General features: G+C 60.4%; 45 protein-coding genes and 1 pseudogene (2 of these 46 cut by a window edge). 22 read left to right on the top strand and 24 right to left on the bottom strand.

The window, feature by feature from the left end; translation table 11 throughout:
• Both H1B37_RS16815 and H1B37_RS16810 read right to left on the bottom strand, forming a co-directional pair.
• A protein-coding gene (locus H1B37_RS16815; RefSeq protein WP_286177835.1) for a prenyltransferase/squalene oxidase repeat-containing protein crosses the window boundary here: on the bottom strand, positions 1–123 show its start. Its footprint begins 1,725 nt before the window's first position; the window shows 123 of its 1,848 coding nt (coding positions 1–123); its start codon is at positions 121–123; the stop codon falls past the left edge of the window.
• A gap of 366 nt (positions 124–489) precedes the next feature.
• A complete protein-coding gene (locus H1B37_RS16810) occupies positions 490–2,244 on the bottom strand; it encodes a hypothetical protein (protein WP_182867811.1) in 1,755 nt (584 codons plus the stop codon).
• A gap of 496 nt (positions 2,245–2,740) precedes the next feature.
• Between H1B37_RS16810 and H1B37_RS16805 the strand changes: the two genes are divergently transcribed.
• On the top strand, positions 2,741–3,409 hold the full coding sequence (locus H1B37_RS16805; protein ID WP_182867810.1) for a redox-sensing transcriptional repressor Rex: 669 nt from the start codon (positions 2,741–2,743) through the stop codon (positions 3,407–3,409).
• Between the two features lie 166 nt (positions 3,410–3,575).
• Here the strand turns inward: H1B37_RS16805 and H1B37_RS16800 are convergent, their stop codons facing one another.
• The 3 genes from H1B37_RS16800 to H1B37_RS16790 form a co-directional block, all read right to left on the bottom strand.
• The gene (locus H1B37_RS16800; RefSeq protein WP_182867809.1) at positions 3,576–4,703 is read right to left on the bottom strand and encodes a 5-(carboxyamino)imidazole ribonucleotide synthase; all 1,128 of its coding nucleotides are present in this window, start codon (positions 4,701–4,703) and stop codon (positions 3,576–3,578) included.
• Positions 4,704–4,741: 38 nt separating this feature from the next.
• Positions 4,742–5,266 carry a 5-(carboxyamino)imidazole ribonucleotide mutase gene (gene purE, locus H1B37_RS16795; RefSeq protein WP_286177834.1) on the bottom strand — a complete coding sequence of 175 codons (525 nt, stop codon included), beginning with the start codon at positions 5,264–5,266 and terminating at the stop codon, positions 4,742–4,744.
• A 308-nt stretch (positions 5,267–5,574) separates the two neighbouring features.
• Positions 5,575–6,249: an HAD family hydrolase gene (locus H1B37_RS16790; RefSeq protein ID WP_182867808.1), complete on the bottom strand. Its 675-nt coding sequence runs from the start codon at positions 6,247–6,249 to the stop codon at positions 5,575–5,577.
• Between the two features lie 277 nt (positions 6,250–6,526).
• On the opposite strand from H1B37_RS16790, the gene ubiE reads away from it, so the two are divergent.
• Genes ubiE through H1B37_RS16775 form a run of 3 tightly spaced genes read left to right on the top strand, consistent with a single transcriptional unit; the run spans position 6,527 to position 8,966 of the window.
• A complete protein-coding gene (gene ubiE, locus H1B37_RS16785; RefSeq protein WP_182867807.1) occupies positions 6,527–7,333 on the top strand; it encodes a bifunctional demethylmenaquinone methyltransferase/2-methoxy-6-polyprenyl-1,4-benzoquinol methylase UbiE in 807 nt (268 codons plus the stop codon).
• Positions 7,330–8,031 carry a UbiX family flavin prenyltransferase gene (locus H1B37_RS16780; RefSeq protein ID WP_182867806.1) on the top strand — a complete coding sequence of 234 codons (702 nt, stop codon included), beginning with the start codon at positions 7,330–7,332 and terminating at the stop codon, positions 8,029–8,031. Before ubiE ends, H1B37_RS16780 begins: the two co-directional genes overlap by 4 nt.
• Positions 8,028–8,966 (top strand): 4-hydroxybenzoate octaprenyltransferase, encoded by a 939-nt coding sequence (locus H1B37_RS16775; protein ID WP_182867805.1) that lies wholly within the window; start codon positions 8,028–8,030, stop codon positions 8,964–8,966. Before H1B37_RS16780 ends, H1B37_RS16775 begins: the two co-directional genes overlap by 4 nt.
• 111 nt (positions 8,967–9,077) lie before the next feature.
• Here the strand turns inward: H1B37_RS16775 and H1B37_RS16770 are convergent, their stop codons facing one another.
• Positions 9,078–9,521: an NUDIX hydrolase gene (locus H1B37_RS16770; RefSeq protein WP_182867804.1), complete on the bottom strand. Its 444-nt coding sequence runs from the start codon at positions 9,519–9,521 to the stop codon at positions 9,078–9,080.
• Positions 9,522–9,606: 85 nt separating this feature from the next.
• On the opposite strand from H1B37_RS16770, the gene H1B37_RS16765 reads away from it, so the two are divergent.
• Complete coding sequence (locus H1B37_RS16765) at positions 9,607–10,920, top strand: CCA tRNA nucleotidyltransferase (RefSeq protein WP_286177833.1); 1,314 nt, start codon at positions 9,607–9,609, stop codon at positions 10,918–10,920.
• 268 nt (positions 10,921–11,188) lie between these two features.
• Here the strand turns inward: H1B37_RS16765 and H1B37_RS16760 are convergent, their stop codons facing one another.
• Both H1B37_RS16760 and H1B37_RS16755 read right to left on the bottom strand, forming a co-directional pair.
• Positions 11,189–12,586 (bottom strand): asparagine synthase-related protein, encoded by a 1,398-nt coding sequence (locus tag H1B37_RS16760; protein ID WP_182867802.1) that lies wholly within the window; start codon positions 12,584–12,586, stop codon positions 11,189–11,191.
• A gap of 113 nt (positions 12,587–12,699) precedes the next feature.
• Positions 12,700–14,052 (bottom strand): peptidylprolyl isomerase, encoded by a 1,353-nt coding sequence (locus H1B37_RS16755; protein WP_182867801.1) that lies wholly within the window; start codon positions 14,050–14,052, stop codon positions 12,700–12,702.
• A gap of 222 nt (positions 14,053–14,274) precedes the next feature.
• Between H1B37_RS16755 and H1B37_RS16750 the strand changes: the two genes are divergently transcribed.
• A complete protein-coding gene (locus H1B37_RS16750) occupies positions 14,275–14,973 on the top strand; it encodes an RsmD family RNA methyltransferase (protein ID WP_182867800.1) in 699 nt (232 codons plus the stop codon).
• Positions 14,974–15,141: 168 nt separating this feature from the next.
• Here H1B37_RS16750 and H1B37_RS16745 read toward each other — a convergent pair whose 3' ends face one another.
• From H1B37_RS16745 to H1B37_RS16725, 5 genes are all read right to left on the bottom strand, one after another.
• Complete coding sequence (locus H1B37_RS16745; RefSeq protein ID WP_182867799.1) at positions 15,142–15,801, bottom strand: 3-keto-disaccharide hydrolase; 660 nt, start codon at positions 15,799–15,801, stop codon at positions 15,142–15,144.
• 228 nt (positions 15,802–16,029) lie between these two features.
• Positions 16,030–16,428, bottom strand: coding sequence for a hypothetical protein (locus tag H1B37_RS16740; protein WP_182867798.1), 399 nt, complete (start codon positions 16,426–16,428; stop codon positions 16,030–16,032).
• A 406-nt stretch (positions 16,429–16,834) separates the two neighbouring features.
• On the bottom strand, positions 16,835–17,692 hold the full coding sequence (gene ilvE / locus H1B37_RS16735) for a branched-chain-amino-acid transaminase (RefSeq protein ID WP_182867797.1): 858 nt from the start codon (positions 17,690–17,692) through the stop codon (positions 16,835–16,837).
• Between the two features lie 44 nt (positions 17,693–17,736).
• The gene (locus H1B37_RS16730; protein WP_220498236.1) at positions 17,737–18,576 is read right to left on the bottom strand and encodes an enoyl-ACP reductase FabI; all 840 of its coding nucleotides are present in this window, start codon (positions 18,574–18,576) and stop codon (positions 17,737–17,739) included.
• The gene (locus H1B37_RS16725; protein WP_182867796.1) at positions 18,573–19,085 is read right to left on the bottom strand and encodes a 3-hydroxyacyl-ACP dehydratase FabZ family protein; all 513 of its coding nucleotides are present in this window, start codon (positions 19,083–19,085) and stop codon (positions 18,573–18,575) included. Before H1B37_RS16725 ends, H1B37_RS16730 begins: the two co-directional genes overlap by 4 nt.
• Positions 19,086–19,476: 391 nt before the next feature.
• On the opposite strand from H1B37_RS16725, the gene pgsA reads away from it, so the two are divergent.
• Together pgsA and H1B37_RS16715 are read left to right on the top strand one after the other, a co-directional pair.
• Positions 19,477–20,184, top strand: a complete 708-nt coding sequence (gene pgsA / locus H1B37_RS16720; protein ID WP_182867795.1) for a CDP-diacylglycerol--glycerol-3-phosphate 3-phosphatidyltransferase — start codon at positions 19,477–19,479, stop codon at positions 20,182–20,184.
• 7 nt (positions 20,185–20,191) lie between these two features.
• Positions 20,192–21,211, top strand: coding sequence for a CPBP family intramembrane glutamic endopeptidase (locus tag H1B37_RS16715; protein ID WP_182867794.1), 1,020 nt, complete (start codon positions 20,192–20,194; stop codon positions 21,209–21,211).
• Between the two features lie 99 nt (positions 21,212–21,310).
• On the opposite strand, the gene H1B37_RS16710 is transcribed toward H1B37_RS16715, so the two are convergent.
• The gene (locus tag H1B37_RS16710; RefSeq protein ID WP_182867793.1) at positions 21,311–22,726 is read right to left on the bottom strand and encodes a hypothetical protein; all 1,416 of its coding nucleotides are present in this window, start codon (positions 22,724–22,726) and stop codon (positions 21,311–21,313) included.
• A 3-nt stretch (positions 22,727–22,729) separates the two neighbouring features.
• Entirely contained in the window at positions 22,730–24,067 is a 1,338-nt protein-coding gene (der, locus tag H1B37_RS16705) for a ribosome biogenesis GTPase Der (protein WP_182867792.1), read from the bottom strand.
• A gap of 106 nt (positions 24,068–24,173) precedes the next feature.
• On the opposite strand from der, the gene H1B37_RS16700 reads away from it, so the two are divergent.
• From H1B37_RS16700 to H1B37_RS34440, 4 genes and pseudogenes are all read left to right on the top strand, one after another.
• Positions 24,174–25,121 (top strand): uracil-DNA glycosylase, encoded by a 948-nt coding sequence (locus H1B37_RS16700; RefSeq protein ID WP_182867791.1) that lies wholly within the window; start codon positions 24,174–24,176, stop codon positions 25,119–25,121.
• 136 nt (positions 25,122–25,257) lie between these two features.
• Positions 25,258–26,922 carry a glutamate ligase domain-containing protein gene (locus tag H1B37_RS16695; RefSeq protein WP_182867790.1) on the top strand — a complete coding sequence of 555 codons (1,665 nt, stop codon included), beginning with the start codon at positions 25,258–25,260 and terminating at the stop codon, positions 26,920–26,922.
• A gap of 69 nt (positions 26,923–26,991) precedes the next feature.
• Positions 26,992–27,129, top strand: coding sequence for a hypothetical protein (locus H1B37_RS16690; RefSeq protein ID WP_182867789.1), 138 nt, complete (start codon positions 26,992–26,994; stop codon positions 27,127–27,129).
• Between the two features lie 41 nt (positions 27,130–27,170).
• Positions 27,171–27,824: pseudogene (locus H1B37_RS34440) on the top strand (DUF1559 family PulG-like putative transporter); the annotation flags it as partial.
• Positions 27,825–27,938: 114 nt separating this feature from the next.
• On the opposite strand, the gene H1B37_RS16680 reads toward H1B37_RS34440, so the two are convergent.
• Both H1B37_RS16680 and H1B37_RS16675 read right to left on the bottom strand, forming a co-directional pair.
• Positions 27,939–29,828 carry a hypothetical protein gene (locus H1B37_RS16680; protein WP_286177832.1) on the bottom strand — a complete coding sequence of 630 codons (1,890 nt, stop codon included), beginning with the start codon at positions 29,826–29,828 and terminating at the stop codon, positions 27,939–27,941.
• Complete coding sequence (locus tag H1B37_RS16675; protein ID WP_182867787.1) at positions 29,828–31,936, bottom strand: multiheme c-type cytochrome; 2,109 nt, start codon at positions 31,934–31,936, stop codon at positions 29,828–29,830. The genes H1B37_RS16680 and H1B37_RS16675 overlap by 1 nt, the downstream gene beginning before the upstream one ends.
• 303 nt (positions 31,937–32,239) lie before the next feature.
• On the opposite strand from H1B37_RS16675, the gene H1B37_RS16670 reads away from it, so the two are divergent.
• Both H1B37_RS16670 and H1B37_RS16665 read left to right on the top strand, forming a co-directional pair.
• Complete coding sequence (locus H1B37_RS16670; RefSeq protein ID WP_182867786.1) at positions 32,240–32,776, top strand: hypothetical protein; 537 nt, start codon at positions 32,240–32,242, stop codon at positions 32,774–32,776.
• A gap of 139 nt (positions 32,777–32,915) precedes the next feature.
• A complete protein-coding gene (locus tag H1B37_RS16665; RefSeq protein ID WP_182867785.1) occupies positions 32,916–33,380 on the top strand; it encodes a hypothetical protein in 465 nt (154 codons plus the stop codon).
• Between the two features lie 130 nt (positions 33,381–33,510).
• Here H1B37_RS16665 and H1B37_RS16660 read toward each other — a convergent pair whose 3' ends face one another.
• Both H1B37_RS16660 and H1B37_RS16655 read right to left on the bottom strand, forming a co-directional pair.
• The gene (locus tag H1B37_RS16660; protein ID WP_182867784.1) at positions 33,511–34,263 is read right to left on the bottom strand and encodes a hypothetical protein; all 753 of its coding nucleotides are present in this window, start codon (positions 34,261–34,263) and stop codon (positions 33,511–33,513) included.
• A gap of 236 nt (positions 34,264–34,499) precedes the next feature.
• Entirely contained in the window at positions 34,500–35,078 is a 579-nt protein-coding gene (locus tag H1B37_RS16655) for an anthranilate synthase component II (RefSeq protein ID WP_182867783.1), read from the bottom strand.
• A gap of 336 nt (positions 35,079–35,414) precedes the next feature.
• Here H1B37_RS16655 and H1B37_RS16650 point away from each other — a divergent pair, with 336 nt between their 5' ends.
• Both H1B37_RS16650 and H1B37_RS16645 read left to right on the top strand, forming a co-directional pair.
• Entirely contained in the window at positions 35,415–35,966 is a 552-nt protein-coding gene (locus H1B37_RS16650) for a DUF2617 family protein (protein ID WP_182867782.1), read from the top strand.
• A gap of 94 nt (positions 35,967–36,060) precedes the next feature.
• On the top strand, positions 36,061–36,774 hold the full coding sequence (locus tag H1B37_RS16645; protein ID WP_182867781.1) for a HisA/HisF-related TIM barrel protein: 714 nt from the start codon (positions 36,061–36,063) through the stop codon (positions 36,772–36,774).
• Between the two features lie 391 nt (positions 36,775–37,165).
• Here H1B37_RS16645 and H1B37_RS16640 read toward each other — a convergent pair whose 3' ends face one another.
• Entirely contained in the window at positions 37,166–38,419 is a 1,254-nt protein-coding gene (locus H1B37_RS16640) for a DEAD/DEAH box helicase (protein ID WP_286177829.1), read from the bottom strand.
• 45 nt (positions 38,420–38,464) lie between these two features.
• Entirely contained in the window at positions 38,465–39,595 is a 1,131-nt protein-coding gene (locus H1B37_RS16635; RefSeq protein ID WP_182867779.1) for a hypothetical protein, read from the bottom strand.
• Positions 39,596–40,202: 607 nt separating this feature from the next.
• Between H1B37_RS16635 and H1B37_RS16630 the strand changes: the two genes are divergently transcribed.
• Together H1B37_RS16630 and H1B37_RS16625 are read left to right on the top strand one after the other, a co-directional pair.
• The gene (locus H1B37_RS16630; RefSeq protein WP_182867778.1) at positions 40,203–41,858 is read left to right on the top strand and encodes a BBP7 family outer membrane beta-barrel protein; all 1,656 of its coding nucleotides are present in this window, start codon (positions 40,203–40,205) and stop codon (positions 41,856–41,858) included.
• A gap of 188 nt (positions 41,859–42,046) precedes the next feature.
• On the top strand, positions 42,047–46,285 hold the full coding sequence (locus H1B37_RS16625) for a beta strand repeat-containing protein (protein ID WP_182867777.1): 4,239 nt from the start codon (positions 42,047–42,049) through the stop codon (positions 46,283–46,285).
• A 240-nt stretch (positions 46,286–46,525) separates the two neighbouring features.
• Here H1B37_RS16625 and H1B37_RS16620 read toward each other — a convergent pair whose 3' ends face one another.
• Together H1B37_RS16620 and H1B37_RS16615 are read right to left on the bottom strand one after the other, a co-directional pair.
• Entirely contained in the window at positions 46,526–46,933 is a 408-nt protein-coding gene (locus tag H1B37_RS16620; RefSeq protein ID WP_182867776.1) for a hypothetical protein, read from the bottom strand.
• Positions 46,934–47,241: 308 nt separating this feature from the next.
• Positions 47,242–48,180: a putative 2-dehydropantoate 2-reductase gene (locus tag H1B37_RS16615; protein WP_182867775.1), complete on the bottom strand. Its 939-nt coding sequence runs from the start codon at positions 48,178–48,180 to the stop codon at positions 47,242–47,244.
• Between the two features lie 191 nt (positions 48,181–48,371).
• Here H1B37_RS16615 and H1B37_RS16610 point away from each other — a divergent pair, with 191 nt between their 5' ends.
• The 3 genes from H1B37_RS16610 to H1B37_RS16600 all read left to right on the top strand — a co-directional run bounded on the left by H1B37_RS16610 (position 48,372) and on the right by H1B37_RS16600 (position 53,302).
• Positions 48,372–49,442 (top strand): nucleoside hydrolase, encoded by a 1,071-nt coding sequence (locus tag H1B37_RS16610; protein WP_182867774.1) that lies wholly within the window; start codon positions 48,372–48,374, stop codon positions 49,440–49,442.
• A gap of 142 nt (positions 49,443–49,584) precedes the next feature.
• A complete protein-coding gene (locus H1B37_RS16605; RefSeq protein WP_182867773.1) occupies positions 49,585–51,204 on the top strand; it encodes a DUF1559 domain-containing protein in 1,620 nt (539 codons plus the stop codon).
• A 208-nt stretch (positions 51,205–51,412) separates the two neighbouring features.
• The gene (locus H1B37_RS16600; RefSeq protein WP_182867772.1) at positions 51,413–53,302 is read left to right on the top strand and encodes a sulfatase-like hydrolase/transferase; all 1,890 of its coding nucleotides are present in this window, start codon (positions 51,413–51,415) and stop codon (positions 53,300–53,302) included.
• Between the two features lie 194 nt (positions 53,303–53,496).
• Here the strand turns inward: H1B37_RS16600 and H1B37_RS33405 are convergent, their stop codons facing one another.
• Complete coding sequence (locus H1B37_RS33405; protein WP_220498235.1) at positions 53,497–55,512, bottom strand: alpha/beta hydrolase fold domain-containing protein; 2,016 nt, start codon at positions 55,510–55,512, stop codon at positions 53,497–53,499.
• A 133-nt stretch (positions 55,513–55,645) separates the two neighbouring features.
• Between H1B37_RS33405 and H1B37_RS16585 the strand changes: the two genes are divergently transcribed.
• Positions 55,646–57,671: the 5' portion of a 3-keto-alpha-glucoside-1,2-lyase-like domain-containing protein gene (locus tag H1B37_RS16585; protein WP_182867771.1), read on the top strand. Its footprint extends 197 nt past the window's final position; only the first 2,026 of its 2,223 coding nucleotides appear in the window; the start codon lies at positions 55,646–55,648; its stop codon lies beyond the right edge, outside the window.

The following is a 57,671-nucleotide window of genomic DNA, read 5'->3' as shown; positions in this document are numbered from 1 at the left end:
CGGCGATGGAGATTTCGATTCAGATGGCGGCAAGGGGTTGGCGTCGTCCGATGCCCAGGGGCTGCGATCGCGTGGATCGCCGCTGGACGGGGGTGGCGGTGGTGCCGGGGGGACGGACGACATATCGATCGGTTGCAGTGTGCGAGCGGACGAGGAGTCACTCGAAAAAAGACTCTGCGACACAGCATTCGACTCGACAAGTAGAAAGGAAAGAGTTTCGCGGCTCCATCGCTTCCACGCAGTATATCGCATCTGTCGCTTTCAGACAAAAAAACACGCCCGCGGCGTGGTCAGCCACACCTGGGCGGTTTTTGCGTGCGTCGCGCCGGAAACCGCGAGGCGGCCGGCGCTGGCAGACAAGCGAAAAAACGGGGCGAGCCGTCTCGATCCGAGGGGCTCACCCCGCCTGGCTTGTCGCGTGCAGTTTTGAGTGGCTGAGAGGCCCCACCGAGCCCGAAGACTCGGCGGAAACCCGCTCGGCCGATTCAATTAGCAGCCGCAGGAAGGAGCGGCTTCGCAACCACAAGTCGGCTCGGCGTCGCATCCGCAGCTGGGAGCGACGTCGCAACCGCTGTTGCAGCACCCTTTGTGTCCGCCGAACAGCTTCTTCAGCAGTCCGCCACGAGACTTGTTGCAGCAAGCCGGCTCGCAGCATCCGCAAGCGTCAGCAGCACCGCAGCAAACCGGAGCCGGGCAGCAAACCGTCACGGGGACTTGCTTGCAGACCGTACGCGGAACGCACTTGGTGACCGTGTAAGGCTCGCAGACCTGACGGCACTTCTTGACCTTGCAGGTCTTGGTGTAGCACTCGGTGCGGCACTTGTTGACGCAGATCGTCTTGGTGCGGCACTCGGGAACCATCTTGCAGACCTTGTAGGTGCAGGTCTTCGTGCGGCACTCGGGAACCATCTTGCAAGTGGTGTACTTGCAAACCTTCGTACGGGGCTCGCAGACGTAGCTGCAAACGGTGTAGTTGCAGGTCTTGGTGCGGCACTCGGGAACCATCTTGCAAGTGGTGTACTTGCAAACCTTGCTGCGTTGTTCGCAGACGTAGCTGCAAACCTTGTACTCGCAGGTCTTGGTGCGGCACTCGGGGACCATCTTGCAAACGGTGTATTTGCAGGTCTTGGTGCGGCACTCGGGGACCATCTTGCAGACGGTGTAGGTGCAAGTCTTGGTCTTGCACTCAGGGACGCGTCGGCAAACCGTGTACGGGATCTCACGCGTACGGCACTCTTTCTTGTACCGCGTGCAGGTGATTTCCTTTTCTTCGCAGGTCGGAACCCAGACTTTCTTGCAGATCGTCTTGGGGCAGCCTTGGACGCACTCCACGCGGCACTTGCCGGGGCAGTACACGCAGCGGCAGGTTGCCGCGTCCCAAACCCAGGTGCCGGGCTCGCGAACCGTGCGACGCATCATCGGACCGGGAACGGTTTCCGTTTGCGTTTCCCAGTGTCCACCTTTGACCAGGATGGTCTTGGTGTACTGTTCGGGAACCATGACGGTGTAGTTCTCGGTGCGAACTTTGTCTTCACGCACGGTGTTGTAAACCGTGTAGTTGATCGTGCGCGTTTTGGTTTCGTGCACGGGAACCATCACGGTGTAGTTGATGGTCTTTTCACGCGTTTCGTACACCGGCTTGTTGACGGTGTAGTTGATCGTGCGTGTCTTGGTCTCCCACACCGGCTTTTTGACCGTGTAGTTGATGACCTTTTCGTGCGTCTCGTACACCGGCTTCATCACGGTGTAGTTGATCGTACGGGTTTTGGTCTCGTACACCGGCTTTTTGACCGTGTAGTTGATGACCTTTTCGTGCGTCTCGTACACCGGCTTGTTGACGGTGTAGTTGATCGTACGCGTTTTCGTTTCATACGTCGGCACCATCACGGTGTACTGGACTTCACGCTGTTCCGTGTAAGGAACCACGCGGGTCGCTTGGACTTCGACGTCCTCGTAGTACACTTCGTTCCGCGTACGATAGCGAGTCTCTTGGACTTGCTCGTATACGGTCTCGGTGACGTTACGCATGACGGTGTAGCTGCCATCGGCGTTTGCCGATGCCGCTCCGTCCGCGACTGGTTCAGCCGCCGCGCCATCAACGACGGTGCCGCCGCTGACCACTGACTCTCCGCAATTGCTACAGCCTTGATAGCTGATGGCGCCACAATAGGCGCCGCGTGCGGATTGAGCCCCCGAGACGATCGCGATGATCGCCAAGGCGGGCAATAACCACAGCCTTTTCATCTCTTCTTTCTCCAGGAAACACTTTGGGTTGCAAAGGGACGCACTGGATGATGCGAGACCCATTGCTCACACCCTCCTGCACTTTTTGCGTGCACGTGCACTGCGACGAAAGACCCCCCGTTTTGAGACGTATCAGACGCCGGCCGCTGCACCCGAAGGTGCCGATCGACGCCTGACTTGACCTCGGTCCCCATCTACCCGCACTAACGGTGGGAGGAAGATGGTGCGGACACACAAACTCTGCGTGCCAACGAATTGGGTCCTTATGCCGTCAATTCATCGTCTGCGCAAAGTGCTCCGACCAAGTAAACAGGTCGATCAAGGCAAAATAAGACGCCTGGGCTGTCCGAGAGTGCCGCCATTGCAATCCGTAACAGATGTAGGGATCGGGGAGGGAGTTGGGAGTGGGGAGTGGGGAGTGGGGAGTGGGGAGTGGTTTGATTTTTCTGTCACCTGCGGTGGCCACCACGCTCGCGCGTGGCGTTACAATCCGAACATGCCCTCTGATCCGAATCCCGAAACGACCTCGGACCCCAACAGCGGCGTCAACAAACTGCCTCGCCCCGCCGTGGGGCGGTTGAGTCTTTACTTTCGTGAGCTGCATCGTTTGGCCGACCAGGGCGAGACCCACATCAACAGCAAACAACTCGGCGCCCTGGTCGATGTTTCCCCCGCTGTCGTCCGTCGCGATCTGAGTAGCTTGGGCCCGATCGGCCGCCGCGGCGTCGGTTACCCGATCGACAAGCTGGCCGAACAAATCGGCACGGTGCTCGGCAGCGGGTTGCAGTGGCAAGTCGTCTTGGTCGGGGTCGGTTCCCTGGGCGATGCCTTGCTCCGCTACCGCGGTTTCGAGCGTTTGGGGTTCCGTCTGGTCGCCGCCTTTGATCTGGATCCGGCGAAGATCGATCGACAGATCGGCGGCGTTTCGATTTGGAACGCGGCGACCATGGCCGGCAAACTGGCTGAACTCTCACCGGACTTGGCCATCCTGGCCGTTCCGGCCGATCAAGCCCCCACCGTCGCGGCGGATCTGGTCGCTGCCGGGATCAGCGGCATCCTGAATTTCGCCCCCACCACCCTGCGCCTCCCCGGATCGACCGCCGTGGTGAACGTCGACCTGGCCAGCGAACTACAACGACTCGCCTTCAGCGTCCAGAACCGCTGAGGCCGCGTTGGTGGGGCAGGCTTCCAGCCTGTCGAATCGGCACCACTTGTTCATTGGCGGAGCCTGGGAACGAGAGGAATATCCGTAGCTACCTTCGCCAGAAGGTGGATCCCTGGCGATTTCCACGCTCTGGCGAGCGTAGCTACGTCGACCTAGCGTTACCCGGCTAGCCCTCAAGCCTCTGCCGCGCCTGCATCACCGCCGCTTTGGCATCCTGGACCGAGTCGCCCGTCGCCGTCAGGTGCCCCATCTTGCGGCCGACCTTCGCATCCGACTTGCCATACAGGTGCAGCGAAACGGTGGGCACCGCCACGGCTTGATCCCAATCGGGACGCTCGCCCTGGTCCCCCCACAGATCACCTAACAGATTCGCCATCGCCGCACCGCCGACGCGCAGTTCCGGCGATCCGAGCGGCAATCCGCAAACGGCGCGGACGTGTTGCTCGAACTGGCTGGTGTGACACGCTTCGATCGTCAAGTGACCGCTGTTGTGCGGCCGCGGCGCGACTTCATTGATCAGGAGTGTGTCCTCGCCGACGACGAAGAACTCCACGCACAACACGCCGACAAGCTCCAAAACTTTCGCCGCACGCGTGGCAATCGTCGTTGCCAGCTCACGCTGCGAGGCCGACAGGTTCGACGGGCACACCGAGACGTCCAGGATGTGGTTGCGGTGATCGTTTTCAAACGGCGGAAAACATCGCACCTGACCGACGCTGGAACGCGCCACGACCACCGACGCTTCTCGATCAAAGTCGATGCATTGTTCGGCGATCCAGGCGTCGGCGGAATCCCACGGCACCGCGGCCGCATCCTCCGGCCCGGCCAAGCGGTGTTGCCCCTTGCCGTCGTAACCGCTGCGCGCCGTTTTGACGATCACCGGCCAGCCATGCTGCTGGGCAAATTCACCGACCGCGGCTGCCGAATCGACCGCGGCAAAGGGTGTTACGGCAAGCCCGGCGTCGCGAAACGTTGTCTTTTCGACCAACCGATCCTGAGCCGTCGCCAGCACCTGGTGCGACGGATAGGTCGGCGCGAATTCCCCGCACCAGCGAATCGTCTCGGCCGGAATGTTCTCAAACTCCAACGTGATCACTTGGCACTGCCGAGCGAACTGCGAGACGACGTCGTGGTCCAACAAATCGCCCACCACAGCCCGCGTGGCGACCTGTGCGGCCGGTTCATCGTCGGAACCGCAGAAAACGACTACGTCGTATCCCATTTGCATCGCGGCGATGGCAAACATCCGCCCCAATTGGCCGCCGCCGACCATGCCGATGGTCGATCCAGGCATCACCACCGATGCTATCGAATCTAGTTCTGACACGCGGGTTACTCCAACTCGGTCGCGGCGAGGACTTGTTGCGTCTGGTTCTCGATGAACGCTTCCAACGCGGCCCGGACATCATCGTCGCTGGTCGCCAAAATCCGGGCGGCCATCAAGCCCGCGTTCTTCGCCCCACTGGCGCCGATGGACATCGTCGCGACCGGGATTCCACCGGGCATCTGCACGATCGACAACAGCGAATCGAGTCCCTGCAGCGCCCGGCTTTGCACGGGCACACCGATCACCGGCAGCGAAGTCTCCGACGCCACCATGCCCGGCAGGTGGGCCGCGCCACCCGCCCCGGCGATGATCACCTTCAATCCCCGCTGACGTGCCGATTGGGCATAGGCGAACATCCGCGCCGGCGTGCGGTGGGCGCTGACGACCGTCCGTTCATGCGCGATGCCCAGCTGCTCAAGAATCTCGCAAGCCGGTCGCATCGTTTCCCAATCGTTCTTGCTGCCCATGATCACCCCGACCAGGGCGTCGGTGGCAGGAAATTGAGTGCCGTCAGTGTCAGGTGTCGTCATACTCGCTGCAGTTGAGCTGGCGGAGGGAGGTGGGAATGCCGGTCAAACCAGAGTTTTAAAGGGAAACCGGTGGCACCGAAAGTAGCGAGAGGCAGGGTGAATTCAACGTTAGACGAATAAGTCAGCGGTGAAGAGGAGGGGCAAAACAATGGGGGCAAAACAATCGATGAATTGAAGGATGCCAAACAAACAATCAAGGCATGAAGTTGGGCGGGCGGGCGCCGGCATCTCCGTTTTCATTATTTTGCCCCCATCGTTTTGCCCGCACGAACCTTGCCATTGCGAGCCGGCAACCGCGGGACACAGCCCTACCCCACCAGAAACTCCATTGCGGCCTGGTCGGTCAGGTCGTTGACGATGCGGTCGGCGCCGGCGGATTCCAATTCGTCGCGGCTGGCCGTGCCGGTGCAGACCGCCAGACATTTGGCGCCGATCGAATGGGCACAGCGGACGTCGTTGGGGGTGTCACCAATGACGATCACGTCATCGCGAGCCGCCTCGCCCCTCCGCCGTGCCAATTGATCGGCCGCTCGCCGAGCCATGTCGCAGCGGATCGCGTCCAGGTCACCGCCGACCACCCAAGGGAAATAGTCGATCAAACGGAACGTTTCCAACTTCATCCGCGCCGTTTCGGGGAAGTTGCCGGTCATCACGGCCAAGGAGACATGGGACGTGGCCGACAAGGCGGGCAACAATTCGGTGACGCCCGGCAAGACGTTCCCCTGGACGGTCCGCAGGACTTCGCGGAGCGTCACCGCGTATCGCCGCCTTAGCCGCCCCTGGTTTTCCGGAGTCGGGTCGATGCCGGCAGCGACCAGAAACTCGCAAACCAGGTCGCGATCGGTGCGTCCGCCGAAGCGAATCCCATCGGCGGAAGCCTCCGTCGCCTCAAATTCGGCGCGCATCGCTTGCACCAGCGCGCCGCTTCCGGCACTCTGCGTCACCAACAACGTCCCATCGATATCAAAAAACAGCGTCCGCATGAGAGAAACATTACCAAAAGTCAGCCGCCGCCGGCAGTCTGGTGCATCGATTCAGCGGCGGCAAGATTTTCCAGGAATCCGCTGTTTTTCTCGGTCTACGTTTCGCGGTTGATTGCGCTGTCCTTCCCAAATCGCGATCCGCATGCCAGAACCTAGCGGGACAGTGCTGTGTTTGACGTAGCTACGCTCGCCAGAGCGTGGAAAACACCGGAGATCCACCTTCTGGCGAAGGTAGCTACGCTGACCTGCGAAGTGTTCCCCAACCACCCAATCTGCAATGACCGCCAACGTGACCGAACACGAACCGACGCGCAGCGTCCCGCCGCCCGAGTCGGCAGCGGGCGAATTGGACAAGAGCAACGCCCGGGTGCGGGAGATGTTTCGCCAGATCGCGCCCCGCTACGACCTGATGAACCATCTATTGTCGTTGAACATCGACAAGTATTGGCGAAATCAAGCGGTCAAACGATTGCGTCTTGCCCCGGGCGTCCCCGCATTGGATGTGTGCACCGGGACGGGGGACCTGGCGATCGCGATCGCCGACGCGGCCCCCAAAGACGTGGCGGTCGTGGGCAGCGATTTCTGTTACGCGATGCTGGAAATCGCACGGCGTAAACGCGTCGCCGGAACGCGGTCTGAATCGATCGAGTTTCTCGAAGCCGACTCGCAACAACTGCCCTTTCCCTCCGACCAGTTCCAGTGCGTCACCGTCGCGTTCGGATTGCGGAACGTCGCCGACACCGACCGGGGACTGCAAGAGATGACGCGGGTGTGTCGCCCGGGCGGGCAAGTCATGGTGCTGGAGTTCTCTAAGCCGACCATGATGGGACTGCGACAAACCTACAACTTCTACTTCAGGCACATCTTGCCCAAAGTCGGACAGTGGTTCGCACGAAACAACAAGTCGGCCTATTCGTACCTGCCCGATTCGGTCAGCCGGTTCCCCGACGGCCAAGCGCTGGCCGATCGCATGCTGGCGGCGGGCTTAAGCGACGTTAAATTTACCCCGCTGACCTTCGGCGTGTGCACGATCTACGAAGGCACCAAACCGCTCGCCGACGAAGCCAGCGGAGCATCCCAATGAGCTCGCCCCAAACGTCGGAACCTCAATCATCAGAAACGACCAGGCATCCGGTCGTGGTCGGGATCACCGGCGCCAGCGGCGCGATGTATGCCATTCGGTTGCTCCAGTCGCTCGCCGCTGCCCAGATCGACGTCCACGTAACGATCAGCCCCAGCGGCGCGGCGGTGATCACGCAGGAAACGGGACTGGCGATCAATCTGCGCAGCTTGAATCTCACTCAGCTGGTTTCTTACATCCCCGTCTGGTCGACCGACCGGCACCGCACCTTGGTCCAGCAAACCGATTGGGAAAGCGTTTTGGCCGGCCGGTTCCATTATCACCAGCACGACGACTACATGACGCCGATCGCCAGCGGTTCTTTCCGCACCAGCGCGATGGTGGTTTGTCCCTGCAGCGGCAGCACGCTCAGCGGGATCGCCCGTGCGGCGGCAAGCAACCTGATTCAGCGGGCGGCGGAGGTTCACTTGAAAGAACACCGCAAACTGGTCGTCGTGCCCCGCGAAACGCCGGTCAGTGCCTTGCAACTGGAAAACATGCACAAGATCGCAATGGCCGGCGGCGTGATCTTGCCGGCGATGCCCGGTTGGTACCACGATGTCGATTCGCTGGACTCGCTGGTCGACTTTGTCGTCAGCAGGATCTTGGACCAGCTGGAACTGGACAACCGATTGATCCAGCGGTGGAAGGACGGATCATGAATTCAAGCCCCCCCCCCCGCAGCGGCGGGCGATTGGCCGACTGGCTGGGACTGATTCGATTCAGCCACACCTTGTTCGCGCTGCCGTTTGCGGCACTGGCGACCGTGATGGCGATCGCGACACCACTGCCGAGCGGCCAGGCGGTCGACCTTCGAATCAGGGACTTGGTCGGGATTCTGATCTGCATGGTTGCGGCGCGGAGTGCGGCGATGGCGTTCAACCGCTTGGTCGACCACAAGATCGACGCCGAAAACCCGCGCACCAAGGGGCGGCACATCCCCGCCGGAATCCTGTCTCGTCAGTCCGTGTTGTGGTTCACCGTGGGCTGCGGCGTCGCGTTCGTCGCGTCGACGGCCTTGTTTTTGCCCAACTGGATTCCGTTGGCAGCTTCGGTGCCGGTGCTACTGTTCTTGCTGGGTTACTCGCTGGCCAAGCGATTCACCAGCGCAGCGCACTTATGGTTGGGCATCGCACTCAGTCTGTCACCGCTGTGTGCCTGGGTTGCGATCCGTGGGCCGGCGTCGTTGGATCCGCTCAGCGATCTCGTCGCGCCGTTGTTGCTGGCCGCTTCGGTTGCCGCCTGGGTGACCGGTTTCGACATCATTTACGCCTGCCAAGATCAAGCGTTCGATGCCGCCGCGGGGCTGCACAGCGTTCCCAGCCGATTCGGCGTGGCCGGTGCGTTTCGGATCGCCGCGGCATCCCATGGGGTGATGCTGATCGTTTTAGCACTCTTGCCCGGCTTGGCCCCGGACGTCGGATTCAGCTGGCTGTACTGGATCGCGTGGGTGTGCATCGCGGGGTTGGTGGTACGACAGCACACGCTGGTCCGGCCGAATGACTTGAACCGAGTCAACGAGGCATTCTTCCACGCCAATGTGGCGATCAGCGTGTTGTTGTTGGTCGCCGGATCGATCGATTGCCTGTGGTTGTAGCGATTGGATGCACGACGTCCTTTCCAGGTCGTCGTGCAGAGAGCCCAGCGAACGACGGCCCGGAAGGGGCCATCGTCCCCCAAAAACCGAGCGTGACACCCTGAATCCCCCTCAGCCCCACTCGCAATCCAGCTCGATTTCGCCCCGTTCCCACGCGACCAGAAACGGCGGCAGGCTGGGGAGCACGTCGGGTGCGTTGCGAACCTCCTCGCGGCTCATCCAGAACACCTCGGCGACTTCGTCGGGGTTGGCGACCGGGTGATGGGCATACTCCAAATGGGCGTGCCACCAGGCCAGATTGGTGCCCCAGGCCGTCACGCTGCGGTAGCAGAGGGCGGCCGGAGTCACGTCGATGGAAAGCTCTTCCTGCATTTCGCGAACCAGGGCTTGCTGCTCGGTTTCTCCTTTTTCGATCGCTCCCCCTGGCAGACAGAGCTTTCCCGGTGCGGTCACCGTCAATGAGCGACGGATGATCAGCAGTTTTGCATCGCGGAAGACGACGGCGACGACGCCTCGTTTGCGGCGTGTTCTCGGCTTGATCGGGGGAGAATTCATAGCCCAGCTTGTAACCGAATGCGGGCGGATCGACAATCGTGATCCGCCCCGCTGCCCCAAACATCACTCGATCCAACAAGAAACCTTGACGAAAATCGGCCCCCTTTTTGATTCTTCCAGCGACCACTCGCGCGAAACACGTGCGTCGTTTGCCGAGGCGATCCGGATTTGTGGGCGATTGCGCGAGCGGGGCCATGTCGCGTATTTTGCCGGCGGATGCGTCCGCGATGCGCTGCTCGGTCGCGAGCCCAAGGACTTTGACGTGGCGACCGATGCCACCCCCGACCGGGTCCGCGAGATCTTTGGCCGGCGCAACACGCTGGCCTTCGGTGCGTCGTTCGGAGTGATCGGCGTGTTGCCGGAAAAACGCCGCAAAGCGTCGACGAAAATCCACGATCACGTCCACCCGACCGAGGTCGCGACGTTTCGCAGCGACGGCGAGTACAGTGACGGTCGCCGCCCGGACAAGGTCCATTACGGCGATGCCAAACACGACGCCTTGCGCCGCGATTTTACGATCAACGGATTGTTCTTCGATCCCGCCGAAGAAAAGGTGATCGATTACGTCGGCGGACAAGTCGATCTGGCCGCGCGACGGTTGCAGACCATCGGCGCCGCCGACCAACGTTTCGAAGAGGACAAACTGAGGATGCTGCGGGCGGTCCGATTCGCGACCACCCTGGGGTTTGAACTGGACCCGGCCACCAAAACAGAAATCGTCGCGCGGGCGCCGGAGATCGCCGTCGTCAGTGCCGAACGGATCGGTGCGGAGATGCGACGCATTGTGGTTTCGATGCACGCGCCGCGCGGTCTGGAACTGTTGATCGAATCGGGACTGGACCGATTGATTCTGCCGGAAATCCGCTTCGTCGATCCGGCTTCACTGGTGAACCATCTGGGGCATCGCGACGCGCTGGCATTCGACTCCTCGATGGCGTTGATTCTGTACCTGATCAGCGAAAGCCCCGCCGCTCCGCCGCTGGACTCGCTGATCGGCCAGATCACGCAACGATGGCGGCTTTCTGGCGAGGAAACGCGTCGCATCACCGCGGCAACGCGGCGCTGGCCGATCATCGCCGACGCCCACCAGCGAACGTGGTCGCAAGTCCAGCCGACGCTGGTCGATCGCGACGCCGATTGTGTGCTGCAAGTCGCTGCGGCGATCACCTGCGCCGAACAATTGCCCCAAGCCGGCGTCGACCTGGCCCGCAAGGCGCGGTCCTGGCCGCGGGAACAGCTCGATCCCGAACCGCTGCTCACCGGCGATGCGTTGCGGGCGGCCGGCTATCAACCCGGCCCCCAATTTCGATCCTGGTTGCAAGCGGCTCGCGACGCCCAGCTGGACGGTCAGATCACGACGACCGAAGAAGCGCTGGCGTTGGTCGAGCGACTGATGTAGCTAGCTGGACAGCGCTACTTTGGCGTAGCTACGCTCGCCAGAGCGTGGAAAACCCCGGGGATCCACGTTCTGGCGAAGGTAGCGACGTTCGACCGACGAATCACGGTATTTCTTGAGCAGAGTGGCCCCATCCAGCTGAATTGCTGTGCGGGCGGTCGTGTGCGTGATAGGACCTATAGGACAGATAGGACGCATAGGTCATCTCTGTCCTGTAGGTCCTATTGCACGCTGATTGTTCCAGCATGCTGTTCAGTAGCACATGACCAATCTACCGCAACGCTTCGGGCGTCTTCGACCGGATCATGCGGGCGAATTCGTCGCGGTAGGTATGTTCGTTCTTGGGGAACAGCCGCTCGAACGTTTTCGGGTCGGCGGCGCCGTGCTGAAAGCGTCGCTTTTTGTAGACCGGCATCTCGACACCGGTCACCTGGCGAATGCCCGCGGCGACGATGTCTCCTTTGAGTGCGTACAGTTTTTCGTGATCCCAATCCGTCAGCGCGACAAACGGCACCGCTTCGGCGATTTCGATCACGTCCGGCACGGCATAGGGGCTGAAGCCTTTGAAACCGAATTCGGCCGCCGGTGCACTGGTGCGACTGTGCCCGCGACTCTGCCCGCCGCTGTAAACGAGCGAGTGTTTGACCGCGTCGACGCCCCAGCCTTCTTGATACAGCATGCGGTTGCCCAGCACGCTGCGGATGGTCAGTTCCGGGTTGTCTTCGATCGGGTAATCTTTCAGGTTTTCGTCTCCGCCGTCACCGTCGATCAAGTACTTCCAATCGGGATAGCGTCGGCGGATCTCGCGAAGCAACGCGTACCCCATCGTCGCCGATTGAACATCCAGCGGTTTGTAATCTTCGATCGATGCGACGGCGTCCTGCCAACGCACGTCGGCCAGGGCCACGTCGATCGGTTCGAGCAACATCTCCAGGTTGATCGTTTTGAGAAACTGCCGTGCTTGATCGACATCTTCGCTGCGACCTTCCAAGGAGAGCGCGAACGCTTTGATCCGGGACGATGAATGGCCACGTCGGCGGAGCAAATAATCGACCAGCACCAGAATCGAACCGCTGTCGATTCCGCCGCTGAACATCACCCCGATCGGCTGGTCGTCGGGAATCGTGATCAGGTACTGGTCGATCACTTCGGCCAAGCGTTCGATGTAGGTTGCGCCGATGGCGTCGACATCGGCCGGCAACCGATTGCGTTCGGGGGCGAAGTAGCGTGTCAGTTCGGGGTTCGGATCGGGGCAACCGACCAATTGGAGTTCCAGCAGGTAGTGGGCCGGCACCATGCGGGTGTAGGAGGGATGGAACTGATCGGCCAACCCTTCGATCTTCAATTGCTCGATGATCTGACTCATCCGTTCGGCGATGATCAGCGCCGGTCCTTCGGCGCGTTTGGCCAAGAAGTAACGCATCGGTCGGCCGATCGACCGCGCCATGCGGATCGTCTTGCCCTGTTGTTGGCAAATCGCGAACTGCCCGCGGATCCGCCGGACGGCTTCGGCGTCACCGCTGCGCACGGCCTCACAAGCCTGATCGCGCGTCACGTTCAAAAGGACGTCGCCGTCGGGGTCCATCAAGTTGACGACGCGGTCGATCAGCGCCGGAGCTTGTCCGTCGTAGGTGGTGGTGCGCGACGTTGGTTCGAGCGGTTGAGACATCGGCGTGGGGAGTTAGGAGTTGGGAGTTGGGAGCAAACCTGAAGAGGGTAGTTTAGCGATAGCGTCGGCCGCTCGCTGACGCTTCCCGCTGGCATGTGGGGTGCGTTTGGGACTTACGGCAGCGCCACCGCGGGGTCGGCGTAGATCACTTCGGGCAGCGTTTCGGGGCGGTTGAGGATTTCCGCCTCCAGGATTCGGTCCGGCGGCAGCACGACCTCGCCCTTCTTCTTTTCCTTGTGCGGGTCCACCCGCCGCAACGCCCCCAGGACATCCAGCCCCTTGACGATGCGGCCGAACACGGTCTGTTGCTCGCTGATCGATGGCAGCGGCATGAACAAGATGGCAAACTGGGTGCCGGCGGTGTTGGGAATAAAATCTTTGTCGGCGCCGGGCAACTTTGCCATCACCAGGGACCCGGCCAAGGGCATTCGCACGACGTCGCGACCGTGTTCATCGGCCAGATAACGGTCCGGCCGCGAACTGCCATCGCCGAGCGGGTCGCCGGTCAACGCCAACAGTCCCTCGACGACCTGAAAGAAATCCAATCCGTCATAAAAACCGCTTTCGACCAACTCGATGAAGTGCGCGACCGTGGACGGAGCTTGGTCAATGTACAGGTCGGCGATGATTTCACCGCGCGTGGTTTTCAAACGCACCTGCGGAAGTTTCTCGGGGTCGTTCCGCAACAGTTCCTGTTCGGTTTCGAATTGCTTTTGGATGGCGTCGAATTGAATCATCATCGCCTTGTCCTGGTCTTCGATCTCGTCCTCCTGAAGGTTCTGATAGAGGCTTTCTGCTAGCGGGAAGTCACCGGCGCACATCCCGGCGCGGGCGGCGGCCAATGCGACGTACCGCAGACGAACCCCGTAATCGAGCAGCTTTGCCGCACCTTCCAGCGTTTCGGCGTTGTACACGTCGTGCTTGAAACGCTGCTCCAAAATCGTCACGACGTATCGCATCGCCACCGGATGCGGAAAGAACTCGATCACATCAAGCGCCTTTCGATACAACTGGTTCATCTGTTCGCGGCTTTCATTTCGCAGCGTCCGATACCGCTGGCGATCCTCGTTGAAACCGTTGACAAACAAGATGTAGTGCTGCCGCATCTGCAACACCTTGGCTTTGAATTCATCCGCAGCGGCGTCGAATTCCTCCGCCGCGGCTAAGCCCTCTTCGATCAACTCCGGGGGCGCCTTCTCCTTGAACTCCTTGATCATCGCCGCGGTCTCGGCCGCCGAATCGATCGGGGCCGTCGCCGATTCGGCCGCAGCAGCGCCGCCCGCAGCGCCGTGGTTGTGCCCCTGGTGGTCCTCGGAGGCGTCCGTTTGCCCCGCGGCTGACGTTTGGCCCGCGGCTGACGTTTGGCCGGTAGCTTCCTGGCTGAATACTCCCCGGGCCGGGCCGCATGACAATGCCGCGACAAGGCAGACGAGAAAACGGGCTTTGAATGGACTGCGGGCGATCATTGCGTCTGTCAGTGTCTGCGGGTGGGGGATCCGGCGGCTGGAGAGCCAGGTTCAGCAGCACTACGCATCGACCGCCGTTTCGGTTTTCGATGAAGCGGGCCCTCTCTGGCGTTTGCTTGCTGCGCAAACGCCGTCTCTCTCAAAGGGAGAGAATCGACGCCCCTCGGATCGCATGTCCGGTCGGGGATCGCGAAAAACCGCTGCCCGCGTATACTTTCCGATATGAACCGCTCCCGCAAGCCGCGTCGACCGCGATCCGGATCGATCGAATCGAACGATCCCCCCGCCGCTCCCAAAAAAACGCAAAAACGGCGTCCGCAAAAGCTGCGGATCATCGGCGGATCGATGCGCGGCCGGACGGTGGTTTACCACGGTGCCGAATTCACACGGCCGATGAAGGACAGCGTGCGAGAAAGCTTGTTCAATATCATCGGGCCGCGGATCAAAGGGACAAACGTGGTCGATTTGTTCGCTGGGACCGGCGCGGTTGCGTTTGAAGCGCTCAGCCGGGGCGCGTCGTCGGCGATCGCGATCGAAAAGAATCGACGGGCACACGCGTTTTTAGAATCGACCGCCGAAACGCTGGGCGTGACCTCGAAAATCAAGCTGCTGTACGGTGACGCGTTCCGGCTGGGCAGCAGCTTGTTGGGACCGGCCGCTGCGGACGCGGCGCCGGAGGACACGCCGCGAATCGTTTTCCTGTGCCCCCCGTACGCGATGTGGGACAGCGCCGCCGAACCGCTGCACGGGCTGATCCGGTCGGCGCTGGACCACTGCCCGCCGGGCAGTCTGATCATCGCTGAAACGGACAAGCACTACGACGAGTCCAAACTGCCGCCCGGCCAATGGGACCATCGCCTGTACGGCGGCACGCGCCTTTCCCTGATCGAGCCACCGATGATCTGTGGCTTGCGGATGTGACGCGTGGCACCCCAGGGAGGTCGATTGGATGACTGCTTCTCTGGGCGCCCGACTAGATTCTCTCTCTCTGGGAGAGACGGCGTTTGCGCAGCAAGCAAACGCCAGAGAGGGGCCGCGTCCTCGAAAATTCGTTTCCGCCCCCGTAAACGAAAGTCTTGGCGACTTTCGCTACAGCGGTTTGACGCGGAGGTTGCGGAAGTAGCACACGCTTTTGGGATCGTGGGCTTGCAGCGCGATCGTGCCTTCGTCCAATCGTCGTTCAAAGTTCTTGTCGAACGCCGGTTTGTTTTCCGGTTCGGTGTAATCGACCATCGTCTTGCCGTTGACGATCAATTGAATCCGGCGACCGGTGACGATGATCTCTTGGGTGTACCATTGGTTGTCCTTGATACCGGCGGCCGCCAGGTCGTCGGCCGAGACGTTTTCGACGGCGTACAAGCTGCTGGTCTTCTTGGGGTCTTTGTGTGACACGTTGACCTGGCATTCATAGCCATACTTGGGCCAGCCGGTCGGTTGGTACTTGGTGTGAAAGTAGATCCCGGCGTTGCTGCCGGGCGTCGTCATCACTTCGGCTTTGAAGTGAAAGTCTTTCATCGGCGCCAGCGGCCCGACGTAAAACGCATGGCAACGCTCCCCATCGCAGACCAGCTTTCCGTCCTCGACGTGCCAGGCGTCGGTGTTTTCCTGGGCCAGCTTCCAACCTTCCATCGTCTTGCCGTCAAAGATTTTGATGAACCCGTCTTCCGATTTGGGGGAGTCGGCGGTGGCGAGGGGGGAACCGAGGATGCATCCCAAGGCAACGGCAATTGAACAGACGAAAACGCGCATTTTCAGAGACTCGATTTTGTGGGGAAAGAAGGCCGGGAGAGGCCCAAGGAGGTGTTTCGTTTTGGGGCGTCACCCTGACGTAGCGACGCTCGGTGTGAGCGCAGAAGACGCCGGGGATCCACCTTCTGGCGAAGGTAGCTACGTTCAACGGGGGCAAAAAAAACGCCTGCGGCACCGCGGGTGCTGCAAGCGTTCGTGTGTTTTTCCAGCGATCGTCCGAATCGACGACTACTCTTTGCCGGAGTCGGTCGCGGGGATTTCGCCATTCTTGATTTTGGCGGCGAAGGTCTTTCCGTCTTTGCTCTTCTTTTCACCGGCTTTTTCAAACCCGGCATAGATCAACTTTTGAGCTTCTTCCGGATTCTCTTTGACCCAGTCCTTGGGGAAATCTTCCGCCTTCAGGAATTCGTGGATCGCCTTGCCGTACTCGTTGCGAACCTTTTTCTTGTCTTCTTTGTTGACGTGGCAAATGTAGCAACCTTGCTTGCGCGCTTTCTTGACGAAATCCGCGTCGACGTCATCGCCACTGAGGTATTTATTCTTCCATTGTTTGCTGAATTCGCTCGTCGCCAACGCCGGGCTGGCCAAAAGAGCGAGACAACCAAATAGGATCGCGAACCGTTTCATGCAGTGTCTCCGGGGAAAATTCGATGCCTCGACGATGGAGGCATGCCCAAGATAGGGGCAAAGGTGGGTGGGGCATCAGTGTTGTTCAACTGATTGCCCTAATTAACGCTCAAATCGACCGAAAAGTCAAATCGGGGAGGCGTTTTTTGGTGGGGTTTCGAGCGGAATCGCCGTTTCGGCACACTCGGCGCATGCGAGACGACCCAGGTTTTCTGCCCCAACGCACCTGCCGTTTCCGGCCGGTACTTCGAGAAAACCCAGGTCGCTCGACTTTTTGCTGGCAGTGTTCCGACCCGGCCTGCCCCACGCACTCCGAGTCATCTGCTGCTGCACAAATAGTCATCGGCCGCTGACGTGTTCGAATTGATTACAGCCGGACGAATGAGGGGGAACGGGCAGAACGCGTCTATTTTCGCACCAGTTCGCGGAACGCCTTGTTCAGCTGCTGGGTGATCGGGCCGACCTTGCCGTCGCCGATTTTTCGCCCGTCCAAGGTCACCGCGGGAATGACTTCGGCGGCACTGCCGGTCAGGAAGCACTCGTCGGCGACGTAGATGTCGTGACGGGTCATCGCCAGTTCGGTCGTTTCGATCCCTGCTTCGCGGGCCAGTTCCAAGACGGCGTTGCGGGTGACGCCTTCCAAAATCCCCGCTTCGATCGGAGGGGTGTTCAGCCGCCCGTTTTTAATCACGAACAGATTGTCGCCCGTGCACTCGGCCACTTCGCCCTTGTGATTCAGCATCAGTGCTTCGATGCAGCCGGCTTTCAGCCCCTCCATCTTGGCCAGGATGTTGTTCAGATAGTTCAGCGACTTGATCCGCGGGCTGAGCGCCGCCGGGTGGTTGCGAATGGTCGACGCGGTGACCAAGTCCAGCCCGTTTTCGTAAAACGATTCAGGATACAAGGTGATGCTGTCGGCGATGATGATGACTTGTGGGTCGGAACACTTGAAGGGGTCCAAGCCCAACGGGCCGGCGCCACGGGTGACCAACAAGCGGATGTAGCCGTCCACGATTCCGTTGCGGGAGACGGTTTCGTTGGTGTCGGCGGCGAGTTGCTCCAGCGAGACCGGCAGCTGTAGATTGATCGCACGGGCCGATTCGTCCAGCCGATCCAGGTGCTCCTTCAGGCGAAACACTTTTCCGCCGTAGCTGCGCATGCCTTCGAAGACGCCATCGCCGTAGAGCAGACCGTGATCGTAGACGCTGATTTTGGCGTCTTCGGGGGCATGGAACTGACCGTTGATATAGATCTGTCGGGACATGTCGATGGAAGGCACAGGGTGCGGTAGAGGGAACGGGGAGAGAATCAGCCGAGTTGGGAATCGGTCACGGCAGCGACGACGGAGGCGTCAAAATAGTTGATCGACATTCCAGCGTCGACAACCACCGATTGGGCCGTGATCCCGCTGCTGCGTGGCGACAGCAGGAAGGCGGCCGTCTGGGCAACCTCTTCCGTCTTGACCGCCTGTTTGCGAGGGATGACTTGTTCGGCGTACAGGTACGAATCGACATAGCCGGGGATGCCCGCCGAGGCGCTCGTTTTCAGCAACCCGGCGGCCACGGCGTTGAAGCGAACGCGACTGAACCGGCTGAACGACTTGGTCAGAAAGGCGAGCGAGGATTCCAACGCCGCCTTGATCGGGGCCATGAACCCATAGCTTTCGCTGGCCATCCGTGTGGTGCTGATGCCGATCGTGACCACCGACGCGTCGGCACTGAACCGGTCCTTGAGCGCGTTGGACAGGTTGATCAGCGAGTAGGCGGAGATGTCCACGGACTGCAGGAATTGTTGACGCGTCGTTTCGTGAAACGGCCGAATGCCATCGGGGTAATCGGCAAACGCGATCGAATGCACCATTCCCGCCAACTCGACACCGTCCTCGGCCAACTGGTTCGCCAAGGCGTCGATCTGGTCTTGATGCTCGACGTCGCAAACCCGCACGTCCCGGTCCCGCAACAATTTGGCCGTGCTTTCCCGCCGAGCCTGGCTGCGGACGGCATAGATCACCTTTCCGCCGGACTGCTCGATGATGCGGGCGATCGCATAGGCCACGCTTTTCTTGTTCGCCACGCCCAGGACCAAGTAGGTCTTTCCGGACATCTGCAAGAAATCCATCACCGCCGGCGGCGTCTCGCTTTCACTCATTGTTTCTGCTCTGTGCTCCCTGCCGACTCTGTGCTCCCTGCCGACTCTGTGCTCCCTGCCGACTCTGTGCTCCCTGCCGACGGATCGGTTTGGGTGATACTGACCGCGAAATCCAGCCGCATCGCGAGTTTTCCGCGGAGCATCATTTTGCCGGTCAGGTAGAACGCATTGCTGAGCTGATCGTTCAACGTGACGTGAATCTGGACGGTGTCACCCGGGCGGACCATGCGTTTGAATTTCACGTTGTCCATGCGGGTCGCGACGGGAACGCTGCCCGGGGTTTGTTCCATCCGCTGATGCAGCAACACCGCGCCGGCCTGCAGACAACATTCGCACTGGATCACTCCCGGGACGATCGGCTGGTCGGGAAAGTGGCCTTGGACGAAGAATTCGTCCTGCGAAAACGTTTTTTGGCAAACGATCGAGGTCTCGTCCCGCTCGCAGATTTCGTCAATCAACCGCATCGGCGGGCGGTGGGGAATCGCTTGCTCTATTTCTCGGGTACTCATGGGCGTAATTGAAGTGTTGATGGCCGCAGCGCCAAGACGGCTGGTGCACAGCAGAGTTCGTGTGGTTTTTAACCTCTGAAACAACAGGAGTTTACGACTTCACCCTCCCGCTGGGAGGGTCGCGGAGGAGTTTACGCTCGGAGCGGGGAGGGTTCCCCCAAGAATCGACGCAACCGGCGAACGAAAGCTTGTCCGGCGATTCACCGTTCGACCTCCCCGCGCTGCGCTCGACTCTCCTGCCAGGAGCGTATTTTCCAAGAACCGCACGACCTCGGCAGGGAGGGTAAGGGGGGGGAAACACCTGCGAAGCATTGCCGGCGGCGGGGGCTCTGGATCGTCATCGCCCCAAAACCCGCCGTGCCCCTTTCCTCACCGGCCGCAGACGATCATCATGTCAGAGATCCCCTGTGACGAACGACGTCGTGCAGCTCCGACGATCCCGAACCAAACGCCCCAGAAAGTGCCCTTGCCGTCGACACCGCAAACCCCCGCTCCTGATTCGGCTTCCGAATCGGTCCGCACCACCGGGAAACGGTCGATCTACAACGTCCCCAATGCGTTGACGAGCATTCGGTTTGCGATGGCGATCGCCGTGATGGCGCTGATTCCGTTGAACTATTTCCTGGCCGCAACCATTGTGTTTCTGGTCGCCGCCTCGACCGATTGGATGGACGGTTACTGGGCCCGCAAATACGGTCAGGTCACAAAATTCGGCCGGATTTTTGACCCGTTCGTGGACAAGATCATCATCTGTGGCTCGTTCATCGCCTTGGTCGGGGTTGCCAGATCACCCATCGCCTCGTGGATGGCGACGCTGGTCGTCGGACGCGAGCTGTTGGTGACCAGCTTGCGGGGGATGGTCGAGGGCAGCGGCAAAGATTTCTCGGCCAGTTGGTTGGGAAAATGGAAGATGGTCCTGCAGTGTGCCGCCGTCGTCTCCTCGCTGATCTACCTGCAATACGAAACGTCGCCTGCTTGGTTGACCTTCACGACCCTGGGGCTGGTTTGGTCGTCCATTCTGTTGACGGTGTATTCGGGATACGACTACACCGTGGCCGCCGCCCGGCTGATGCAGGACGAACCCGACGATCCGGAATGAACGCCTGATGCAGCGTGAAACCCTTTTCCAAGCCGGCTTCTTCGCCATCTCGCTGACCGTGCTGGCCGTCGTCGCGGCCGGCAGCCTGCTGTGGATCGGCTGGTTTGCCGGGTGGCGGAAACGGAACCTGTGCGGCGACGCGTCCGAACATCTGATCACGCCGCTGCCGCAACACTTCCCCCGCTGGAGCGTGTTCGATTTTCTACTGATGTTCGGCACGATGATCTTGGTCGGGTCGCTATTGCATCAAACGCTGGCGACCGACGTGCCGGTTGACGACGCGGTCGGTAACGCGGCGGTCGTCGATCAAGCTCCACCGCAAGACGAAGCCCCGGTGATCGAGGAGAAACCCGCTGCCGAGGAGCAAACCGCTGCCGAGGAAAAACCGGTTACTGCCGAAAAATTGGTGACCCAAGTTCAAGTCCACTTCACCGCCAACCTCGCCGCGCTGGGGCTGACGTTGATCTTCCTGCGGCTGACTCAAAGTCTGACCCTCGCGGAATTGAGCCTGATCCCCAACTGGAACGACGTTCGACGAGGGCTTTTCGCGACCGTTTGGATCCTGACTCCGGTTCTGCTGATCAACTTCGTGGTCTCCAATCTGGTGCCGTATGAACACACGGTGACAGATTTGATGGCCGAACAGACGGGGTTGCAGACGTTCCTGGCGCTGCTGTTGTCGGCTGCGGTGGTGACGCCGATCGTCGAAGAGGTTCAGTTTCGTTTGCTGCTGCAAGGTGGACTGCAGCGGATCGCCGACCTGCCGGTATCCGCGCTTTCGCCGAATTCGCCTCCTCCAACGGCCTGGCACCCGACCTCGGCCTGGCCGGTCTATGCCACCAGCGTGTTGTTCGCCGCGATGCACCTGGGCCAAGGCGCCGCGCCCGTCCCGCTGTTCTTTCTGTCGGTCGGCCTGGGTTTCCTGTACCAACGCACCGGCCGACTCGTCCCCGCCATCGTGGTCCACATGCTGCTCAACGCGGCAACCCTGTGCATGGAATTCTGCCGCGTCAACGCGGGTCTGTGACATCATCGCATTCCATGCCAGCGGGAAGCGTGAGCGAGCGGCCCACAATCGACCGCGCGACTGGCCTCCGCCAATCGCGGACGCCGACTGACGGTCCAGTTAGGAATCACGAGCCAACACGCTGGCGATCAGCCCCGGCAACAGGATCGCACCGGCGTCGGCGAATCGTCCCAGCGGAGGGCTGGTCAATATCACAAACCCGATGTTGAAGACCGCATAGGTGATCGCGACGATGGCAAACGCATTCCAGCCTGCTGGGAACTCGATCGGCCCGATCGCCGGTTGCCGGACGACTTTGATCAGCAGCCAAAACAATCCCAGCAAGATCATCGGCAAAAAAACCGGATGCATCGCGAGGTTCGCCGCTGTGCCCCAAACACTCCGACGCACCGCCAACAACAACCAACGCACGTAGCCGGCCGGCGACTGCGACAGGATCGCTCGATTGAGCGCGCCGATTTGCCGATGGATTCGAATCTCCGCTGCAAGTGGATCCGACGCATTTTGCTCGGAATCGATTTGACGCGCCAGCGGCCAAACGACTCCGTAGTTGACCTGCCCCCACTGCTGTTCGATCGTCAGCGTGGGTAACGATCCGCCAGACTGACTCGGCATTTGAAATCCCTGGCGGTCCAGTTCCTCGGCCACGCGTCGCCCCAGTTCCGCGGACTCGCCCGGCAGATCCTGCAACGTCTCCGCCGGAACCGTTTGGACCAGGACGGCAGAAAGGTTTTGATGTCCGAACGGGGCGATGGCGAAATCCGACACCACCAATTTGCGAACGAACATCCAGCCCACGACGACGATCGCGACCGCGCAGGCGATCTTCACCCCGAGTAAACGCGACGGAGCGACGGTCGATTCCGACGCGTCGTTTGCATCGGGGGCAGTCGCGATCGCCGCACCACGACCGGCCAACAACCATCCGGCCACCGCGATCCAGGGAATCAGAAACAGATAGGCCGGTCGCACGAAGATGGCGAGGATCGCGACCACCGCGCAGGCAATCGCCTGAATCGCGGATCGGGTCCGACACGCGCTGATCAACAGCGCCGCCGTGATCACCCCCAGCGACGCCGCCGGCGCGTCGGTGCTGATCGTGCTGATGTGGTCGGCCGCCGTGCATCCGATCAGGATGCAACCGCCCGCGGCGATCGCGGGTCGCAAGGGCATGCCGCGGCGACGCAGGGCTTCGGCAAAAGACCATGACGCGGTGGCGTGCAAAAGCACCTGCAGCAGCGGCACCCAAGCCAGGCCGACCGTGGCAGAGACAATCGCCAAAAAGATCGGATAGCCGGGCGTGCGAATCGAAAGCAATGCATCGGTCAGCGAGCCCAGCGGATAATCCACATAGCTGGGCGTGTCGTTAACCGTGTGCATGGACAGTCGCCCCGAGAGGGCGGCCAAGACGCTGCCTGTCACGGCGAACAGGATCCATCGAATCGGTGCGGCGTTCAGTTTCATCGTGTGCGCGACGTTTCCGGGATGGATGGACAGGCTGGAAACCGATCCCACTTCCTAGCGATTGATCGCGTCTTCTTCGTCGTTGCGTGCGCGCTTCTGCAGGTACATCTTGATCGGGACTTCGCCGAACTTCAGGTGATCGCGCATCACATTCATCAAGTAGCGTTTGTAGTCGTTGGAAAACGCCTTCGGTTCGTTGCACATCACCACGATCGTCGGCGGTTCGGTGGCAACCTGCGTGGCGTAATAGATCTTGGGCCGACGGTTCTGATACAGCGGCGGCTGGTGGGCTTCAATCGCACTCCGCAGCAAGCGGTTCAGTTGTCCGGTCGAGACGCGCTCGCGGGCTTGTTTGTACAACATGCTGGAGTGGTTCAGCAGCGCTTTGACGTTCTTGCCGGTCTGTCCGGTGATGAATGCGATCGGCGCATACGAAAGCGTGGGGAACTGGCGGCGCAGGTACCTGACCCAACGTTCGGTCGGCATCGTGTCGTGCAACAGATCCCACTTGTTGATCACAAAGATGCACGGTTTGTAGTTGTCGATCACGTAGCCGATCAATTGCTTGTCGACCTTGCTGACCGTTTCGGCCGCGTCAAAAAACATCAGCACGACGTCGGCGCGACGGATGCTCCGCTGGGCGCGGTGCATTCCGTAGAATTCCAAATCCGTGCGTTGGCTCTTGCGTTTTCTCAACCCCGGCGTATCGATGGCGATAAAGGTCTGGCCGTCGACTTCAAAGTGGACGTCCACGCTGTCGCGCGTCGTTCCGGCAACTTCGCTGACGATCATGCGATCGGTTTCGGCCAACGTGTTGACGAACGTGCTCTTGCCGACGTTGCGGCGCCCGACGATCGTCAATTTCATCGTCGGCACATTGATCGATTCGTCCGACGGCGGCAACCGATCGCGGATCAATTCCAGCAGCTCTTCGCGGTTGCGATTCTGGGTGGTGCTGACGGTGACCAAATGGCCGCGTCCCAGACGGTGGAATTCCTCGGCGTGCACGTCGTGGTGCCGCTGGTCGGATTTGTTGGCGACCAAAATCACCGGGCGTTCCACCCCACGCAACCGCTCGACGACCAATTCGTCCAGCGGCATCAAACCGGTCTGGACGTCGACGACCAACAAAATCACGTCGGCCGAATTGATCGCCAATTCGATCTGACGACGTACGTCCGCCGTCAAATCATCGGGGTCTTCGATGCCCAACCCCCCGGTGTCGGTCAGCTCAAAAAATTGCCCCTCCGACTCGATCAAGGTCGTCATCCGGTCGCGGGTGACGCCTTCATAATCGTCGACGATCGCTAAACGGCGGCGGGCAAGCCAATTAAAAAGACTGCTTTTGCCGACATTCGGGCGGCCAACAATCGCAACTTGGGGGACGGGCATGGAACAGTCTGAGGGACAAAAGAAAGCGTCAACGGAAGGGGAAACCGGCGTGGTATGTTAAACGCCGTGGTGCAAAACAAGTAGGCCGTGTGTTATCTATGGTGCCATGGAGCAAGAAAAACCAACGATCGAAGGGCCCGACCCCGCCACAACGCTCGCCCAAGCCGCCGGACTGGCCGAACATCTCCAGCGGATCGGCGTCCAGTGGCTGCCGACGGCCGATGCCCAGTCCGCACAGGCCCTGGCGACCCAATTCCACGTCGCCGATGAAGTCGCGCCCCCACCGCAGGTCGAAAACACTGCCCCGTCGCAAGCCTCCCCGCCTGCGTCTGCCCCGGCTGACGTAGCCTCACCGACCGCAACACCCGCTATTGCAACTCCACCGGCGGCAGCCCCCAGTCCACCGACCGCCGCCCCCGCCTTCGCCTTCGCCTTGCAAAGCGATACGGCCGCAGCAAGCGAACCCTACGCCGGACCGCCGCTGGCCGCCGACGCCCGCGCCGTCCAGCTGGCCGCGTTTGCCGAAACCGTCGCCGCCTGCACACGCTGCGAAATCCTTTCCAAGTGCCGCACCAAAACGGTCTTCGGCGAAGGCAACGTGACGCCCCGGATCGTCTTCTTCGGCGAAGGCCCCGGTCGCGAGGAAGACCTGTCGGGCCGGCCCTTCGTCGGCAAAGCCGGCCAGCTGCTGACCAAGATGATCCAGGCCTGCAAGTTCGCGCGCGAAGACGTCTACATCATGAACACCGTCAAGTGTCGCCCACCGAACAATCGCAACCCCGAGCCCACCGAGATCGAGAACTGTCGCGAATACTTCCAAGCCCAGTTCCAAATCCTGAGGCCTGAATACATCGTTTGCTTAGGCCTGGTCAGTGCTCAAGCGCTGCTGCAAACCAAACTGTCCGTCGGACGGTTGCGAGGAAAATTCCATTCTTACTTTGATAGCAAAGTGTTAGTGACTTATCACCCGTCGTACTTGCTGCGCAATCCGGCCGCGAAAAAAGCGGCCTGGGAAGATTTGCAACTGATGCTGCGTGATGCGGGTTTGATGTAGCCGCGTCAAAAACTCGTATTGACCGGTTTTGGAATACCAGAACAATCTGTGTGCATCGCGGATGTCACTGCCGAGCGAAAGGATCGCTTGAGAGTCCGCGAGAGCTGAAACCCACGATGTGCATGGAGGCCATCTGATGCGACACGCATTTGACGTTCGACAAAGCGTTTCTTTTCGCACCCTTCTTGGCGAAGATTCGGTCAACAAAGAACTGGCGTCGTTGCCGAAGTTGTCGACCGCCGATGTGCCGCCGATGACCTCGGTCTCCATCGATACCTTTGCGGACGAAGTTGACCAGCCGGTTTCGATCTCGCTGGCCGAGTTGTTCCCCGAAGCCAGATTCTTTGGATGCAAAGATGTGAGTCTTTCGTCGCTCGCCGAAGACGTCCGCGAGTGTTCACCGGGCGACGTGGTGATCTATCGCGTCGGCGAGGGCGATCCGAATGAATTGATTTCGGACGCACTGGCACGGGGTGCCGGCGGAATCCTGACCGAACAATTGTTGCCGTGCCCGATTCCCCAATGCATCGTCGGCAGCGTGGATCATGCGCTCGCGCGAATTGCATCAGCCCGACACCGCCATCCCGATCGCCAGTTGCTGACCGTCGGCGTATTGGGCAACAGCGGCAAGACATCCACGTGTTTGTTGGCCGCAACGCTGACCAAGGCGTTGGGAATTCGAACCGCATACCAGTGCGACCTCGGATCCAGCGATGGCGTGGTCAACGAGACGCCCGCGCAAGCAGTTCTGCATGGGGCTCCGTTGATCGATTGGATTGCCGAGTCAGGCGACTGTCTAAGCCGAATCGCCATCATCGAGATCGATGAAACGGCGGCCCGCGACGGACATTACGACGCGATGCAGTTTGACGTGTTGATGGTGACCGGCAAGCGAGAGTTGTCGGACGACTTCGGACCGTGTGGCTTGCAGTGCTTGCTGGAACAATTGACGCCCAGTGGGATCGTGATCGCACCGAGTGAAGACGCCAAAACGGTTCGCGTGCTGGAACAAGCCCGTTGCCAAGCGATCTTTTACGGCACGACGGCCGAGAGCGAATTTGGCGCGATCATGATCGACCAATCCGGCGGCATGGCGACGCTGATGCTGACCGCCGGCGACACCAGTGCGATGATGGAAACCCCGCTGTGCGGAATATCGATGGCGTCCAACATCGCCGCCGCATCCGCACTCGGATCATTGCTCGGGCATTCGCCCCATGAGATCGCCAAACACTTGTCGACGCTTCGATCGATTCCGGGGCGTGGCCAGCGACTGGTCGATTTCGGACACGCAACGGTGGTCCTGGAAACCGGCGGCACGGTCGACCGTGTCAAGGCGGCGTTGCGGACGGCCAAAGCGGTCGGGGCTGGCGGACGCGTCTGGTGCGTGTTGGCGATCGGTGAAGGAGACGATGCCGAAATGCTGGCCAGCTCTGGACATTGCATCGAACGCTTTGCACACCATTGCGTCGTCACCAGTCGCCCGGAGCAAAGCGGATCGTTCTTGCAGCGTTCGCACCAACTGCTCGATGGTGTGAAAAAGTGCGCTGCGGTTCGCTTGGTTGCCGATCAGCAAAAGGCGATCGAGTGGGCGATCGAGTCCTCGCGAGCACGCGACACGGTCGTCGTGATCACTAACGATCGCGCCCAATCGGCTCACCAGTCCCGCACCGAAATGGCCGCCCTGGAACAACTGGTCGCCGCGGCGCGTGCCAGGAAAGACGCCGAAGACGAACCCGCAACCGAAGCCGATGCTGCCGCCGACGCCGGTGCACCGATCAAGTTGAAATTGTTCCGGTAAAATGCCACTCGTGCTTGCGGAGGATCGTGCGGACGTCGCGTTGATCGGTGGTGGCAATGACTGATCCGGATGTACGACGATGCCGAGTGCTCGATCCCGGATTTCTGTGATTTCCACGAAATCTCCACCGCGTCGTTGTATGCATGGCGACGTCGACTGACCGTCCAAGACGACGGCTTCCTCTACAGCCAGCCGACCGAGGAGTAGGAAAGCCCCAACCGGGTGGCTGGATCTAACAGCTCCTCCCCCAACTAGGAGAGTCTTCGGTGTTCGAAATCACGAGGGGCGCAGAAGGCATCACAACGAGCGGAAAGAGCTTGTTGCAGCTCGCCCAGACTTTAACTTCGAGCATCCGTTGCCCTTCTCGCCCCGGATCAGCTCTTCAGCCCCAGACCTCCGAAGTTCGCTACCGAATGGTGGCGCAACAACCACAAACGGTCGCGCGCACCGATTATGCAATTAATGAAGGAGACTGGATCAGCGACTCTGGAAGCGGTCCGCCGTCACTATCGGCCGTCACTTCCTACGCGTGGATCGATCCACTACGAGTTACGGGAGTAAGTTGGCAGAGGGGAAGCACAGCATTTCGCGGCGTGATTGACGGTCTGACGGCTACATATTTGGTTGGAGAGAAACGAGTATCACACCTGGGATATGATTCGGGACAAGACAGAGGGCACGACCAGGCGCCCTACACCGGTGCCGACCTCGACACAACGAGATGGGTGACTGAACCTCCAAGTCCTGATTCAAAGACTTTAGAACCCCTTGAGAGGCGGTTTGGAAGCGTGCATTCATCCGGTTGCAATATGCTTTTCTGCGATGGGTCAGTCAAGATGATCGGGTATTCGATTCACCCAGACGTTCACCGGCAGCATGGGAATCGCCACGACGACCGGTAGCGTAGCCCGCAACTAGTCAGGTGCCGACAATGCGAAGCACGGTTCGGGCCATCGGGGTTTTCGTACCTGACCTCTTTTCGCTCGGCAATCCTAAAATCCAATTGGAACGAAGCACTAAAACTTCCAGCGGTACTCCATCCGTGTGCCGTACACGTCGTCTTCGCCGTCGCGCCAACCGTGCATGACGTCAAACCGCAGCAGTGTGGCGTTGGAGATCGGAAATTGATAACGGGCCCCGATCGCGTACTGGTCTCCGCGGGCGATCGCCCGATCGCCGTGGGTGGTCAGGTAAGTCAACTCCAATAACAACTGCCGGTCCAGATCGTCGCCGATCAAATCGACGCCGACCGAGCCCCCGGCGGTGTCGGCCGCGGAGGTGTCCAGGGTTGCAAAACCGTTTAGCCCGTCGGTGTCGAAATTGATCCCGGTATTACGCAGAATCCCGCCAGAGATTCCGGCGCGGGCGACCGATTGCGGCCGGTCCCAGCCGTAGAAAAAGTTGGCGTAGGGCACCACGGTCAACGGCGCAGCCGTGATCCAACTGTTTTCGACCAACAGCAATCCGCCGTCGGCGGTCCGGTCCGCCGCGGCGCGATCCTGTCCCGCATTGATGATCACTCGCACGCTGTTGCTAATCCGATCGAAATACCGCCGCGTAAAACTGACGGTCGCGTTGTGGTAGCTCAGTGTATCGTCGTTGCGGTGATTCAAATACGCGTAGCCGGTTTCGATGTATCCGCCATAGGCTTCGATAAACCATGCCGTCCCAAACGCCTGCGCGTCGCTGGCATCGGCAAACGCCGGGCTGTTGAGCTGGTCAAAGACGGCGAAGAAGCTGACGTCAAAGTTGGCCCAATTGAGCAAGCGACTGTGTTTGGCGGGGATGGCAAACGCGACCCCACTGACGGCGTCTTCCATCCAGATGCCGTTTTGAAACAGCAGCGGCATCAGCCCTGCCGACACCGGCAACTCGAATGGCGAGGACTGATTGCCCAATGCCCCAAACATGACGCCGAGGTCGCCTTCGAAGAACGCGGTCGCCGGGGTCAGGTTCATTTCATTGCGATACTGCAATTCGCCGTCGACCAATTCCCAACGCGTGAACCGATTTTGTTTATCCAGCGGACCGACGAAAGCGTGAAAGCGTTCGGTGTCGGTGATCTGAAGATCCATGTCCAGGTTCAGCCGGTTGGCCCAGTTGTCGGCCCGCCCACCGGCGTTGCGCCCGGACTGGATGCCCGTGCGAAAGTCACCGTAGACGTAGAACTTTGGCCGGACCAGATTCATCGGCCCGAACAGATCCCGTCCTCGCGGCGTGATGCCGTCGCCGTACCAAACGCGCCCCCATTCGACCCACGGATGTTGGGTCGGCACGTCTTGTTTGGCATCGTAGACCCAGGCCTCGCGGCCGCCGTCGTGGTAACAGGCGGCGGGATCGACCGGCATCGGTGAAAAATCCATGCGGTGGTCGTGCAGGACGATCGGAGCGGGGGTCATCTGCGGCGGTCCCCCCAGTCGTTCGGCGAACGTCTTGTGTTCGGCGACTGTCTTGTGCTCTGCGACCGGGTCTGCCGGCACCAACTCGTGGTCGAACAACTCGAGCGGAAACTCCGGAAGCACGGCCTCGGTTGTCGGCAGCCCCGCAAGTGAACGCTCGGCTTGCGGTTGGAGGTAGTGTTCCAGTGCGAGCGTGAAATCGTCCAATCGATGTGACGTGACGGGCCGCGATTCGTTTCGCATCGGCGATATCGATCCGATGCTTTCGAAACCATGGGACACCATCGACGGCGGTGCCGGTGGATCAGCGACCGAGGCGTGTTGCAGCTGGGCAAGGGAACGCTGCAGTGCGCGATCAAAGTCCTGCGTCACCATCGCGGTGGTTTCCGTCGACGCTTCGGTCCCGGACGTTTTGTCAACCGCCGGCAAACGGCGCGGACGATCGGCACCGAGCGTCGCCAACGACAGCAATGCCAATCCGATCAAACAGGTTCGATTCATCGTCATCAGCGCACCCAAAACGTATGACTGGATGGATGCAGGTCCAGCGTGTTTTCCAGCATTCGCTGAATCATGTCCGGAGTGCTGTTGATCTGACGCATGAAATAGATCGGTTCGGTCCGGTTCCGCATCCGCACGCTCAATCGATACGCCCCTTTTTTGGTCATCACGCCGGCGGGAATCGAATAATGTGCCGTGCGCGAATCGAGTGGCGGGATCGAATGGGCTTCCATACGGATCAGCGGTGGGTGATTGAGCACCGACACGGGTACGGCACCGGGGCGCAAGAACACGAGTTGATCGAGCGAAAAGTTCAACGGAAGCGCCGCCTCGCGATCCGTCCCACGCACGTTGTTGATCAAGAACTTGGTTTGCAGATTGAACAGGTCTTTGTCGCGTGCCACTTGGTGCGTCGCGACATCGACCGAATGCATGTCGGCCAGATCGCCGTGACGATCCAGGTAGCCGCTCTCCCAGACTCGGCAACCGTCGGGATCGATCAACGCGACGTTCAACCACAATTGCGGTTGGGCGCCCAGTGATCCGGTCGGCAGGTTGTGGCCCTCGCTGACATTGCGAACGGTGTAACTGAATTTCAGGCGTCGCCCGGCGGTCGGTTCGTGATGGAAGTGGGGGCCTTCGACCTTCAGTCCGCCTTCCATGGTCGCGATCGAACCGGCGCGCTTCTCGGCCAGCCTGGCAAGGTTGTCGTCGATGATCTTGCGGCCGTCGCGGCGATCATCGCTGGTGTCCCAGGGTGCGGGGAACGTCATCGCATCGGTCACGTTGTTTTCAAACGCATCGGTCCCCCAACCGGCTCGATAATCAAACGCCAACCACTCGCGCGGCGTGTATTGTTTCGCCTTGGGGTGGTGTGGAAAGATCCCGGGATGGGCGATCGAGTAACCCGGTCCCCAGAACATGTGGTTGGACTGTTTGCGTTTTTCACCGAAGGGTTTGTCACCGATGTGCGCGACAAAGTCGGTTTGGTAGCCATTCGGTTTGCCCGGTACGGCGCCCATGTGACAGTCTTGGCAAGACACGCCACGTTTGGCGGCCGGCCCGCTTCGATATTGGGCGTGGACGACTTCCAACCAAATCCCCGGATGCACAGCGACCTGGTGACAGGAGACACAGACGTCGCTATTGGTCAGCGGTTTGAAGAACCGCCCCTGCAGGTGGATTGCTTGTCCGGGACCTTTGTCGTCGGGGGACAGTTTTAATTTCAGCGATTCCGCATTGGCCACTGCCTCTCGCAGCCCCGCTCCGCCGCGGCCGCCATAGACCGGCGCGTGAATGTTGCCGGGGACGATTCGCCGGTCTCCGTTGCTGCGCCAGTAATGTTCGTTGATACGGTGGCATGCGATACAGGTGACGCCTTCGCGGACCACCGGCGGTGCGTCAAGCACGCTGACCGAACGAGGAATCTTGAGCTGGGTTTGAACCGGGGAGTGACAGCGATTGCAAAAGCTGCCCACCGTGCCTTCGGTCAGCTCGGTCATCGCTTGTTCGAATCGATTGAACATCGGCGAGACGCTGGCGTAGGCATGCCCGCTGGCCCGCCACTGTTCGTATTGGGTCGGATGACAGGCGCGGCACGATTCCGCCGAGGGATAACAGTCTTCGGTCCACAGGTCGGCATGGGGATCGCGTTGCGGCGCGGCGTCGCCGGGCTGGACCGGCCCCAATCCGGCCAACGGATCATCAGCGGATGCATGCCCTTGAGAACCAGGAACCAAATCTCCACCGAGCAGGTCATCTCCACCGAGCAGGTCATCGTCGCTTTCCCCGAGCGAGGTGCTGGCGTTGCGAACGGCGTCGTGCAACGATCGCCGCAGCTGGGCGACCGACCGCGGAGCCTGGGCATGGCGTTGGGGATTCGCGTCCTTGGGGGCGGCTGCAATCCGCTGCAACTGGTAGAAAGCGTCCGGATTCCAAGGGTGGGCGGCAGACGGCCCCGCGGAGATTTCCCACGACGCACGATCGGTCGGTGTCGACCAGGGGTGGGGGTGCGGCTGCTGGGCGACCGCGGGAGAGAGCGACAGGATCAGCAGCCAGCAGAGTGACCGCGCCTGCACGATGGATGGCGCCTGAAAGATGGATTTGGCCAGCATCGCCCTATCTGTCCGTGACACAAATGAAACCGAACGGCAACGGTCGACAGCGACCGGCCTGCCCCTTCGATTCGACTCAACAGGACCGCGCCATCCCGTCGGACTGTCACAGCCGTTGAAACCCTCCTAACCGGAACAGCTTATTGAAGAAAAACCCTCGGCCAGGGCGTCAAACTTCCTCAGTGGGTGAACTTTGCAAACTAGCGTTCAGTGTTCGCGCGATTGGAGCGCGGATGCTTATCCACACCGGGACTGGTTCTCAGTCCGATTCCGGCAGACCCCTTCAAAACGGTTGTCAGAACAATGTCATCGCATTCCTACCGAACCCTGCCTACCGAAGGGCAAGCGAAAACGTATCGATGCAAAGTCGTCGGCGACAGTACCGCCAAGCTACTGGTCGGCCGCAAGTTTCAAAAGGTCTTCGTACGTGAAACATCCGGTGGCGGTTTCACGCTGGGGCTGAGCACGAAAGTGGCCAAGAAGATCAAGTCGGGAAAAAGCTACGACCTGCGCTACGATGATCGCCGGATGCAGGTCATCGCCGAAACCTTCGTCGAAACCGTCCAAGGCGAGGCTCGATTGCAAGTCGGCACCATCCACGAATACGAACCCAAAGAGCGGTGGGCGTTTCGGTTGCCCTTTTCCAAGGGCAGTCGCATCATCGGGCACGATTCCGGGATCGATAGCGGTGCGGCCTACGGCGGATTCGTCTTGGTTCTGTTTTGCGTGATGGCGTTACCCGGAGTCGGCGACCGACTCGGCACGGCCCCGCGAATCGAATCGGCTCTGGCGATGATGAGCAAGAACATCGGCGACGTCGTCTACGCGATCCGACACTAACCGTTAAATCTTTCCTAAAGCCTCAGGTCGGCGCAACCGATACAAATGGTGTTCGCATCCGCGGACGCCGTTTTTTATGCGCCCTGCTTGTGAGGGCGGACCTCTATCCCGCTGAGAAGTGGTGAACGAGAGCAACGCGATGAGAGCTGACCGCAGACGAGAGAATCGAACGAGGCGTGTTTCACGGACGCTGCTGGGCCTTGCGCTGCTCTGCTGCGTCGTGACCACCAGCACCGGGTGTCGATTGTGTTGCGACCGCGAAGACCAAGCCTATTCGGCCTACGGCGGAATCTGGGAACGCACCCAACGCAACTCCGGCCGCGTGGGCAGTTTGTATGATCCCGGCGGCGCCCGCACCGCCGACGTGACGCCGCGTGATTCGGCCAAAGATGAGATGGAATCCCGCGAGCGGGTCGCGCCGCTGGGCGGTGTGAAATCCCGCGGGTCCGACGGCGATCCGCTGCCCGAACCGGTCTTGCCGGAGCGAAAGTCGGACGAGGAAACGGAACAGGAATTCCAAGAGCGATTGAGGAAGTTCCAGGAAGAGAAAATGTTAAACGCGGGCATCGTCCCCGGCGAACCGGCGCCGCCCGATTTCCGCTAATCGTCTACCGCGACTCGTTTTGCGTTCTTGACGATGCGTTCGCACAGTCGCCGTGTTCTCCGAACTCGGCGTGCGCGAAACTGCGACGCGTTGCCCCGCGCCGACCTCGGAGAGGACGGCGACTGTCCAGCTAGGGCGCTGGCAGCGGCAGCATGCCGTGCTCGGTCACCCGATCGAGTTCGCGATAGCGGATGCGGACCAGATCGGTGGTGTCATCAAGCGCTTGCTTCATCCCGGCTTCGATCAACGATTGGACCTTTGCGTTATCAACACGGCCGCCGGGGCCGACGACCGAGGCCAGCGGCACGCGCATCTGTTCCATTTCTTTTGCCGCATCAAGAAAGTGTTTTTCGATCCGCGGATCCGAAGAGATTTGCACGTGATCGAACTCGTGCCGAACCACTCGGTCGTCCCAAAACCGATCCGACTCTGGCGGGCTGAGCAACCAGACATCGTGTGATGCGATCAGTTTGATCGATCGGAAGCGGACACGAACCAGCACCGTCGTTTGCCCCAGTGCCGCCCGCCCCGATCGTGTTTCGATCTGCCACCGCGCGCGGCTGTCGTATCGATAGCGAAAGGTGAATCGGGTTTCACCGGCCAACCGCCGGCCGGCGGGCAACGAACTTGGATCGCTGGTCGGTTGTCCGCCGGTGATCAACCGGACGGCTCCATCGCGAATCAACTTGGCGATTTCCGTCGGCGGCTTGGGCAATTCATCCAGACGGATTTCGGTGCCTTCGTCTTTCCCCTGCCGATTGGAATCGCGATCGACCGTCTGCCCCGTGATCGGTGTGACCAGCATCAGGCAAGCAACGATGGCAACACCGCATAACGCCACCCGATGATTCAGTGGTGAGCGTTCATGCGGAGGCTGGGACATCGAACGTCCGGGTTAAAAGTTCACTTGGCCGCGATTGATTCTACGATAGGGCAAATCACTTGCTCGCCTGTCACAGTTTGGTTGGGTGGAGATGGTTCAAAAACCTGATCACGATCCTCAGCGGTTTCCAGCGGGACGCGTCATGGCCTGTTGATTAAATCAGTTCCGCGGCGCCAGTCGCGGTTCTCGCCGCCACAAAACCGGGGCTAGCGCCCATCGGCTGATCGTTCGCTCCTTCACCACCGCAAGAAACGCGTCAACATTTCGATGCCCGGTTGGGTGAGAAAACTTTCCGGGTGAAACTGCCACCCTTCCAGTTGAAACGCTTTGTGTCGCACGCCCATGATTTGTCGTTGGCCTCCGGTGTCGGTCCAGGCGGCGACTTCTAAACAGTCAGGCATGGTTTCCGGGTCGATCACCAGACTATGGTAACGGGTCGCGACGAACGGATTGGCCAGCCCTTCGAACAGCCCTCTGCCGTCGTGAAAGATCTCGTCCGTCTTGCCGTGCATCAACTGTGGGGCGCGAATGATCGATGCTCCGAAGGCTTGACCGATCGACTGATGGCCCAGGCAGACGCCCAGCATGGGAACCTTGCCCGCGAAATGTTGGATGCACTCGACACTGACGCCGGCTTCGTTCGGCGTGCAGGGGCCCGGCGAAACCAGGATCCGATCCGGGGAGAGCGATTCCATTTCGCCGATCGAAATCTCGTCATTTCGAAACACACGCAACTGCGTCGTCTGGTCGATTTCGCCGAGCCGCTGCACGAGGTTGTAGGTGAAGGAATCGTAGTTATCGATGACGATGACCATGAAAAAGCCAGGTAACAACGGAGCGGTCTGTCAATGGGAATCTGAACGCGATCGGACAAAATCCAAATCTTTCATTTTGGGCGGTAAACGCTCTTCTGTCTCGTTCACGCGAGCATCTATAATGACGTGCATCAGGCGATTTGCCGAGAGCCTGACGCGTCACTTCGAATCGGAAAAGAGACGAAACGCTCGGCGGTTTGCGGCCCTCGGTCGCGCGTTATCGTAATCTGTTGTCCATCGCCGTTCGAATCGAACGCTCGCCAAGAATCGGATCTCGGTCCCGTTTTTGCAATCGATTCGGGCGCCTTATCATTCGTCGATCCCGGAATTCCGCCAGTGCTCTCGGTTCGCCCCAAAGTCGCCGAACTTGCTTTTCACGTCTTCAGTCGGTCGCTGCACCCCGAACTGTATCGGGTCCATCGCACACGTCGTATCGAGCGTAGTGCCTATCACGCTCAGATCAATATCACCAATTGCGGTCACGTGATCACCTGGAACACCACCGGCAAAACGCCAGTGACGGTGTGCGAAGTCGCGACCAGTGCCCACCAGCCACTGCCGTCCAAACGCTGCCTGATCAGCCAATCGCTCAAGGGCAGCCGGACCGAGAAGGCTGATTTCCACCTGGGAGTGGCCTACCGGACCCATTTCCAGCTCGAACCGGTCGCGCCGGACATGTTTTTCATGGTCCAGCAACAGCTCTCCAAACAGCCGACCGAAGGCTTGTTGCACACCTTCGACGCCAGCGGGCGGATGTCGCTGGGCGCCCTCAGCTACGTCAACATCGAAACCCGCCAGCGATCCATGCTGGTCCAAGCCATTCACACCTTCCCCGACGATTACGCGATCGTCAAAGTCGAATCACTGTTCTCGCTGCCCGACGCGTGATGCCTCCCCGTGGGATAGGCTTCCAGCCTGTCGACGCGAAATGACAGGCTGCAAGCCTATCCCACCTGACGCCTTCACGTCACGGTTCATCGGTGTGATCGATCTACAAGACGGGCTCGCCGTCCACGGTGTCGGCGGCGACCGTGACCACTACCTGCCCGTGGGGACATTCAACGCACCCGGACTCGCGGCACATCGCATCGACGGACACGTGCAACGTCTGATCGACGGCTACCACAGCGTCGGCATCGACTCGCTTTACGTGGCGGATCTCAATGGCATCCGATTTGGCGATTGGCAACAGCAACAAATTCGTTCGATCGTCGAGCGTTGCTCCGACCGCGGGTCACTCTTTCTCGATTTAGGTTTCCGTAACGCCATGCCACCGCAACGTTGGTCGTGGATCGAGTCACTCGTAAGCGATCACGCCAACGCCATCGTCATTTTAGCAACCGAGTGCGCAACCGACGTGTCGCTGGTGAGCGATCTGCTGACCCACCTGCCGCACGATCAAGTCGCGGTCAGTCTGGATTACAAAGACGGGCGTTGGCTGTCCGAAAACACATCGGAAGACGCGTGGTTTGACACCTGCCGCCGGGCAGACATCGCCACCGTTATCGGATTGGATCTGGCCAGCGTCGGCAGCACGTCGGTCCAGCGCACGCTCGAGTTATGCAGTCGGGTCCGACATCAATTGCCGAACACAAGCTACATCACCGGCGGAGGGATTCGCGGTTCCGCCGACGCCCGACGTCTGTTCGACGCCGGGGCCGATCAGTTGCTCGTCGCCAGCCTGTATGCCCGTTGATCGACCGCTGCTTTGTTTTCAAATGGGGGGGGCAGTCGCGGTCCCCATCAGAACATCGATTGCCTTAGTGACGGATTCGATCGTAGCGGAAGTCACCAAGACTTTCGTTTTCGGGGGGCGGAGGCGACGCTTCAAACGCAGGCCCTCTCTGGCGTTTGGATGGGGGCAAAGCTTCGCTTTTTCACGCACGCCGAGTTCGGAGAACACGGCGACACTCGGAACGCATTGTCAGAATCGCAAACTGAATTGCGTGCGAATACTTGGCTTTGTCCCTAAACCCATAGCGGAAGCCGCCAAGGCTTTCGACTCGCAGCAGTCCACACGGGAAAAGCCGAAATTCTTGGCGAATTCCGCTACCACGTTCGACCCTTGCCGGGTTCTGGGACAAATACTACCGGCGTCGTTTGACTTTTCGGTGCATCGGGTTGAGCCGCTTTCGCATCGGGTCGGCTTCCTTCTTTTCCGGTTCGGCCGGCTTCTCCGGGGCTTCGAACCCGGGGATCGAATCCCGGATCAGCAGTTTGTTGATCCGCTGTTCGATGCTGGTCAAAAAATCGCCTTGGCCGGGAACGATGAACGTGAATGCCACGCCGTCGCGGCCCATTCGTCCGGTCCGGCCGACACGGTGCACGTAGTCGTCGCTGTCCTCGGGGACGTCGTAGTTGATGATGTGCGAGATTGTGCTGATGTCGATGCCGCGTCCGACGACATCGGTGGCGACCAGGATCTCCAAGTTCCGATCGCGCAATCGCTGCAGCACTCGGTCGCGTTCGCGTTGTTGCATGTCGCCGTGCATCGCCGCACACGACGGATGGTCCTTGCTGAGCGCCCGATAAAGTCGATCGGTGCCGCGTTTCGTGCGGCAAAAGATGATCGCCTGCTCCGGCTTCTCGCGTTCCAACAGCGCCACCAACAGCTCCTGTTTGCGATCTTGCGGGATCGTGAAATAGTGCTGCTCGATCGTTTCGACCGACATCTCATTCTTGCAGCAATCGATCACGATCGGGGCCTCCATGTAGGACTCCGCCAACCGCTGAACGGTCGGGGGCAAGGTCGCCGATAGCAGCAGCGTTTGCCGGTCTCGCGGACACTTGCGCAAAATCCGTTCGATCTGCGGACGGAACCCGATGTCCAACATCCGGTCGGCTTCATCTAGCACGACACACCAGACGTCTTTGGTCCGCAGCGAACGTCGTTGCAAGTGGTCGTGCAACCGACCCGGAGTTCCGACCACGATCTGGGCACCGTTTTCCAGCTGTCGCAATTGGGTGCGAATATTTTTGCCGCCGGCCAGGACCGCGATCTCGGTGGGGACGCCCGCAGCCAAACGCTGGGCCTCGCGTCCGACCTGGTCGGCCAGCTCGCGCGTCGGCACGACCACAATCGCTTGCGGGTCGCGACAATCTTCCAGCGAATCGAGCTGTTCAAGAATCGGGATCGAAAAAGCAGCCGTTTTCCCGGTCCCGGTGCGGGCCTGACCGATCACGTCCAGCCCCTGTAGGGCCAGCGGGATCAATTCTGCTTGAATCGGTGAAGGTTTTTCAAATCCGGCTTTGGCGAGCGCTCGTCGCATCACCGGAGACAAGTCCAAGTCGTCGAAACTGGCTTTTGCAGGATCGAGGGTTTCCATTTGTTGTGCATTCATCCCGCTAGCATAGCGGCATCGCGCGTTTTCCACTACGACAGCTGCTCAACCTCGCGGCAACCAATTTGCAGACGCGACGGATTGTTCCAGCCGCACCCGGCCCTGACAGCGCATTTCCTCCTCCGCAGCGGCCATGCGGACGTGGACAATCACGTCTTGGCCGTCGGGAATCCGGTCCTGCCACTCGATCGGGACATGAATCCCGTCAATCGGGGTGCTGCGGACCATGTCGCGAACCTGGACGGGGTCAAAATCCCAGCGCCCGATCGAAGCGTCGTCCGAATCGTCCTCGGGGTCCAACACCACCACCGTCAAATCGGCGTCGACGTCAAAGTTCTCCAGCGACAGTGTTCGGCCCTCCTGGTCCACCACCGTCACGATCAATAACAGACCGTCGACTTCGGCGTCTTTGTCGAATTGGTGGCCGCCGGAAAGCCCATCGTGCAGCTCCAATCGATCCGGGATCGCCAACGGCGCCGGCTCCGAGGGCTCGAACCCCATCTTCTTTGCATCGCTCGGCGGTGTCACTTTCCCCGGCGGCGACTCGGGATCTTCATCCGGAGGCAGCGGCGGGCCGGGGATGATTTGATCGTCCATCAGCTCGCCCTCGCCGGGCGGAATCAACTCTGCCGGCGGCGGTAGCTCCGAGAACGGCCCCTCGGATTCCGCCGGCGGCGGTGTCTCGATCGCTTCTCGCGGCATCCCCAGGCCCTCATTGGGAGGATCCACCAACGGCTGCGGCGATTGGGGTGTGGGTGGATCGGGCGTCGGTTCAGGTTCCGGCGCGAGGTCCGCTGGTTTGTCTTCGTTTGCAGGCGGCAGCGGCAATCCCGCCGCCGGTTCTGCCGCCGGTTCAGGCTGCACCGGCGGTGAGACAGCCGGTGGATCAGCCGCAGCGGGCGGATCCAGTTCCAGCAGTTCGTACTCGTCCGGCGGACTGGGGGTGGACGGACTTGTGGGCCGGCGTTCGCTGCGTGTCCGTGGCGGTACGACCGAATCGTCGGCGGCATCTCGCATCCGCGATCGTTCTAATTCGTCGCGGAGCACTCGATTCTGGTAATCGGCGTCATACAACTGGTCCTCCAGAATCCGGATCTCGTTGGCCATCTTGGCGCGATACAGATCCTCGTGCGCGCGGCCCCGACAGCCTTGTGTCAGCAACAGCAAGCAACACACGGCCAGCCAATGCGACCAAGGGCGCGCAGCTCCATTGCTAGCACTCCAGGCTGTTTTGGTTTGCCTGGAGCGTGGCGAGAAAGGAACGAAATCGACCGATCGGGCTGTCACAAGGATCTTTGAAAAACTCTGGCGATTGACTGAAGAATCCGCGTCGAACGGACGGAGCGCCCGTTCGCAGTCTGTCGAGTACCAATCCGAAGCCGTTCAGGTCAAGGGTTCCTGGAGTGGGGCAGGGTTTCAGGTTTCAGGTTCAATCGGTCAGATAGGGCCCATTCGTCCCCTAGGTCCTATTTCCCCGCTGCGCCCAGCTTCCAATAGGACCAATGCGACTGATGGGACCAATGCGCCACCGCCGGCTGTCAACCTGTAACGATTACGCCGACCTTGACGAATTTTCCGATTTTTCCGGTTTTGTCTTCAGGTTCGTTTGGGGCGTCGTCGATACCGCATCTGACGAGTCGTGCCCGCAGCGTCAAACGCGGCGGCACTCCGAAAACCATGGCTACGACTGGCCTCCCATTGCCATCACGGCAGTCCTCCGCGAGCGTCGCGGAGTTTGCCGTAGCCGGGTTTTACCCCCCCAGAGTCTCAAGTGGTGACGACCGTGCCAAACTTCCAAATCCCCCGTCCGCTCACCGCCGTTTTGCTGACGGCGCTTACGCTCAGCCCACTCGGCGCCCAGACGGCATCGAGCCAGCGTGGCGACGATGCTGATCACCGCGAGCACGTCCAGGCAGCTCGAGCGAGTTGGACGCCCACGCGAACTCCGTCTGCGGCGAAGCCGGCGGTCCAGCGATCTTCCCGGACCACCTCGGTCCAACCCAAGAACAGCCGTCACGCCCAAGCGGTTCGGCCCAGCCAACGATCCAATCGCCCCTCGGATGCCGCCGCCAAACGGCCCTCCGAAGTGCGTCAGGCGGGACACTACATTCCCACGCCTCCGCCGATGGAAGGTGAAATCATTTACGAATCGGCGATCGTCGACGGTTCTTGCGATGCGATGGGACCGGCATGCGGCTGCGACGGAGTCGGTTGCGATTCCATGGGGGCATGCCAACCGGGTTGCGGCTGCAGCCTGTGCGGCGAACTTCCCAGCGGACGCGCCTGGCGACCTGCGCTGACGCTGAGTCTTCCCCAGGACGGCTGGGTTTCCTTTGAAGGGCTGGGGATGTGGTCCGACGGCATGGAACTGCCGGCCTTGGTGACCCAATCCCCCTCGGGCACCGATCAAGCCGATGCCGGAGTGCTGACCCGCAGCAATACGACGACGCTCTTTGGCGGCCCCGGACGAGCCCTGTTTGACGATTCACGCACCGGTTGGAGACTGCGATTCGGATTCTGGCTCGACCGCTGCCACACCTGGGGTGTCGGTGCGGACTACCTGGAACTGGACCGTGAAAGCGAGACTTTTTCGGCCACCAGCACCGGAGATCCGATTCTGGCACGCCCCTTCTTCAACACGCTGACCGGCCGCGAAGACGCCGAGTTGGTGGCACTCAATAACGGTGCTGACATTCAATTGACCGGGACCGTCGCCGTGACCGCCTACAGCGAATTGACCGGCGGCAGCGTCTACCTGCGACGCATGACCTGTTGCGACGAAGGTTGCCGACAGTGGTTGTTCTGTGGCTGTGCCGGCCACTACTGCACGCGGTCGGAATTCCGTGTCGGGTACCGATTCATGCAACTCGATGAAGGCGTCGGCATCAGCGAAGACTTGACCAACAACGGCACGTTCAACATCGGCGACTTCGACATCATGGATCAATTTGATACCGAGAACCAATTCAACGGCATCGACTTGGCCTGGAACCACCGCCTGACCCGCGGTTATTGGACCTGCGAAAGTCTTGTCCGTTTGGCCATCGGGAACACCCGTCAAACCGTTCGCATTGCGGGGCAGACCACGATCGTCGACCGCAACGATCCGAACAACCAAACCACCGAAACCTACGACGCAGGCCTGTTGGCACTGGCGTCCAACAGTGGAACGCACCAGCAAGACGAGTTCTCGGTGTTGCCCGAAGTCAATCTGACGCTGGGTTACCAGTTGACCGATCACTTGAAAGCGACCTTCGGCTACACCGGCATCTACTGGTCCAACGTGGTCCGTCCCGGAGATCACATTGCGACCATGATCGACACCAATCAGTTGCCGCCGGCGATCGCGGGCAACAGCGACCCGCGTCCCCAGTTCGCCTTTGACACGACCGACTACTGGGCACACGGATTGACCTACGGCCTGGAATACAGGTGGTAGGAGTACCGGTGGTAATCGTTACAACCTGCAGACCGGTGAATTCTTTTCCGCATCGGGTCGATAGCAGCGATTGAGACTGATCTCTCCCCGAACAATTGAACGCCGTCGACGACTCAGGCGGTCCATCACCCACGATCCCGGCATCGTGAGCGTCGGCGTTCGGATCACCCGATAACAGGAAGGTTCCCATGGTCTGGCAACGAATGATTCAGCGACTGGCTGGTCGCAAGCGTCGTTCAAACACGGAAGCGAAGCACAACGACAAACGTCGTCGCGTGTTGCGTCACGAGTCATTGGTCAAACGCGAATTGCTGGCCGCCGATATCGGTGCAATCTCTGGCGTCGCTTTCACGGACCTGACCGGCGACGGTCTGACCGGGGATGACCCACGTTTGGAAGGGGTGACGGTTGAACTCTATCGCGACACCAACGCGAACAACACGTACGATGCCGGAACCGACGTGTTGGTCGACACCGTCACGACCGACACCAATGCGGACCCCGTACCGGGGCAATATCGCTTCGACGACCTTTCGGTAGACACCTACTTCGTGGTTCAGGGCGCCGCACCCGGTGACGTCGACGAACCGTCGGCTCAACTGGTCCAGATCACCGCCGATGACGCCGATGGCGAAACCATCGTGACGATCGATGACTTCACCAGCGGTGCGCAAATCGCGACCGCCGTTGCAACACAGACGGTCGATCAATCTGTCTCGGCGGGGAATGCCTTGGGTCAATTTCGAGACGCCAGGCTGACCCATACCGGTGCTGCCGGCAACACGACGTTCCAAGTCGATACCGCCAACCAATTGATGAGTCTAAGCACCGGTGGCGGGGCGACCAGCGAAGTCACGGTCGAGTATGACGGGAACGACGGAGCCTTCGGATTGACCGTCCCGCCCGGATTCTCGCCGACCTCATCCCTGGCAGGTGGGACCGCCGGCGGGGCCGTGCCGACCAACACCGGGATCGAACTCGTCGGTCGCGGGGCCAACCAGGCAGAGACGATGACCGTGACCGTCATCACCTCGGCAACCGAAGCGTCGGAAATCACGATTCCAGTTCAGCAGAATGCGACGCTGCAATCAATCTTTGTCGAATTCACCGATGCCGGATGGGGAACAAGCTCTCTCGCAGGAGTCACCGCGCCGGCCGACTTCAACAGCGTCATCGCGATTCGCGCTCAAGCGGCCATCACCAACGCCGACAACGACATCTTCTTTTCGGTGGTCGAATCACGTGGACCGGCCCCGGTCACGACCAATTTGCAAAACACGCAATTGTTGACATTGGGCGGGAACGTCTTCTCTGATTTCGGCGGTGGGACGGACACAAACAACGGTCAACTTGACGGCGGCGAAACGGGGGTCTCCGGAGTCACCGTCGAACTGTACGCCGAACCCGGTGGCGGTGGCGCAATCGATCCGAGCACGCAAACCGCGGTTGCAACCACGACGACCGACGGCAACGGTGACTATTCCTTTGCCCAGCTCTCCGCGGGTAACTACTTGGTCGTGATTCCCGAATCCGAGTTGGGAGCGGGGCAATCCTTGTTCGGCCACGTCTCCAGTACCGGAAATGACCCCGCCGCGGATCCGGACGACGACGTCAGTGACGACGACAACGGAACCCTCGTCGCGGGCGTGGGAATCGTCACCGGCGAAATCACCTTGGTCGCCGGCGCCGAACCCACCGACGACGGTGATACCGATTCCAGCACCAATCTGTCCCTGGACATTGGTGTCGTCCCGACCTTCGATCTGGAGATCACCAAGACGCTCGACTCGGCCGCATCGACGCTGCAAAGCGGTGGCGAAGCGTTCTTTGACATCGCGTTCCAAAACAACGGTCCGCTGGATGCCACCAATGTCGTGATCGCCGACGTGATTCCCGCCGGGATGACGATCGATCAGGCGAATTCCAACTTCGGGACCTACACGCCGACGATCAATGGCCAAGACCTCAGTGTCGCGATCGGCGCGCTTGCCGCCGGTGCCAGCGACACCATCCGGATCGCCGTGGACATCGACAACGGCCAGACCGCGGATTTGACCAACACCGCCACGATCTCCGGCGATCAGGTCGAAACCGACGACACCAACAACTCCGATGACGCCGACGTGCCGATCGAGAGCACCGATTTGGCAATCACGAAAAGCGACAATACGACCGGTTCGGTCGTCGCCGGAGAACAATTCACGTACACGATCACGGTGACCAACAACGGGCCGGACACCGCGACCGGCATCGTCGCCACCGACAGCTTGCCGAGTGATCTGTCGTTCGTCAGCGCCACGTTCACCACCGGCAGCGGCACGGTGACCGAAAACCCGGCCGACAGCGGCAATTTGTCGATCAGCATCGATGACCTGGCCGCATCCGCATCGGCCGTCATCGACGTCGTGGTGCTGGTCGCCGCCGACGCCGGCGACACGCTCAGCAACACCGCCACGGTCACCGGGACCCCTGACACCGATTCGGACACCAGCAACAACAGCGCGAGCGAAACGACCCCCGTGGTTCGCAACGTCGATGTCGGCGTCACCAAAACGACCACCGGCACCGCGGTTGCCGGCGGACAACTGACCTACACCGTCGAAGTGACCAACAACGGCCCCGGCGAAGCCCGCGGCGTGGAAGTCACCGACACGCTGGATTCACGTCTGACGTTTGACAGTTTCGATGCCGGAACCTCCGGCGTGACGATCGCCCAGAACGGCCAAGATCTGACGTTCACGGTCGGCACCCTGACCAGCGGGCAAACCGAAACGTTCACCTTCGTCGTCGACATTGCCAGCTCGGCCACCGGAACGCTCAATAATCAAGCTGACATCACCACCACCGATGTCGATACCGATGGGGCCAACGACAGCGATGACGTGGATGTGGCGATCACGGTCGACACCGACTTGGTGATCAGCAAGAGCGTTGATTTGGCAACGGCCGTCCCCGGCCAAGACACGCTGACCTACACCTTCACGATCTCCCACGACACCGACAGCGTCAGTGATTCCGGTCAAGTCACGTTCACCGACACGCTGCCGGCCGGGTTGACCGGGTTGACGATCGACGCCCCGGACGCCACCTCGTCCGGATTCGACACCGCACAACAGACCGTGACGGTCGTACACGACCCGATTCCCGTCGGGGAAACGCGTACGTTCACCGTCACCGCGTCGGTCAACGAAGACGCCACCGGATCGATCGACAACACCGGCAGCATCAGCGTCGCGGGTGGCGAGTCCGACACGACCAACAACAGCGACACCGCCACGACCGCAATCACGCCGCAATTCGACGTGACGCTGACCAAGACCGCCGGGGACACGACTCCGGATCCGGGCGAAAACGTCACCTACACGATCGAGTTGACCAATTCCGGTCCCAGCACGGCCACCAACGTCGTCTTGACCGATGACGTGCCGACCGGGCTGACCTTCGTCAGCGGAACCTTGGACGGACAATCGGCGACCCTGTCGGGCAACACGGTGACGTTCCCCGCGATCTCGCTGGACGAAAACGAAACGCTGGCCGCCACCTTGGTCTTCACCGTCGGCGTGGACACCAGCGGCACGGTGACCAACACCGCAACCGTCACCGCCGATAGCGGCGAAACCGACACGACCAACAACACCGCGTCGGCAACCATCACCGGCACGCCGCAGGCCGATCTGACGGTTGAAAAGACGGTCGATGATGACATCGCGCAAGCCGGCGAAACGCTGGTCTACACCGTCACCGTGACCAACGACGGCGTCTCCACCGCCTTTGATTCGGTCGCCACCGACACGCTTCCTTCGGGAGTCACGTTCGTCAGCGGGACCGATCAAAACAACAACACTCTGTCGGCCACGGGCGGTGTCGTCACCGTCGACGCCGGCGATTTGGCCCCCGGTGCGTCGTTCAGCTTTACGATCAACGCCACGGTCGACGCCGACGCAAGTGGAAACCTGCAAAACGTCGTAGTTGTGTCAACAACAACCGATGAATCGGACGATACCAATAATACCGATCAAGCGACCACGGCCGTCGACCCGATGATTCGCTCGATCAGTGGCTCGGTCTACTTTGATCGCGATAACGATGGCGTCCGCGACGCCGACGAAACCGGGATCCAAGGCGTGACGATCCGGCTGACCGGCACCGATAGCTCCGGAAACGCGATCGACGAACGCACCGTACTGACCGACGCCAACGGCGATTATGAATTCACCCAACTCGGTGCAGGAACCTACCAGGTCGAAGAGATTCAACCGGAAGACTTCGTGACCGGCCAGAACACCGTCGGCAACGGAGCGACCGCGACGGTCGTCGACGATGTCTTCACCGATCTCGCACTCGGGATCGATGAAAATGCGACCGACTTCAACTTTGGAGAACGAGCCCAGGTGCTATCGAAACGACGCTTCCTCGCGTCATCGTGATGAATGTCCCTCGTGGAACGACCGTTCGTCTCGCACTTCGCCGGAGCCGGTGATGTAGCGAAATGCTGAAAGACGAACGACGTCGCCACGGGCACCGTGACATCGCACGCATTGGTGAGGAAGCCGCCAACGCACGGCCTTTCGGGGGGAAGGCCGTGCGTTTTTTATGCGCCGCTACAATCTGCGTTCGCTACGAATGTCAATGAAAATTGCCCCCATCTCCAATAACCAAGGGCTCCCTCACGGACCGTTGACGACCTGAGCTGTGCGACGTTTCCCCGAGCACATCGGGAACACCGGCAGCAGATCCCCGATCTCCAAGACCTTTCCCGTCTGATCCCTGACGCGAAAGTTCGTCTCTCCCTCGCCGAGCCGATCGAGCAGATCTTGCCTGCCGTCCGCCACCGTGACATCCAGGACATCGCCGGTTTTCAATTGAATCGCTCGCGCACCTGCTGGAAAGATTGAACCGTAGTCCTGTTGATAACACTGCTTCAAATGGACTCGGTAAAGTTCAATCGCCAAACGGGCCGCTTCGGAGTTGGCTCGCGTGGCATCGTCTTGCAGCCGCCGCCGGTCCACCCACCAACCACACATCGCAGCGGTGGAAAGAACGACTAGCAGAATCGTCGAGAGGCGAAACTTCATTGGGGGTGACTCTCCGCGCGGATTGTCAGCAGCGCGTGGGCACGTTGCGCAGCGGTGGGTGATGAGACGAGCGCAGTAGTGTATCCGATCGCCAATCCGTCAATGTTGATAGAACCCGCCGTGACGACGCCGACCTGCTCAGCCAAGGGCGTGCGGTTTGTAGGTCGTTGATTTTAAAGGGTATTTGCGGATTACTCTGGCGGCCCTGTACCACCTCAAAGAAAAACCGTCCTGCTAGAGAGTGAAGAACGTAAGAGCCTGCTATCAGAGCGGTTAAGAACCGCACGGCCTCGGCTGGGAGGGCTGGGCTACGCACCTCCCGCCTGGCGCGCCGCTTCCATGAACTCCAACATCTGGTACAGCATCTCGGTCTTGGGCATCGCCACTCCGGCTGCCTTGGCCGTATCGATCGGCGTCTTCAAAATCCGCTGCAATTCCATCGGTCGCCCGGCCAAGTAATCCAGACGCATGCTGCTGTCATAGGGCTTCATCGTCCGCGTATGGTCGATCGTCTTTTCGATCCAGGCGGCGTCGATCGATGCACCACAGGCACCGGCGGCGCGATGCACTTCGGTGATGATGTCCCGGATCAGGTCGACCGATGATTCGTTGCCGATCAATTTGTCCGTCGATGCGTCGAGCGCGACGGACAGCCCGTTAAAGGGGATGTTCCACATCAATTTCCGCCAACGCACCATGTTCAAATCGTCCGACGTTTGGACTTCGATCCCCGCCGCCGTCATCTCGGCACAGATCTGGTCCGCTTTGGCCAACGTCGCGGGACTGTTTTGGTAAGGACCAAAAACGATCCGCCCGTAATCGATGTGGCGGATGTGCCCGGGGCCGACCTTGTTGCTGCACAAGAAACAGCAACCGCCAAAAACTCGCTCCGGGCCGATCATCTGGGCGACATCTTTTTCCACCCCCAGTCCGTTCTGCAACACCAAAGCCACTCCGCCGGCACCGGTCGGCTTGGCCAGCAGTGACGGCAAGGAATCGTTGTTGACGGTTTTCAGACCGATCAGCGTGACGTCGCAAGCGGGCATGGTGTCAACCGAGCCGTGGGCGTTGACCTGCGTCAGATCGAAATCTCCCCAGTGACTTTCGATTTTCCACCCCTGGTCGCGGACATGTTCATAATCCGAGCGCAACAAGAAATGGACATCGTGTCCGGCCCGGGCGAGCATCGCGCCGTACAGGCCGCCGACGGCTCCGGATCCAAGAATCGCATAGCTTTGCTGGGTCATATCGTTTGCTGATTGGGAAGCCAAAAGAACGGTTCGAGGGACACGGTGGCCTTCAACTTACGAAACTCCGGGCCGGTTCCGCTACCAAGCCCTGGCGAAACCGCGTCGGCCCCGACTACAATTTGGCACAATCGTTTGTGCAGCTGCGTTTTTAGCCGCTGTGTTTTCCCCCCCGCCAAATGATGCCACCGATGAGCTCCCTGCCGATCCCCTTCCCCCGACTCTGTCTGGCCGTCTCCCTTACCTCTACGTTACTCGCGGTCTCGCACGTCGCTGCCGCCGATCCCGCCACGCCCCCCCGTCGTCCCGTCCAACTGATCTTTGACACCGACATCGGAAACGATTGCGACGACGTGATGGCGATGGGCGTGATCCATTCGCTGCAGTCCCGTGGCGAGTGTGAATTGCTGGCCGTGACGATCACCAAAGACAACCCGCTGGCCGCGGCCTTCACCGACGCGCTGAACACGTTTTACGGCCGTGGCGAGATTCCGATCGGCGTCTGTGACAGTGGAGTGACGCCGGAAAAGGGTCGGTTCAACGTGTTGGCCGAACAACGCGACGACGGTCAACTGCGTTACCCGCACGATCTCCGACCGGACACCGAGCCACCGTCGGCGGTGGACGTCCTGCGTCAAACCTTGGCCGCGGCCGAGGACCACAGCGTCGTGATCGCGCAGGTCGGGTTTTCGACCAATCTGGCCAATCTGTTGCGTAGCGGACCGGACAAACACAGCAAGTTGTCGGGCGTGGAACTTGTCAAGCAAAAGGTGCGTCTGCTCTCAGCCATGGCCGGCGCCTTCACCAAGATCCCCAACAACAAGGGCGAACTGCACGACCACCGCGAATACAACGTGGTCAAGGATCTGGAGAGTGCTCGATACCTGGCCGAGCATTGGTCGGCCCCGATCCTTTGGAGCGGATATGAGATCGGATTGAACCTGCGTTATCCGCACGAGAGTATTGAAAAGGACTTTGGCTACGTCGATCACCACCCGATCGCCGAGGCCTATGTGCTGTACAACCCGCCGCCCCACGATCGTCCGACGTGGGATTTAACCTCGGTGTTGCACGCCGTCCGTCCGGACCGAGCCTACTTTGATGTTTCGCCACCCGGTCGCGTGACCGTTGACAAGGATGGGCTGACGACCTTCGAGCCCGTCGAAGGCGGTCGGGATCGCTATTTGATTTTGCGTGGCGATCAAAAAGGCCGCGCCACCGAGGCCTTGGTCGGCCTGACCAGCCAACCACCGTCGAAGTAGATCGACGACGCAGGCCGTGGGAGAGGCTTCCAGCCTGTCAATGCCGCGCCGACAGGCTGGAAGCCTATCCCCACTGGCCGGATGGTCTCTGAGGAATGCGTTAGAATTGGCCTTGCCCCAATCCCCACGCCCGGAGACCTCCATGATTTCCCGCAAGATTCTGAGTTCCACCACGGCCGCTTGGCTGTGCGCTGTCGCTTTACTCACGCCGCAACCGGCGCTGGCACAAACCGCTGAAAAACTTTCCACCGAGTACGTGCCCGACGACGCCGTCGCGGCGGTTTACCTTTCACCGCGACAAATATTGACCTCGCCCGACTGGAAACTGGCGCCGATCGAAGTCGCCCAGGCGGCGGGATTGCAATACGTCGGCGTCGACCCGCTGAACATCGACGACATCAAAATCGTCGTCGGCATGCCCGGCCCGATGGGGCCGCAGGCGGGCGCGGCGATTGAATTGAGCGTCGACTTCGCGATCGACCAACTTAACCCGATGATCCTAAGCGAGTTCGAACCCAAGGAAGTCGAGGGGCTGAAAGTCTATGAGAGTCGCCGACCGCCGATCGTGCGTCTGCATCAAGCCGGACCACGGACGATTTTGGTCGGCAGCGGCGGCTACCTGACCAAGATGTTGGCCGCCGGCGAAGGTGGCACGGGTCAGGTCGCCAGTTTGGCGTCGCGAATCACACGGCGAGACGGCGTGACCTTGCTGGCCGGCATGCAACAGATCCGTCCGATGGTGACGGGACTGCTGCGACAAAACGCCGGTCAAATGCCTCCGCCGCTGCGTGAATTGACGGAATTCGCCGAGTACTCCGACGCACTGTATGTCAACATCGACTACGCCCCCATGTCCGGCTCGCTGATGCTTTCCGCGATCGGCCGCGATGAAGACTCCGCAGCCAAACTGGAAGACGCCTTGAACCAAGCGATCGATTTCGGCCGCATGATGGCGACCGGCGAGATGATGAAGAACGTCAAAGGCCAAGATCCGGTCAACCAGGCGATGGCCAAGTACATCGAACGGCTGGGCACCGAGATCGCAGCCATGATGCGTCCCGAGAGAAGCGGCAAAATCGTGACTGTCAGGCTCTCGGGGAACGTCGGCACGACCGGAATCCTGGTCGGGTTGCTGCTGCCAGCCGTCCAAGCCGCTCGTGAAGCGGCGCGTCGTATGCAAGCCAGCAACGAATTGAAACAAATCGGGTTGGCTCTACACAACTACCACGCGACCTACAAGACGTTTCCCGACCGTGCGATCCGAGCCGACGACGGCACACCGCTGCTCAGCTGGCGGGTCGCGGTCCTGCCCTTCATCGAACAACAACAGCTCTACGAGCAATTCCATTTGGACGAACCCTGGGACAGTCCCCACAACCGCCAACTGATCGAGCAAATGCCTCGCACCTATGCCGACCCCAGCGCGATCGTGCCTCCCGGACACACCGTGTTCCAGGTGCCCCAGGGCGAAGGCATGATGTTTGAAGATTCGGGGAAAACCAGGATCCGTGACATCACCGACGGCACCTCCAACACCATCTTGGCGATCGAAAGCAGTGCCCAAGCGGCGGTGCCGTGGACCAAACCCGCGGACCTGCAGATCGACCCATCCGATCCGCTCACGAACACCGGCGACAACCGCCCCGGTGGCTTTCACGTGCTGATGGGCGACGGTGCGGTCCGATTCATCGCCAACTCCATCGATCCCGAAGTCTTCAAGAAACTGCTGACGCGGGCCGGCGGCGAACCGGTTAATTTTTAGTTGTTCGACTTTTTGGCGGATCGTAACAGCCAGCGTCTCACCCGAGCACGGACGCTCGGCCGGCCCGACGTAGCTACCTTCGCCAGAAGGTGGATACCCGTGTTTTCCACGCTCTGGCGAGCGTAGCTACGTTGTAACGCGCCCGGTTGATACGCCGGACGCCCGTGCGAACCCTCTCATTGATTCCTCACTGACAAAACGTTTTCAAATGACTCGCCCCCTCGCCGTTTGCTTCTCCCTCCTTTGCCTCGCAACCCTGGCGTCCGCCGCACCGCCCCGGTCGAACATCCTGTGGCTGTCGTGTGAAGACATCAGCCCACACCTCGGCTGCTATGGCGACGAGCACGCGATCACGCCCAACCTGGACCAACTTGCCGAGGAAGGCGTCCGCTACAGCCATGCGTTCACGACCGCCGGAGTCTGTGCGCCGTGTCGCAGCGGGATCATCACCGGGATGTACCAAACGACACTTGGGACGCATCACATGCGTTGCACCGCGACGTTGCCCGAGGGGATCCATCCGTTTCCCAAATACCTGCGTGACGCCGGGTACTTCTGCACCAACAATTCGAAACAGGACTATCAATTCAAAACGCCCGCTGACACGTGGGATGTCTCCTCCGGCAAGGCGCATTGGCGTGACCGCGGCAATGACGACACGCCCTTCTTCGCCGTGTTCAACTTCACCGGCTGCCATGAATCCGGCATCGCACGAAAAAGCAAGTACCAGGACGTGACCGAGGTGTTGACCGCCGACCAACGTCAGGATCCCACAAAATTGCAACTGCCGCCCTACTACTGCGACACGCCGATCACCCGCGAGGATTGGAAACGCAACTACGAGCTGATCACCGCCATGGATCACTGGGCCGGCGGATTGATTCAGCAGCTGAAGGACGACGGCCTGTACGAAAACACGATCATCATGTTCTGGTCCGATCACGGCGTCGGATTACCACGAGCCAAACGCTGGCTGTACGAATCGGGTACACACATTCCATTGATCGTCCGCATTCCCCCAGCGTATCGTGTCGATGACCAGGGCACCCCGGGGACCGTTTGCGACGACCTGGTCAGCTCGATCGACTTCGGACCAACCGTCTTGAACCTCGCCGGTCTCGACCAGCCCTCGTCTGTTCAAGGACAACCGTTTCTGGGAAGCGATTTGCCGGCGCCCAGGCAATACGTTTACGGCGCACGCGACCGCATGGACGAACGCTACGACATCATCCGTATGGTTCGTGACAAACGTTTCCGCTACCTGCGCAACTTTGAACCGCTGAAAAGCTATTACCAATACATCAACACCTGCGAAAAAGGCGCCACGATGCGTGAGCTGAGACGGTTACATGACGCGGGTCAACTTCCGCCAGCGGCCGAATACTATTTCTCGCCCACCAAGCCGGTCGAAGAACTCTACGATTGCGATGCCGATCCGCACGAAATCAACAACTTGGCCGACGACCCGGCCTACGCCGATGCGTTGAAACGGATGCGTGATGCGCAAACCCAGTGGATCGCCGACACGGGTGACTTGGGATTGATCCCCGAAGCGATTCTTGCCGAGCGCGCTGAAACGTTGGGAAGCGAGTACGCCGTTCTGCGACAGGTCGATGCGGATCGATACAACCAACGGCTCGGCGCGATCGCGGTCGCCGCTTCCAGCGGTCCGTCGGCATTGAACAAGTTGGTCGATGCCGCCGAAGACGACGACAGTGCCATTCGATACTGGGCGGCGACGGGGATCGGCAATCTGGGCACGGTCGCAAAACGGGCCGCCGCGGATTCGATGAGGGCACGACTGGGCGATGATTCCTCGGCCGTCCGCACCGCTGCGGCCCGCGCGTTGTGCCGGATGGAATTGCCCAAGGCTGCACTGCCGGTCTTGATCCATGAGCTGACCACCGGTGCCCAGTGGGAACGGCTGCAAGCGGCCATCGTGCTCGATGAAATCGATGAACAGGCGCTGCCGGTGATCGAGCAGATGCGGCAGGGATTGCAGTATCAAAAAGGCTTCAATTCCGACGGCAAGTACCGCGTCCGCGTGACCAACCGCGCCCTCAACGAACTTGAGGGAACGAATAACGTCGTGGATTGATGCGGGGAGCGAATTGGCAGACTGATTCGGGGCAGAATGATGGGCAGCTTCGTTGAGAAACGCTGAGTGACATCGCAAAAAAGAAACCCACGGATGGCAGAGCGCACCCACGGATGTCATTCAGCCGGGAATCCGTGGGCCGATTCAGCCCGATCTTTGAAGCCGGTCTTACCTCGAACTCCTCTCCGCAAACGTTACCGCTGAGAACGGTCCAGCGCGTCCAATTCACTCAGCTTTAACCGCACGCTCAGGATGTAGGGCTGTTCGCCCTGGGTCCAATGACCGTAGGTGGTCGTGACGATCGTGTCGTCGGGCAGCACTTCGACTCCGGGATACGCCGTGTCGGCGCCCTTCGTGTTGTCGCCCAGCCGCACAAAGTATTGCCCGTCACGGCCGCCCACCAGATCCTCCCAGGTGCCGACCCAACCGACCCAATCGCCTTCGAACGGGCGATGCTTTCGATCTTGTGTGGGTGACTGGCAACGATAACTGATGAACAACCGACCGTCCGCGGTGTACTTTCCGGTGTGGCGATCGCCGGTCAACGCGAGTGGCAATTCCCGCGGCGTCGACCACGACTCACCTTCGTCATCGGAAAAGATGATGTGGGAGTTCTTTCGCCGCGCGTTTTCTCGCAACAGCACCGCCAGCCGTTTCCCGTCGGGCGACCGGATGCAACCGGGTTCGCACAGATGAACGTCGCTCGACTGATACACCGATTCCGGGTCCGACCAAGTCAAACCGCCATCGGTCGAACGCGTTTGATACAGCGTGAACACACCGGTCCGTTTTCCGTTCTGGTTGAAGAACCGCCCGTCGTCGTGGAACATCGCCAGGTAGTGGCCGGGACCAGTTCGCAACGCTTCGACGAAGCCCATCACGACGATCCCGCCCCAATCGCCGACGGGTTTCAGCGGGCTCCAATCCAAGCCGTCATTTTCCGAAACCGCCAGGCGAGCCGGATAGAGCCCCGACCACATGATGATGCGTTTGGTGCCGTCGGGACCGATCACGCGGTGCAGCGTGGGCACTTCGCGGGACGTCGACCAATTGTCGGGCGTGGGCAAACGATCGCTCCATGTCCGTCCGCCGTCGTCGCTGCGTTTGTAAACGATGCCGCCGCGGCCGTGCCCTTTCGGATACACGCACAGCATCGTTTTGCCGTCTTCCAACAAGCACGTCGTCGGATGCCCAAGGTATTGTCCCTTTTCGCGATCAACGATCACTTGGCGGTCGGTGTCATCACTCAAATCAATCGTCGAAAGCGGTGTCGAATCGGCCAACGATGCGGGCTGCAAGAACCCCTGTGAAACGAGGAATCGATCCAGGTGGCGGATCGTTGATTGGTAACTGGAATTGTCACCGCGACCATAGTTGAAGAATCCGTGTCCTTGCCTGTCGAATCCGACCAATTCGCAGTCGCCGCCGGCCTTTTCGATCGCCTGACAAAACGCTTCAACTGTCCAGTAGGGGACCGTGGAGTCGGCTTTCCCATGGAAGATGATCGTCGGCGGCGTTTCCGGGCCGACGTGATGGATCGGCGAGAGTGCCTTGGGATCGGTGCCCATCCGCTCGGGAAGGCCAGCGACCTTTTCCGGGTCCAGCGGCGGCCGATCGTCGATCCCGGCCAACACGACGGCTGGATTGAACAACGCCAGCGCGTCGGGCCGACTGCTGACCGAGTGGTCGTCGCCGGATTCATCGTAACCCTCGACCACTCCGGTGCATGCCGCCACGTGGCCGCCGGCGGATCCTCCACCGGCGACGATGCGATTGGGATCGACGCCCAGTCGATCGGCGTGCTCGCGGATCCAGCGGACTGCCGATTTTCCGTCGGCGACACATTGGACCGCCTTGGTCCCCTGGCGATCCAACACGCGGTAGTCCGCCGTCATCGCGACCATGCCGCGCGAAGCCAGGTGCTTGCAATGTTCGACAAACTGGTTCGGCGTGCCGCTTTTCCAGCCGCCGCCAAAGAAAAACACGATGGCCGAACGACGATCACTCGGCTTGTGGTCTTCAGGACGGAACACGTACAGGTTCAACGAAACCGGTTTCCCGTCGGCGTCCTCGGTGGACTTGTAGACTTCGACCGCGGTGCCGGCGCGGCGCATCTTGGATTCGGTGGTTGAGTCCTGCGCCCGAAGACTTGAGAGGGGAATCACCGCAAGTGCGACCAGAGCGACAAGGACACGCAAAGTATGGGACATCTGGGCTGCCAAATGGGGAGGGAAAATTAGGAAGGTGCGTTGAACACGCAGGAGGTGGGAATGGTTTACAGTATAGCCCCGCCTGTTGGCTCGTGTTACACGCACTCCCCACCCCGACCACACTCGATCCTCCATGATTCGTTTGATTCGATGCTGTTTGCCGGCACTGATCCTCGCACCGACCCTGGTACTGCTGACCAGTCCCATCGCCTTGGCCGTGAAAGACAACCCCGTCGGCGGTGCCCCCAACGGCGATGCGATTGATTTTTCCAGCGCCGACTTCTGGGAAACGGTCGACGGAAAACCGGTCGCCGACAGTTGGGAGTTTGCCGACGGAGAGGTCCGGTTGGTCAACCCACGTGGTGGCAACGGCAGCTTGCTCAGCCAACCGCTTCCGCCAAACTTTGAACTTTCATGGGAATGGAAGATTCAAGAGAAAACAAACACGGGATTGAAGTACCGCGTTCGCAAGTTTGGCAAAGCGTTGTTCAGCAACAACTATCTGGGAATTGAGTACCAGATCATCGACGACGCTCCAACCAACGTGGCCAAGGGCAGCACGGCGTCGATCTATGATTTGGTCGCACCAGCGAGTGAAAAAACGCTGCATCCGATCGGCCAGTGGAATCAGGCGCGCGTGGTCGCCAAAGGGAATCGCTTGGAACACTACTTGAACGGTGATCTCGTCGCCTCGGCAACAACGGCCGGCCCCAGTTGGGACAAGACGATCGCGCTAAGCAAGTTCTATGGCGCGAAAGACTTCGGCAGTCCCAAGCCCGGTGATCGCGTCATGCTGACCGATCACGGCGGCAAAGCGTCGTATCGCAAATTTCAGTTTACCACGCTGGCCGTCGATGCGGCTGACACCGAACCGCCGGTCGAATCAGGGCCGTTCCTCGGTAATGCGATGCGGAACAGTTGGGCGGACCAGGATTCCATCGTGATCTGGACCCGCACGACCGCTCGCCCCGAGTTCGTCGCTGATGGATTGGAATTCGTTTCGCTGTCGACCAAAAAGGCTTCGAAGCTGTCCCAAGAGACCGATCCCGAAAAGCTGCTCGGTGCGCAACTTCCCGAAGACGCAACGTTGTCGCAAATGTTGGGAGCGTGTCCCGGAGCGCCCGGTCGGGTTCGGCTGATGTACTTCCCCGGCAAACAACGCTATGCAACCAAGACCACCGATTGGATCACGACGGACGCCGAGAGTGACTTTACTGCTCAGTGGAAGATCGAAGATTTGAAACCGGACACCCAGTATGCGGCCATCATCGAAGCCCAATCACTCGACGGCGACGAAACCACAGCGGTCGTCCGCGGGGCGTTTCGAACCGCACCCAAGGAAAACGCCCGAAAGGACGTGAAGTTTTGCATCACGACCTGCCATGACTTCATCCGCCGCGACGACGGCATGAAAGGCCACAAGATCTATCCGGTGATGACCGAGATGCAGCCCGATTTCATTGTCCACGCCGGCGACATCGAATACTACGACAAACCCGACCCTTGGGCGATGACCATCGAATTGATGCGTTTTAAATGGGGCCGGATCTTTGCCCTGCCCAGCAACCGAGACTTTTACAGCCGGACGACTAGCTACTTCTTGAAAGACGACCATGACACGCTCAAGAACGATTGCTGGGCCGGTCAAACCTATGGCTCGGTCAGTTTCGAGCAGGGCGTTCGGCTGTTCAACGAGGAACAATTCCCCTCGTTGAATCCTCGCTACACCAACATCCGCTGGGGCCGCGATCTGGAGGTCTGGTTCTTGGAGGGACGCGATTACCGCAGTCCCAACTCGATGCCCGACGGACCGGAAAAGACGATTTTGGGGGAAGAGCAGAAAGCCTGGTTGTTCAAGACCCTGGAGGAATCGACGGCAAAATTCAAAGTGATCTGCAGCCCGACGCCGGTCGTCGGCCCCGACCGCGCGAACAAGAAAGACAATCACGCCAACGAGATCTTTGCGCACGAAGGAGACCAGATTCGCGCCAAACTGGCGACGATCGACAACGTGATCGTGCTGTGCGGCGACCGCCATTGGCAATACGCCTCCTTTGATTCCGAAGCCGATCTCTGGGAGTTTGGTTGTGGCCCGGGAAGCGAGAAACATCAATTGGGCTGGAAACCGGGCGACGAGCGTCCGCAGCACCGATTCCTGC

Origin of the sequence: Stieleria mannarensis (assembly GCF_014154935.1) — a bacterium.
Lineage (GTDB): Bacteria > Planctomycetota > Planctomycetia > Pirellulales > Pirellulaceae > Stieleria > Stieleria mannarensis.
Note: the sequence above shows the minus strand (reverse complement) of the source record. Positions and strands in the feature narration are given on the sequence as shown.

What these genes read in the sequence shown, in the direction of transcription:
- H1B37_RS16810 (WP_182867811.1), bottom strand. Translation starts at nt 2,244, where the DNA reads ATGAAAAGGCTGTGGTTATTGCCCGCCTTGGCGATCATCGCGATCGTC.
- H1B37_RS16805 (WP_182867810.1), top strand. Translation starts at nt 2,741, where the DNA reads ATGCCCTCTGATCCGAATCCCGAAACGACCTCGGACCCCAACAGCGGC.
- H1B37_RS16800 (WP_182867809.1), bottom strand. Translation starts at nt 4,703, where the DNA reads ATGCCTGGATCGACCATCGGCATGGTCGGCGGCGGCCAATTGGGGCGG.
- purE (WP_286177834.1), bottom strand. Translation starts at nt 5,266, where the DNA reads ATGACGACACCTGACACTGACGGCACTCAATTTCCTGCCACCGACGCC.
- H1B37_RS16790 (WP_182867808.1), bottom strand. Translation starts at nt 6,249, where the DNA reads ATGCGGACGCTGTTTTTTGATATCGATGGGACGTTGTTGGTGACGCAG.
- ubiE (WP_182867807.1), top strand. Translation starts at nt 6,527, where the DNA reads ATGACCGCCAACGTGACCGAACACGAACCGACGCGCAGCGTCCCGCCG.
- H1B37_RS16780 (WP_182867806.1), top strand. Translation starts at nt 7,330, where the DNA reads ATGAGCTCGCCCCAAACGTCGGAACCTCAATCATCAGAAACGACCAGG.
- H1B37_RS16775 (WP_182867805.1), top strand. Translation starts at nt 8,028, where the DNA reads ATGAATTCAAGCCCCCCCCCCCGCAGCGGCGGGCGATTGGCCGACTGG.
- H1B37_RS16770 (WP_182867804.1), bottom strand. Translation starts at nt 9,521, where the DNA reads ATGAATTCTCCCCCGATCAAGCCGAGAACACGCCGCAAACGAGGCGTC.
- H1B37_RS16760 (WP_182867802.1), bottom strand. Translation starts at nt 12,586, where the DNA reads ATGTCTCAACCGCTCGAACCAACGTCGCGCACCACCACCTACGACGGA.
- H1B37_RS16755 (WP_182867801.1), bottom strand. Translation starts at nt 14,052, where the DNA reads ATGATCGCCCGCAGTCCATTCAAAGCCCGTTTTCTCGTCTGCCTTGTC.
- H1B37_RS16750 (WP_182867800.1), top strand. Translation starts at nt 14,275, where the DNA reads ATGAACCGCTCCCGCAAGCCGCGTCGACCGCGATCCGGATCGATCGAA.
- H1B37_RS16745 (WP_182867799.1), bottom strand. Translation starts at nt 15,801, where the DNA reads ATGCGCGTTTTCGTCTGTTCAATTGCCGTTGCCTTGGGATGCATCCTC.
- H1B37_RS16740 (WP_182867798.1), bottom strand. Translation starts at nt 16,428, where the DNA reads ATGAAACGGTTCGCGATCCTATTTGGTTGTCTCGCTCTTTTGGCCAGC.
- ilvE (WP_182867797.1), bottom strand. Translation starts at nt 17,692, where the DNA reads ATGTCCCGACAGATCTATATCAACGGTCAGTTCCATGCCCCCGAAGAC.
- H1B37_RS16730 (WP_220498236.1), bottom strand. Translation starts at nt 18,576, where the DNA reads ATGAGTGAAAGCGAGACGCCGCCGGCGGTGATGGATTTCTTGCAGATG.
- H1B37_RS16725 (WP_182867796.1), bottom strand. Translation starts at nt 19,085, where the DNA reads ATGAGTACCCGAGAAATAGAGCAAGCGATTCCCCACCGCCCGCCGATG.
- pgsA (WP_182867795.1), top strand. Translation starts at nt 19,477, where the DNA reads ATGTCAGAGATCCCCTGTGACGAACGACGTCGTGCAGCTCCGACGATC.
- H1B37_RS16715 (WP_182867794.1), top strand. Translation starts at nt 20,192, where the DNA reads ATGCAGCGTGAAACCCTTTTCCAAGCCGGCTTCTTCGCCATCTCGCTG.
- der (WP_182867792.1), bottom strand. Translation starts at nt 24,067, where the DNA reads ATGCCCGTCCCCCAAGTTGCGATTGTTGGCCGCCCGAATGTCGGCAAA.
- H1B37_RS16700 (WP_182867791.1), top strand. Translation starts at nt 24,174, where the DNA reads ATGGAGCAAGAAAAACCAACGATCGAAGGGCCCGACCCCGCCACAACG.
- H1B37_RS16695 (WP_182867790.1), top strand. Translation starts at nt 25,258, where the DNA reads ATGCGACACGCATTTGACGTTCGACAAAGCGTTTCTTTTCGCACCCTT.
- H1B37_RS16690 (WP_182867789.1), top strand. Translation starts at nt 26,992, where the DNA reads ATGTACGACGATGCCGAGTGCTCGATCCCGGATTTCTGTGATTTCCAC.
- H1B37_RS16680 (WP_286177832.1), bottom strand. Translation starts at nt 29,828, where the DNA reads ATGACGATGAATCGAACCTGTTTGATCGGATTGGCATTGCTGTCGTTG.
- H1B37_RS16675 (WP_182867787.1), bottom strand. Translation starts at nt 31,936, where the DNA reads ATGCTGGCCAAATCCATCTTTCAGGCGCCATCCATCGTGCAGGCGCGG.
- H1B37_RS16670 (WP_182867786.1), top strand. Translation starts at nt 32,240, where the DNA reads ATGTCATCGCATTCCTACCGAACCCTGCCTACCGAAGGGCAAGCGAAA.
- H1B37_RS16665 (WP_182867785.1), top strand. Translation starts at nt 32,916, where the DNA reads ATGAGAGCTGACCGCAGACGAGAGAATCGAACGAGGCGTGTTTCACGG.
- H1B37_RS16660 (WP_182867784.1), bottom strand. Translation starts at nt 34,263, where the DNA reads ATGTCCCAGCCTCCGCATGAACGCTCACCACTGAATCATCGGGTGGCG.
- H1B37_RS16655 (WP_182867783.1), bottom strand. Translation starts at nt 35,078, where the DNA reads ATGGTCATCGTCATCGATAACTACGATTCCTTCACCTACAACCTCGTG.
- H1B37_RS16640 (WP_286177829.1), bottom strand. Translation starts at nt 38,419, where the DNA reads ATGAATGCACAACAAATGGAAACCCTCGATCCTGCAAAAGCCAGTTTC.
- H1B37_RS16625 (WP_182867777.1), top strand. Translation starts at nt 42,047, where the DNA reads ATGGTCTGGCAACGAATGATTCAGCGACTGGCTGGTCGCAAGCGTCGT.
- H1B37_RS16620 (WP_182867776.1), bottom strand. Translation starts at nt 46,933, where the DNA reads ATGAAGTTTCGCCTCTCGACGATTCTGCTAGTCGTTCTTTCCACCGCT.
- H1B37_RS16615 (WP_182867775.1), bottom strand. Translation starts at nt 48,180, where the DNA reads ATGACCCAGCAAAGCTATGCGATTCTTGGATCCGGAGCCGTCGGCGGC.
- H1B37_RS16610 (WP_182867774.1), top strand. Translation starts at nt 48,372, where the DNA reads ATGAGCTCCCTGCCGATCCCCTTCCCCCGACTCTGTCTGGCCGTCTCC.
- H1B37_RS16605 (WP_182867773.1), top strand. Translation starts at nt 49,585, where the DNA reads ATGATTTCCCGCAAGATTCTGAGTTCCACCACGGCCGCTTGGCTGTGC.
- H1B37_RS16600 (WP_182867772.1), top strand. Translation starts at nt 51,413, where the DNA reads ATGACTCGCCCCCTCGCCGTTTGCTTCTCCCTCCTTTGCCTCGCAACC.
- H1B37_RS33405 (WP_220498235.1), bottom strand. Translation starts at nt 55,512, where the DNA reads ATGTCCCATACTTTGCGTGTCCTTGTCGCTCTGGTCGCACTTGCGGTG.